The following is a 56,387-nucleotide window of genomic DNA, read 5'->3' on the forward strand; positions in this document are numbered from 1 at the left end:
GACGACGTGCGCGTGCCCGAGGCGTTCCTGCGCCGGATGGTGACGCGCATGTGCATCGATCAGCTGAAGTCCGCGCGGCATCAGCGCGAGACCTATATCGGCCCGTGGCTGCCCGAGCCGATCGTCGACGAAGACGTGCAGGAGGATGTGACGCTGCCGCTGCTGCTCGCGCTCGAACGGCTGTCGCCGCTGGAGCGCGCGGCGTTTCTGTTGCACGACGTGTTCGGTCTCGAGTTCGACGAGATCGCGACGACGATCCAGCGCGAGCCGGCTGCGTGCCGCCAGCTTGCTGCGCGGGCGCGCGCGCACGTGCGCGACGCGCGGCCGCGTTTTCATGTCGAGAAGCAGCGCGGAATCGAGTTGGCGGAGGCGTTCTTCGCGGCGTCGCGCAGCGGCGACATGCGGGCACTCGGCGCGCTGCTCGCCGAGGACGTGAGCCTGCATTCGGACGGCGGCGGCAAGCGCTCGGCCGCGGGCAAGCCGGTGTTCGGGTTCGACCGCGTGATGAAGGTGCACGCGTTTCTCGCGCGGCTGTTCGCGACGCATGCATCGAAGCTCGTGCGGGCCGGGTTCATCAACGGCTTGCCGGGCTTCGTCACGCTGGAGGCCGACGGCGAGTTGCAGACCACGGCGCTCGAGGTCGACGACGGAAAGATCGTCGCGATCTATGTCGTGCGCAATCCGGACAAGCTGAAGCATCTGCATTGAAGGCGCGCGGCGGGCGATTCGTGCGCCCGCTTGGCTGCTTGCAGCGCACGCGTATGCGTGATTTCGACCGCAAAAAGAAAAACGCCACGCGATGTTGCCGCGTGGCGTTCGTATGTTTGGCGAGCCGACTGCCTGTAGGCAATGCGTGCTGCCGGACCCCTTCATTTATTCGTTGGTAGGCTCGATTGGATTCGAACCAACGACCCCCACCATGTCAAGGTGGTGCTCTAACCAACTGAGCTACGAGCCTAAGAAGCCGCGAATTATAGAGAGGGTTTTCAGACAGCACAAGCCCCTTCGTGAAAATTTTTTGAATCGGTGTGCGGGGCGGCTGGCAGTCGGTGTCGGGGCGGCGAAGTCGGGGCGTTGCGCTCGTGTCGTCACGTCACAGCAAAACGTGTCGGTGCGCTGTGACGTTATCCACATCGCCCTCTGGATAACCGGCTCGGAAGCCTCTGGATTCACAGTGGAACGATTGGGGATACGTCGGTGCGGCTGTGAATCGACGAAAAGTTGTTCTGTGCTGCACAGAGATTTGCGTCTGCTTTGCGGCGGGTTATGCGTTGCGGTTCGGGCTTTGGATTCAGGGGGTTAAGGAGGTTATCCACTGTGAGGCCGTGCGCTTGTTAACTATCACTACGTATGTATACGAATCCTGTTAACACCTTTGGATAAGCACAGTCCGGAGACTGTGATTCGGAGTGGATGTGCACTGCGTGCGGTGGAGGGAGAACCCAATTTGGGCGCTGTGAGCGGGGCCAAGGTCTGGATGGGACGCACAGATCAATTGTTTGATAGCGTGGGGCCGGAGCTAGCTTGGCGAGCTCAAGCTGCATTGGGTGATGTGCTGCCTGGTAAAGCCGCGTAGCTCGGAAGCGGCGCGGCAGGCGAAGCGTCCTGGGGAGTGGTCTGCACAGGAAACGCTCGTGCCGGTGATGCGGCTCTCCATCACGTTTGGTTAACCGGAAGCAAACCAGTTCGAAGCGCTGTGCAGCTCGCCGGCCGGCTGTGCAAGCCGCTGCATGGAGGCGTCGTTGGCTCGAGAATGAAGAGACCCATACAAAGATGAGCGACAGCAACGTGAGTCCCACGACGCGAATTGGAAGCGTGGTACGAAGTTCAACGATGACGAAGACGATCAAGCAATACGACATGGCCGACGATGCGACCCGGCGCAGAATTTTCTGGCTGCTTCAACGACTGACCAGCTTCTCGCTCTGGAAGCGCAAGCGCGAAGCCTTTGCGATTTTCGCGAACGAGTACGAGAACGCGGTAAAGACTTGGCCCGAAGACGATCCGGAGCGCGTGCACGCAGATCATTTGCCAACCATCTTCGAAATTCTCGCTTCTTACGATCGAGGCTTGACCGAACTAGCCCGCGGGTATCGATTCGTGTGGCAGTGTGGCGAGCCGCTGGAATACGCGATTGATCGGTATAACTATTTGAATGCATATTTTTTCCCCCACCAGGATTACTGGGAGCGTGGTGCGCAATTCGCCGCTTACCCGCCAAAGATCGATGCGCTGGCCAAACTTCTGCATGCATCGGAATACCAGATGGAGAACGCTCCGTTGGAGCCGTCGAGTTTGAACAACGATCTCGCACAACTGCGCTCGGTCGGACTGCTGCTGTCTCCCGGTGCATACGACAACACCTTCTACACGCTTCCATATCCGGTATTTCCGGCGAACCTGCCGGAGGTTCCGGAACCCGTCGGCCCCGTGATCAAATCCGGGCACAAAGTGCCTTGCGACGGCATCTGGGAGCCCGTTACCGTCAGGCGATCGAAGTTGCTGGGCGTTGTGCCGGTCGGCAATCGCAGCTTGCACAACAACGGCTGCTTCAACTATTTCATTCGCGACATCCGCGCGCCGAACCTCAGGGATGACGAGACGCGAACGCCCGTCAAGACGCACTGGCGGCTGTTGTGGGAAGACAAGCGATACGCGGACGGCATCGTCCCCGACGAATCGGAGTACTTCCTCGATCCGCCTTCAGCGCCGGCGTCGGACCGCGACCCCGTCGCGCAGGTCCGCACCAGCGATATCTGCCCGGTGACCGGCGATTGGCAGACGGACGAATACGGCGGCAAGGTGCTGCGCGTCGAAGCCGGGGCGGCGATGCCCGACATGCTGGTCCGGGACAATCTGGGGGAGCTCAAGGTGCACTGGGTGACGTGGCGTCTGGTGAAACGCGCGTAGTGCGCAGACGGCAAGGGCGCGCAAATGCCGCCCGTGCTGCCGTAGCGCTTGGCTTCTAAGTGTGGACAACCGGCACGTAACACAATCGGAAACGCTGTGCCCGTCGACAAAAAGCACGAGTTCGAAGCACTGACGCGCATGCGAACACCGCGAGCGCAGCCGAACCGAGATCCGCTATGCCGGCTCAGTGAAAGCTGTGTGGATATCGCCGTCCAAAGTCACTCGAAACGCTGTGTAACCCGAAGATGGGCGGTTCGACGAGAGGCTGCATGCAGAGTTGCCGAGACCGATGTTGATATCCCGCGTGCAGAAGACGCCAAACCGCATGACACCGGAGCCGCGCAGGACACGCCGATCTGCGAACGCACTGCGACGAGACGCTCTGTGTGGACAACCGCCACAAAAGCGACTCCCAACGCTGTGGATCTGAACGTCTCACATGAGCGCTTTGAGCGCTGGCCGAGCTCCACCAGCCGGCCCGCCGACATTACCCCCCTCAAATCTGCTGATCCAACGCCCTCGCAACGGCTTGCTCACCGAGATTGCTCGCCGGCCCGACCACCGCATAGTTGAGCCCGTTCACCGACCCATACCGCGCCATCAACGCGCCGTCCACGCGCTGCCCCGCGGGCAGCAGCCGATTTTTCGCTTCCGCCGGCCGCAGATAGAAGCTCAGCGTCCGCCCGGCATCGTCCTCATAGAGCACCATCGCGGCCGCGGCGCCGCTGTCCGTCATGAACAACCGCGCGCCGATCGGCTTGAACCCCGCGGCACTCAAGTCCGGCAGCTTCGCCGATGCGCCGACGCGTTTGGTGAGCCACCCATGCAGATCCTTCGCACTCGTCGGCCGGAAATCCACCTTCGCGACCTGATCGACCACCATCATCCGGTAAGCCTCGACCGCATCGCTCATCGGCGCGACGGGCGGCGGCGCGTTCCACCCGCGCGCCTGCCAGCCGCCGAAGGTGCCGAGCCCGATGCAGAACACGAACGAAGCGGCCATCGCGAACCGCATCCGTGAGCGTTCGGCGCGGCGCGAACGAATCGCGGCCGGATCGAGCTCGGGATTCCCGGTGGGCATCCGCACGCTTTCGAGCGCTGCCCGCAACCGCTGCGCATCCTGCTGCCACTGCTTCACCTGCTCGGCGCTCTCCGGATGCAGCGCGAGATATCGCTCGACCGCGGCGCGCGCATCGTCGTCGAGCTGGCCGTCGACATAGGCCTGGAGATCGTGTTCGTCGGGGCGGAGGTCGTTCATTTCATCAACCGGAGAGAAGGAGCGGGAAGCTCGCCGTCGCTGAGCTGGCGCAGCGCCTGCCGCGCGCGCGACAGGCGCGACATCACGGTGCCGATCGGCACCTCGAGCAGGTCGGCGACTTCCCGATACGTGAAGCCTTCGACCGCGACGAGCAGCAGCAGGCTGCGTTGCTCGTCGGAGAGCCGGCCGAACGCTTCGAGCGTCGCGCGCGCGGCGAATTCGCGTTCGGCGGACGGCCAGTGCGCGTCTTCATCGTCGCGGATGCGGCCGAGCAGCCACGCGTAGCGCTTCGCGCTGCGCTTGCCGTCGAGAAACTGGCGGTAAAGGATCGTGAAGAGCCAGCTGCGCAGCGATGCGTCGTCGCGGCGGCTCGCCCAGCGCGACAACGCGCGCTCGAGCGTCGACTGAACGAGATCGTCGGCTGCGTGGACGTCGCGCGCCAACCACAGCGCGAAGCGTCGCAGCCTGGGGATGAGTTCGCGCAACGCGTCGTCGTCGGGGGCGTTTGAAGGCATGGCCGGGGGCGAGCCGAAAGGCGTGGAGATGCCGGGTAAGACGCCGCCCGGCACCGCTTATTCCATCAGCATACGAAAAATTGTTTCGTGGAATAAAGCGACGCGGGCGGCGTCCTATTCCCGTTCGACAATGATCAGACGATCGGGAGTGCATCCATGAAGCAATCTTCTTCTTCGCCGCCGCGCGAGCCTGGGCGCGGATGGTGGCGCTGGGCCGTGATCGGCGGCGCGGCGGCCGGCGTGGTGGTGGCGTTCGGCTATGTCGGCGGGTGGCTCGCGCCGGCGCGGCTGACGCCGCATCGGCTCGTCGACGCGCTGCAGACGGCCGGCGGCGGCGTCCATCCGGGCTTCCGGCGCAATCACGCGAAGGGCGTGTGCGTGACCGGCTACTTCGAAGGCAGCGGCGCCGCGAGTGCGTATTCGGTGGCGCCGTTCTTCAAGCCCGTGCGCACGCCGGTGGTCGGCCGGTTCGCGCTGCCGGGCGGCAATCCGTATGCGCCGGACAGCAGCGTGCCGATCCGCAGCCTCGCGCTGAAGCTGACCGCGCCGGACGGCGAGCAATGGCGCACCGGGATGAACGCGATGCCGGTGTTCCCGGTCGCGACGCCGAAGGCGTTCTACGAGCAGCTGCTCGCGACCGCGCCCGACCCGGCGACGGGCAAGCCCGATCCGGCGAAGGTGAAGGCGTTCTTCGCCGCGCATCCGGAGACGGCCGCCTTCCGCGCATGGGTGAAGGGTGCGAAGCCGAGCGCGAGCTACGTCACCGAAAGCTATTACGGGCTGAACGCGTTCTACTTCGTCGACGCCGCCGGCCAGCGGCACGCGGTGAGATGGCGCGTCGTGCCCGAGCAGACGGCCGGCGCCGCGGACGTCGCGACGGCGGCCGATCCGAACGTGCTGCAGCAGGACGTCACGCGCCGCATCGCTGGCGGTGCGCAGAAGTGGAAGCTGCTCGTCACCTTGGCCGACCCCGGCGATCCGGTGGACGACGCGACGAAAACCTGGCCCGCGCAGCGAACGACGATCGACGCGGGCACGCTGGTGCTCGATCGCGTCGAGCCGCAGGACAGCGGCCCGTGCCGCGACGTGAACTACGACCCGACGGTGCTGCCGCGCGGGATTCAGGTGTCGGGCGATCCGTTGCTGGCGGCGCGCTCGGCCGCGTATGCGGATTCGTATCTGCGCCGCACGAGTGAAGAGGCCGGCGTGGCCGGGGCCGCGCGATTGACTGCGGAGGGACGATGATGAAGGGAACGACGACGTTTGGCTTGCCGGCAAGGCTGCTGCATTGGGTGATGGCCGCGATGATCGTGACGATGCTGTTCGTCGGTGTGGGGATGGTGGCGTCGATTTCGCGGCGACACGATTTCCTGGTGGCGTTGCACAAGCCGTTGGGGATCGCCGTGCTGGTGCTGGTGTGCGTGCGCATCGCGGTGCGGCTGTCGACGAAAGCGCCGGCGCTGCCGGACGATCTGCCGTGGTGGCAGAAGTTCGCCGCGCACGGGTCGCATCTCGTGCTGTATGCGCTGATGGTCGCGATGCCGCTGATCGGCTGGGCGATGCTGTCGGCGGGCGGATACCCGGTGACCTTGGGCGGCGGGGTGCAATTGCCGGCGCTGGTCTCGGCGGATCCGGCGACCTTCGCATGGCTGCGGGTCGCGCATCGGGTGTTGGCTTACCTGTTCTTCGTCACGTTCGTCGCGCACTTCGCGGCGGCGCTCTATCACGGGCTGATCCGGCGCGACGGGGTGGTGAGGGCGATGGTCGGGCGTTGACTTGCGCGGGGTGCGCGCGATGCGGCGGGGCTGTCGGCGGCGCTCGAGGGCGCCGCCGCTGTCTCGATTTGACGGCTGCGGAAGGCTGCTCAACGGACCCCGCCGCACCGCTTGTCAAAAAATTTTCAAAAAGTGCTTGACGCCGATGCTGGGGAAAACCATAATTCGGCCTCTCTTGATTGAGACGCGAAACAAACGAGACGTTTGAAACGCGACGTTCTTTAAAAATTAACAGCCGATAAGTGTGGGCGCTTGATGGAAGCGAGCTGATCTTCGGGTCAGAAAGCGAAAGTATCAAGAGTCTCACACTAAAGTAAGTCAGGTTTATGAAGAGATTCATATACCTGTCAGCTTTGAGTGAGCGACCGGTTCTTAACGGAACCGAAAACAGTAACAGGTTTAAACTGAAGAGTTTGATCCTGGCTCAGATTGAACGCTGGCGGCATGCCTTACACATGCAAGTCGAACGGCAGCACGGGTGCTTGCACCTGGTGGCGAGTGGCGAACGGGTGAGTAATACATCGGAACATGTCCTGTAGTGGGGGATAGCCCGGCGAAAGCCGGATTAATACCGCATACGATCTATGGATGAAAGCGGGGGACCTTCGGGCCTCGCGCTATAGGGTTGGCCGATGGCTGATTAGCTAGTTGGTGGGGTAAAGGCCTACCAAGGCGACGATCAGTAGCTGGTCTGAGAGGACGACCAGCCACACTGGGACTGAGACACGGCCCAGACTCCTACGGGAGGCAGCAGTGGGGAATTTTGGACAATGGGCGAAAGCCTGATCCAGCAATGCCGCGTGTGTGAAGAAGGCCTTCGGGTTGTAAAGCACTTTTGTCCGGAAAGAAATCCTTGGCTCTAATACAGTCGGGGGATGACGGTACCGGAAGAATAAGCACCGGCTAACTACGTGCCAGCAGCCGCGGTAATACGTAGGGTGCAAGCGTTAATCGGAATTACTGGGCGTAAAGCGTGCGCAGGCGGTTTGCTAAGACCGATGTGAAATCCCCGGGCTCAACCTGGGAACTGCATTGGTGACTGGCAGGCTAGAGTATGGCAGAGGGGGGTAGAATTCCACGTGTAGCAGTGAAATGCGTAGAGATGTGGAGGAATACCGATGGCGAAGGCAGCCCCCTGGGCCAATACTGACGCTCATGCACGAAAGCGTGGGGAGCAAACAGGATTAGATACCCTGGTAGTCCACGCCCTAAACGATGTCAACTAGTTGTTGGGGATTCATTTCCTTAGTAACGTAGCTAACGCGTGAAGTTGACCGCCTGGGGAGTACGGTCGCAAGATTAAAACTCAAAGGAATTGACGGGGACCCGCACAAGCGGTGGATGATGTGGATTAATTCGATGCAACGCGAAAAACCTTACCTACCCTTGACATGGTCGGAATCCTGAAGAGATTCGGGAGTGCTCGAAAGAGAACCGGCGCACAGGTGCTGCATGGCTGTCGTCAGCTCGTGTCGTGAGATGTTGGGTTAAGTCCCGCAACGAGCGCAACCCTTGTCCTTAGTTGCTACGCAAGAGCACTCTAAGGAGACTGCCGGTGACAAACCGGAGGAAGGTGGGGATGACGTCAAGTCCTCATGGCCCTTATGGGTAGGGCTTCACACGTCATACAATGGTCGGAACAGAGGGTTGCCAACCCGCGAGGGGGAGCTAATCCCAGAAAACCGATCGTAGTCCGGATTGCACTCTGCAACTCGAGTGCATGAAGCTGGAATCGCTAGTAATCGCGGATCAGCATGCCGCGGTGAATACGTTCCCGGGTCTTGTACACACCGCCCGTCACACCATGGGAGTGGGTTTTACCAGAAGTGGCTAGTCTAACCGCAAGGAGGACGGTCACCACGGTAGGATTCATGACTGGGGTGAAGTCGTAACAAGGTAGCCGTATCGGAAGGTGCGGCTGGATCACCTCCTTTCCAGAGCTATCTCGCAAAATTGAGCGCCCACGCTTATCGGCTGTTGGTTTAGAAAGAAAGACTGTCTGTTAGCGGTTTTATCGGTTATAATACCGGCCGCTTTCGATAATCTTCAATGAAAAATATTCGAACGGTGTTTCGTTCGAGTCTTTCTCATTGGCGATTGAGCCAGTCAGAGCGGTACGAAAGTATCGGCTGTCGTTCTTTAACAATCTGGAAGAAGTAAGTAATTTGGATAGCGGAAGCGTCTTGAGATGGACGTGAAAGCTATCCGGGTTGTGATTGTATCGATGTATCTCAAGATGATTCGAACTCTATGTTCGACTTAAATTGGAATACGGCACAACGCGAGAACTCAACCTGTAGCGACTGTCGTCCCCTTCGGGGATGGGCCCCTCGTAAGCGCTAAAGCGCTAACGATGGCCGACATGAGACAGACTCGTTATAGGGTCAAGCGAACAAGTGCATGTGGTGGATGCCTTGGCGATCACAGGCGATGAAGGACGCGGTAGCCTGCGAAAAGCTACGGGGAGCTGGCAAACGAGCTTTGATCCGTAGATGTCCGAATGGGGAAACCCGGCCCTTTTGGGTCATCCTGGACTGAATACATAGGTCCAGAGAAGCGAACGCGGTGAACTGAAACATCTAAGTAACCGCAGGAAAAGAAATCAACCGAGATTCCCAAAGTAGTGGCGAGCGAAATGGGATGAGCCTTGCACTCTTTATTTGTATTGTTAGCCGAACGCTCTGGAAAGTGCGGCCATAGCAGGTGATAGCCCTGTAGGCGAAAACAGTATGAAAGAACTAGGTGTGCGACAAGTAGGGCGGGACACGTGAAATCCTGTCTGAAGATGGGGGGACCATCCTCCAAGGCTAAATACTCGTGATCGACCGATAGTGAACCAGTACCGTGAGGGAAAGGCGAAAAGAACCCCGGGAGGGGAGTGAAATAGATCCTGAAACCGCATGCATACAAACAGTCGGAGCCTCGTAAGGGGTGACGGCGTACCTTTTGTATAATGGGTCAGCGACTTACGTTCAGTAGCAAGCTTAACCGTATAGGGCAGGCGTAGCGAAAGCGAGTCCGAATAGGGCGTTCAGTTGCTGGGCGTAGACCCGAAACCAGGTGATCTATCCATGGCCAGGATGAAGGTGCGGTAACACGTACTGGAGGTCCGAACCCACTAACGTTGAAAAGTTAGGGGATGAGCTGTGGATAGGGGTGAAAGGCTAAACAAACCTGGAAATAGCTGGTTCTCTCCGAAAACTATTTAGGTAGTGCCTCGTGTCTCACCTTCGGGGTAGAGCACTGTCATGGTTGGGGGGTCTATTGCAGATTACCCCGCCATAGCAAACTCCGAATACCGAAGAGTGCAATCACGGGAGACAGACATCGGGTGCTAACGTCCGGTGTCAAGAGGGAAACAACCCAGACCGCCAGCTAAGGTCCCCAAATATAGCTAAGTGGGAAACGAAGTGGGAAGGCTAAAACAGTCAGGAGGTTGGCTTAGAAGCAGCCACCCTTTAAAGAAAGCGTAATAGCTCACTGATCGAGTCGTCCTGCGCGGAAGATGTAACGGGGCTAAGCTATATACCGAAGCTGCGGATGCGAGCTTTGCTCGCATGGTAGGAGAGCGTTCCGTAAGCCTGCGAAGGTGCCTTGTAAAGGGTGCTGGAGGTATCGGAAGTGCGAATGCTGACATGAGTAGCGATAAAGGGGGTGAAAGGCCCCCTCGCCGTAAGCCCAAGGTTTCCTACGCAACGTTCATCGGCGTAGGGTGAGTCGGCCCCTAAGGCGAGGCAGAAATGCGTAGCTGATGGGAAGCAGGTCAATATTCCTGCACCATTGTTAGATGCGATGGGGGGACGGATCGCGGAAGGTTGTCCGGGTGTTGGAAGTCCCGGTCGCTGCATTGGAGAAGGCACTTAGGCAAATCCGGGTGCGTAATTCAAGGGTGTGGCGCGAGCTCCTTCGGGAGCGAAGCAATTGGAAGTGGTTCCAAGAAAAGCCTCTAAGCTTCAGTCTAACGATGACCGTACCGCAAACCGACACAGGTGGGCGAGATGAGTATTCTAAGGCGCTTGAGAGAACTCGGGAGAAGGAACTCGGCAAATTGGTACCGTAACTTCGGGATAAGGTACGCCCTTGTAGCTTGACTGGCCTGCGCCAGGAGGGTGAAGGGGTTGCAATAAACTGGTGGCTGCGACTGTTTAATAAAAACACAGCACTCTGCAAACACGAAAGTGGACGTATAGGGTGTGACGCCTGCCCGGTGCCGGAAGATTAAATGATGGGGTGCAAGCTCTTGATTGAAGTCCCGGTAAACGGCGGCCGTAACTATAACGGTCCTAAGGTAGCGAAATTCCTTGTCGGGTAAGTTCCGACCTGCACGAATGGCGTAACGATGGCCACACTGTCTCCTCCCGAGACTCAGCGAAGTTGAAGTGTTTGTGATGATGCAATCTACCCGCGGCTAGACGGAAAGACCCCATGAACCTTTACTGTAGCTTTGCATTGGACTTTGAACCGATCTGTGTAGGATAGGTGGGAGGCTATGAAACCGGAACGCTAGTTTCGGTGGAGCCGTCCTTGAAATACCACCCTGGTTTGTTTGAGGTTCTAACCTTGGCCCGTGATCCGGGTCGGGGACAGTGCATGGTAGGCAGTTTGACTGGGGCGGTCTCCTCCCAAAGCGTAACGGAGGAGTACGAAGGTACGCTAGGTACGGTCGGAAATCGTGCTGATAGTGCAATGGCATAAGCGTGCTTAACTGCGAGACCGACAAGTCGAGCAGGTGCGAAAGCAGGTCATAGTGATCCGGTGGTTCTGTATGGAAGGGCCATCGCTCAACGGATAAAAGGTACTCTGGGGATAACAGGCTGATACCGCCCAAGAGTTCATATCGACGGCGGTGTTTGGCACCTCGATGTCGGCTCATCTCATCCTGGGGCTGTAGCCGGTCCCAAGGGTATGGCTGTTCGCCATTTAAAGAGGTACGTGAGCTGGGTTTAAAACGTCGTGAGACAGTTTGGTCCCTATCTGCCGTGGGCGTTGGATATTTGAAGGGGGCTGCTCCTAGTACGAGAGGACCGGAGTGGACGAACCTCTGGTGTACCGGTTGTCACGCCAGTGGCATCGCCGGGTAGCTATGTTCGGAAGAGATAACCGCTGAAAGCATCTAAGCGGGAAACTCGCCTTAAGATGAGATATCCCTGGGGACTAGATCCCCTTGAAGGGTCGTTCGAGACCAGGACGTTGATAGGTCAGGTGTGTAAGCGCAGTAATGCGTTCAGCTAACTGATACTAATTGCCCGTAAGGCTTGATCCTATAACAAGTCTGCCTTGTAGATCGGCGCCGTGCGAAAGCACTGGCCGCGATCCAGAGCGACATGTTGGATTCTCGTGTGTGATACACACAACCTAAATTACTGCTTCTTCCCAGATTGGTTCTGTTGGCCGCGCCAGCAGAACAACCCTCTTTGCCTGATGACCATAGCGAGTCGGTCCCACCCCTTCCCATCCCGAACAGGACCGTGAAACGACTCTACGCCGATGATAGTGCGGATTCCCGTGTGAAAGTAGGTAATCGTCAGGCTCCCTAAGCCAGAAACCCCCGCCCGAACAGGCGGGGGTTTTTGCATTTGTGGCCTCCGAAAATCCGGCTGCCGAAGATCGTCTGTTGATTTCCACCGAATCTTGACCCACCGTTTTCATCTAAATCTGACCCACCCCGAGACAGCGTAGTACATCTATTCCGGTGTGGATAACTCCTCACTGCCTGCTGCTTTTGCTGCTCTCTTTCTGGTTGCCTTCGCCTTGGCAGAACTGGACTTGAAGCGCCAGGATTCATTGCCCGTTTCGACGATGTGGCAGTGATGGGTGACGCGGTCCAGCAGCGCCGTCGTCATCTTTGCGTCCCCGAACACGGTCGCCCACTCGCCGAAGCTGAGGTTGGTGGTGATCACGACACTCGTGTGTTCATACAGCTTCGAGAGCAAGTGGAACAGCAATGCGCCACCGGTCTGGCTGAACGGCAGGTAGCCCAGTTCGTCGAGGATTACCAGGTCGACGTACATCAGCTTATGGGCGATCTGGCCTTGTTTGCCGATGGACTTCTCCTGCTCCAGTGCGTTGGTCAGCTCGACGGTCGAGAAGTAGCGCACGCGCTTGCCGTGGCGCTGCACGGCCTCAATTCCGATCGCTGAGGCGAGGTGCGTTTTGCCGGTGCCGGGGCCACCGATGAACACGACGTTGTGTGCGCTTGCGAGGAACGACAGGTCACTGAGTTCTCGAACCAGCGCTTCGTCGACGTGCGCCTGCGCGAAGTCGAAGCCCTTCAGGTCGCGGTGAGCCGGGAAGCGAGCGGCGGTCATCTGATAGGCGATCGAGCGCACCTGTCGCTCCGCCGTCTCAGCCATCAGCAGCTGCTTCATGAAGCGCTCCGGGTCGAACTCCGTGTGACGCGACTGCGCCAGCAGCTCTGGCCAGGTGCTCGCCATGCCATGCAGTTTGAGCCCCTTGAGTTGGGCGGCGATGTCGTTAGACATGACGGTCTGTTGGGCGCAAAGTAATAATGAGCCACTTCGCGCGAAGTAAATCTAAGCCACCTTTCAGTACAGTCAGCCTTTTGCGCGCAAAGGCTGGCGATGCTCCAGAAGGAACAGTGGATGCAAATCCATGTGCTCAAAGCCCAAGGCGTATCGGAGCGCGAGATCGCGCGGCGCCTGGGCATTTCTCGCAACACGGTGGCGCGGTACCTGTCGGCTGAGGAAGTGCCGCGCTACAAGCCGCGTGAACCGCGGCCAACCAAGCTCGGAGCGTTCGAGGCGTACATCATCGAGCGCATGAGGGCCGCAGCACCGGAGATCATCGCAGCGCCGGCGCTGCTGCGCGAGTTGCGGGCGCGCGGCTACGAGGGCCAACTGCGAAGCCTGCAGGCTTTCATGAACACGCATAAGCCCATGCCGAAGCCCGATCCAGTCGTAAGGTTCGAGACCGAGCCCGGTCGGCAGATGCAGTGCGATTTCGTTGTCTTCCGACGAGGCACCGACCCGCTTTACGCCTTCACCGCCACGCTCGGCTTCAGTCGTTGGCGCTGGGCACACTTCACCACCGATGAACGCGCCGAGACGCTGGTTGCCTGTCATCATGCGCTGTTCGAAGCCTTGGGTGGCATTCCTCGCGAGATCCTTTACGACAACGCCAAGACCATCGTTGTCGAACGCGATGCTTATGGCGACGGCCAACATCGCTGGCACGCCGGCCTGCTCGATCTGGCCAAGCGGTACGGCTTCCTGCCCAGATTGTGCCAACCGTACCGCGCGCAGACCAAGGGCAAGGTCGAGCGATTCCACCGCTATCTGCGCGGCAATTTCTATGTGCCGCTGGCAAGCCAGCTTAAACAATCCGGCTTGATGCTCGATGCCGCGACTGCGAACGTCGAGGTGAGTAAATGGCTGCGCGACGTGGCCAACCAGCGCGTGCATCCGGTTACCGGGCAGGCACCCGCGATTCTGTTGGAGCAACGAGAACGGGCTTGCTTGCTCGATATGCCTGGCTACACATTGCCCCGATTGCCGGCTCGCGCCGTCGCTCGGCCGCGCGTTGATCCCGCGATGTCGATCCAGCACCCGTTGTCCGTCTACCAGCAATTACTGACCGAGGTGCGCGCATGAACTTGCAGCAGGAACGCATCGACGGGCACTGCCAAAGCCTGAAGCTCGAGGGACTCATGCACCGATACGTCGCTCTGGCCAGCGACGCGGCGGCCAAGCAATGGAGTTTCCTCGACTTCCTCGAGAACGCGCTCGCGCACGAACGAGAGACGAGGCAAGTTCGTTCGCGGCAAACACTGGTGCGCATGGCCGGGTTTCCCGCCATCAAGACACTGGATGACTACGACTACAGCTTCGCCGTCGGGGTCCCGCGCGAGGCAATCGACGAGCTTGCCACGCTACGCTTCATCGAGCGAGGCGAGAACGCCGTGTTGCTTGGTCCGTCGGGCGTGGGCAAGACGCACCTCGCGATCGCCATCGGATATGCAGCGACGCAGGCCGGCATCAAGACGAAGTTCATCACGGCGGCGGATCTGATGTTACAGCTCGAGGCTGCACGCCGACAGGAGCGATACGACGCCGTTCTTCGGCACAACATTCTCGGCCCGAGGCTGCTCATCGTCGATGAGATCGGCTATCTACCGCTCTCGGGCGATCAGGCCAGTCACTTCTTCCAGATCGTCGCCAAGCGCTACGAGCGTGGCTCGATGATCCTGACCAGCAACCTGCCGTTTGCGCAGTGGGACGAAACCTTCGGCGGCAACACCACCCTCACTGCAGCGATGCTCGACCGCATCCTCCACCATGCCCACATCATCCAGATCAAAGGAGACAGCTACAGACTGAAACAGCAACGCAAAGCCGGGCACGTCCCGACATCGAAGAAGTAACGACTGGCTCAGTTTTACTTTGCGCGATCAGGCGCGAAGTGGCTCAGATTTCAAATGCGTTTGACACGGTCCTCCGGTGGGTTGGCGCGCAGGGTTTCGTAGCGGCTCACGTCGGCAGCCGGCTCTTCGGTAAGCTGGAGTTTCGTCGTCGCGAGGTTGGTACTCGTGGTGGGCGCCTTTAACCGGCTCAGCACGTTCAGAACGTGCTCCCCACTGGGGCGTCCCGAGTCCAGCGCTGCCTGCACGGCAAGCAGCACGGCATCGAGTCCGTGTTCGCGCACCGCGGCGAGCACCTGCGTCATGATGCGATCGCCTCCCGGGTGCTTCAGTAGGTGTCGCTGCAACTGCTGCAGCGGCTGTGGCATCGTGACGAACGGAGCGCCGTTGCGCAACGCGCCGGGTTTGCGCTCAACCAGCGTGATGTAATGGCGCCAGTCGTAGAAGGTCATGTGCCGCTCGAAGCTGCGTTCGTGGCGTGCGATCTCCTGGGCGTCGGCGACGACGCTGAGATATGCCGGATAGCAGCGCACGCTCACCAGCTGGTTCGTATACTCGGTGGGCACGCTGTAGCGGTTGCGCTGAAAGTGGATGAGGCTGGTCGACGACACCCGCAGCGTCTGCTCGACATAGCCGTCGAACGGGCGTGGATTGGGCATCAGCCTGGTGCGCTCGTCCTGCAGCACGTCCTCGACCGTCAGCTCGGGCCACTGCGGGTGCCGCATCTGCCAGGCCTGACGACACTGGCCCGCGACCCATTCGTTCAGAAGCTCCAGCGTTTCCCAGCGTCGTAGCGCAGCCTCGTGCCAGATCTGGCGGCGCCGGTCCTGCACGTTCTTCTCAACGATGCCCTTCTCCCAGCCGGCGGCACGGTTGCAGAATTCCGGCTCGAACAGGTAATGGCCGCACATTGCCTCGAAGCGGGCGTTGACCGCGCGCTCCTTGCCGCGGCCGACCTTGTCCACGGCGGTCTTCATGTTGTCGTAGATGCCGCGGCGCGGCACGCCGCCGAACGCGGCGAATGCGCGGGCGTGCGCATCGAACAGCATCTCGTGACTCTGGGTCGGATAGGCGACCAGCCAGAACGCCCGGCTGGCATTGAGCTTGACGTGGGCGACCTCCAGGCGTCGCCGCAACCCGCCGATGAAGGCGTATTCGCAGCTCCAGTCAAACTGGAAGGCTTCGCCGGGTTCGAAGGCCAGCGGTACATAGGCCTTCCTGCGCGGGGCTTCAGCCTGCTCCTCGTGCCAGCGTCTCACGAAGGCGCTGACGCGGCCGTAGCTGCCGGCGTAGCCCTCGCCGCGGATGGCCTCGAACATGAACCGGGCCGTGCGCCGGTCACGCTTCGGGCGATGACTGTCTGCCCGCAGCCAGCCCGTCAGTTGCGCGGCCCACTCGTCGACGACGCTCGGGCTGACGCGCTTCGGGTACTTCGGCTCAACGGCATCCGTCTGCCGAAGCCAGTTGCGCACCGTGTTCCGGGACAGGCCCGTGCGCCTCGCAATCTCGCGCAGCGGGACCTTCTCGCGGAAATACATCCGCCTGATCTTGGCCAATATGCCCACCGTGATCACCTCTGTATCCCCTGCTCAAAGATTGAGCAGGGCATTCAATCACGTGGGTCAAAATTCGATGAAAACTACAGCCTCAGGTGGGTCAGTTCTGCGTGGACATTAACATACGATCTCCTATGGTCGCTCGAAGACAGTCCAGAAGTGCTGAGCGCCCTGCTTCGATGTGCAAAGGAAATCGATGATCCACAGCGCGCCGAACAGACGGTCGTGCGCGTGAAGGCAAGCGCCCCGGCGATATCTGCAGTCGTGCAGCAAACCCGTGCGCGTCTGCTCGGCGACGTCACGAGTCTTGCCGCGACCAAGCCACCGGAAAGCTTGGAAGCGCAGTTGCGCGTCGAAGCCGAGGCTGAGCCAATCGCCGCGGACAACGTAGTCGAGTTCTGGCGCGAACTCGCCAACACGGACGCCCTCACCAAGATCGATGACGCCATGGCGCGACTCCTCGTCCAGGGCATGGAGGATGAAGTGCTCAGCAATTCGGGCACTTTCGACGCGCTACTGCCCATCTGGTTCGGTTGGATCATCGAACGAACGAAGCCGCATGCGCCGTTCATTCCGCTGTATAACAGCCTGCTCGATACGGTATGGGTGCGCGACCGCTACGGCGAGAGTGAGTTGGATCTGATCAAACAGGCCGCGCTGCACGTCGTGATGGCGGGCCCAACGCCCGATCAGTACGTTCAACTCATGGAGCGTCTGCTCAGCATATTCGACGAGGTGCGCTCGCCGCGTTACATGCCTTGGGCGCTGGATCTTGCCGACGCGCTCGTGATCGCGCCCACGCGCGACGAGCAAGCTCGTAACCGGTTGCTCGTCGCAATTCTGAGCGCCGGTTGCGAACACTCTACGCGCCTCGCCGATGCGCAAAAGGCATTGCTGCTTATGCTTGCCAGCGAGGCATCGATTCCGTTCACGCTGCCGACGCAGGAGGTTGCGAAGTTCGACGAGCCGGAAACATCGGCGTCGGAGGCGCGCGTGATGATCTATAGCTTGGACAGCCAAGCGACGCAACGCGCGATGAACATACTGCAGACCTTGAACCCGAAGCTAAAGGTCACGACCAACTGCGACACCGAATGCACGCCTCGCTTGCGCCAGCATGCACGGCACGCCGACTACGTATTCTTTGTGTCGAGTGTGGCAACACATCAGGCGTTCTTTTGCATCAAAGACTCACTCAGGAATCCGGACTCGCTGTGCCAGGTGCAGGGGACCGGCACGACGCGGATCGTGGAAAGCGTGATGCGTCGGGTTCACGGATTAGGGGCGCTCGACGGATAGCATGCGCACACTCAGATTGGCTGCCGCCGAAAATGGGGCGCGACTGCGAGACCACAATACCGGATGAAATCCAACTGCTTCTTGCGTTCGTGGTTGCCGACCGATTCTTGCAATCGCGCTGAAGGCAGTGTCCGACACTTTCCGGTGGACAGTTTGCGGCTCAGCCCTCCTGACGAGGAATTCCGGGTCCCGAAACAACAAAAGCCGACTCGCGGTCGGCTCTTGTTGTTGAAGCATATCTTTACATCCAGTGCAAAATTATCCTTCTTGCCTCACTTTGGTGTTGCTAGGAAATCTGTTGGTGGAGCGGGGGAGGATTGAACTGCCGACCTTTGCTCCGCCACTCCAATGTGATGGCTGTGCTCGCACCTCTAAAAAGCTCGCGTCCAGAAAGAGGTGTGATGCGCGCCAAATAACCTCCGAGAATTTTCACTAAATGCGGCTTCGATTGTCACTATTTGTGGGGCATTTTTCACTAATAGTGACTTTCGACAAATGCAGATTCAAACATCAATATTCCCCGCCCGCAACGCATTCGATTCAATAAACGCCCGACGCGGCTCGACCTCATCCCCCATGAGGGTAGTAAAGATCCCATCCGCCGCGATCGCGTCTTCGATCTGCACGCGCAGCAGACGCCGCACGGTCGGATCCATGGTCGTTTCCCACAGCTGCTCGGGGTTCATCTCCCCGAGTCCCTTATAGCGCTGCTTCGACACATTCCGCTCAGCATCGGCCAGCAGCCACTTCATCGCGCTCTTGAAGTCGGTCACGGCCATGCTGCGCTCACCGCGCTTGATCACCGCACCGGCCTGAATGAGCCCTTCGAACGTCTTGGCAGTAGTCACCAGCTGCTGATAATCCGCCGTATGCTGGAACTCCTCATCGATAACGGAAACGCGCACGTTGCCGTGATGCGCCCGCTCAACGCGCAGCGACCGCAGCTCCCGCACCGGATCATACGAAGGCACCACCCGCACTTCATTCTTCAGCGTCTCGTCATGCAGCGCCGCATGCAGAGCCTTGGCCGAAGCCTCCGTCGATTCCTCGCTGGAAAGATCGATGGAAACCCCGTCCATGATCGCCTCGAGCGCGGCCGGGTCATACAACCGGCTCAACCGCCCGATGACGCTCTGCGACAGCAGATACGACCGCGCCAGCTCCCCGAGCGCATCGCCCGAAATCGCCGCGCCGTTCTCGCTAGGCACCAACTCCGACCCTTGCAGCGCCAACCGCAGCATATGCGCGTTGAGCTCCGCGTCGTCCTTCAGATACCGCTCGTCCTTGCCGGCCTTGATCTTGTAAAGCGGCGGCTGCGCGATATACACGTACCCGCGCTCGACCATCTCCGGCATTTGCCGATAGAAGAACGTGAGCAGCAGCGTCCGGATGTGCGCACCGTCGACGTCCGCGTCGGTCATGATGATGATGCGGTGATAGCGGAGCTTGTCGAGGTTGTAATCGTCCTTGCCGATGCCGCACCCGAGCGCGGTCACGAGCGTGACGATCTGCTCCGACGACAGCAGCTTGTCGTAGCGCGCCTTCTCGACGTTGAGCACCTTGCCGCGCAGCGGCAGAATCGCCTGGAACTTGCGATCGCGGCCTTGCTTGGCCGAGCCGCCTGCCGAGTCACCCTCGACAATGTAGATTTCGCACTTCGCCGGATCCTTCTCCTGGCAGTCCGCGAGCTTGCCCGGCAGGCCGACGCCGTCGAGCACGCCCTTGCGGCGCGTCATCTCGCGCGCCTTCCGGGCAGCATCGCGCGCACGCGCAGCTTCGACGATCTTCCCGCAGATGATCTTCGCGTCGGTCGGCGTTTCGAGCAGGAATTCTTCGAGCGCCTTCGCGACGACTTCCTCGACCGGCGCCCGCACTTCCGACGACACCAGCTTGTCCTTGGTCTGCGAGCTGAACTTCGGCTCCGGCACCTTCACGGACAGCACGCACGACAGCCCTTCGCGCATGTCGTCGCCGGTCGTCTCGACCTTCGCCTTCTTCGCGATTTCGTTGTCGGTGATGTACTTGTTGATGACGCGCGTCATCGCCGCGCGCAGGCCGGTCAAGTGCGTGCCGCCGTCGCGCTGCGGAATGTTGTTCGTGAAGCACAGCACGTTTTCGTTGTAGCTGTCGTTCCACTGCATCGCGACTTCGACGCCCACGCCGTCCTTCTCGCCGTTGGCGAAGAACACGGTCGGGTGCAGGTTGGTCTTCGTCTTGTTGATGTACTCGACGAAGCCCTTCACACCGCCGGCGAACGCGAAATCGTCTTCCTTGCCCGAACGCAGGTCGGTAAGACGAATCCGCACGCCGTTGTTCAGGAACGAGAGCTCGCGCATCCGCTTCGCGAGGATGTCGTAGTGATACTCGACGGTCCCGAAGATCGTCGGATCGGCCATGAAATGCACTTCGGTGCCGCGGTTCTCGGTGTCGCCGGTGACGAGCATCGGCGACACTTCGACGCCATCGACCTGCTCGAGCACACGATCCTGTGCGATGCCGCGATGGAACTCCATGAAGTGCTTCTTGCCGTTGCGGCGCACGGTGAGCCGCAACCAGCTCGACAGGGCGTTCACGCACGACACGCCCACGCCGTGCAGCCCGCCCGACACCTTGTAGCTGTTCTGGTCGAACTTGCCGCCCGCATGCAGCTCGGTCATCACGATCTCGGCGGCGCTGCGCTTCGGCTCGTGCTTGTCGTTCATCTTCACGTCGGTCGGAATCCCGCGGCCGTTGTCGGTCACGGAGATCGAGTTGTCGGCGTGAATCGTCACGTGGATGTCGTTGCAGTACCCGGCCAGCGCTTCGTCGATCGAGTTGTCGAGCACCTCGAACACGAGGTGGTGCAGACCGGTGCCGTCCGACGTGTCGCCGATGTACATCCCGGGGCGCTTGCGCACCGCTTCCAGACCTTCGAGGATCTGGATCGACGAGGCGCCGTAGCTGCTGTTATCGGGTTGCGTATTGTGCTGTTCACTCATGGATATCTTCCGGTTCTGCGAGGCCACTCTCGTGGCGGCGCGGTGCGTTTCAGCGAGGAGAAATCGCCGGCCGCTCCAGTTTCCTGGCTCGCCCCCGGCGCCCAAAAGACGCCAAAGGGACGGGTTGTCGGTTCGCCATAAAAACGCCAAAGGGGCTTGCCGCCCCCTGGTGTGTATCGCGATGTCGAGCGCGTCAGATGCGCATCGGCATCACGACATACTTGAATTCGTCGTTCTCGGGCACGGTGATCAGCGCGCTCGAGCTGGCGTCGCCGAGGCTCACCTGCACGGTGTCGACCTTCAGGTTCGCGAGCACGTCGAGCAGATACGTGACGTTGAAGCCGATGTCGACGGTGTCGCCCTGGTACGCGATTTCGAGTTCTTCCTGCGCCTCTTCCTGATCGGCGTTGGTCGACATGATCTTCAACTGGCCCGGCGCGATGATGCAGCGCACGCCCTTGAACTTGTCCGAGGTCAGGATCGCCGCGCGTTGCAGCGAACGCTGCAGCTCTTCACGGCCGATCTCGAACGTGTTCTTGTGCGCCTTCGGGATCACGCGCTGGAAGTCGGGGAACTTGCCCTCGACCAGCTTCGACACGAGCTCGACGCCGCCGAAGGTGAACTTCGCCTGCGTCTGCGCGATGTCGATGGTGACGGTGTCGTCGATGTCCTCGAGCAGGCGCTGCAGCTCGAGAATCGTCTTGCGCGGCACGATCACTTCCTGGCGGCCGAACGTGCCGCCTTCGATCTTCATCGACGAGAACGCGAGGCGGTGGCCGTCGGTGGCCACGGCCATCAGCTGGTCGCCGTCGACGACGAGCAGCATGCCGTTCAGGTAGTAGCGGATGTCCTGCTGCGCCATCGCGAAGTGCACCATGCCGAGCAGCTGGCGGAACGACTTCTGCGGGACGCTCAGGCTCGCGGCGAAATCCTTGGCCTGCGCAACGGTCGGGAACTCGTCTGCGGCGAGCGTCTGCAGCGCGAAGCGGCTCTTGCCGGACTGGACGGTCAGCCGCTTGTCGGCGAGCGACAGCGTGACCTGGCCGTCAGGCATCGCGCGCAGGATGTCCAGCAGCTTGCGGGCCGCGACCGTGGTCGCCACCTGGTCGCCGCCGACGCCGAAATCGGCGCGCGTGGTGATCTGCAGCTCCAGGTCGGTCGACAGGAAAGAAACGTCCGGGCCGTTCTTGGTGATCAGCAGGTTGGCGAGGATCGGCAACGTATGGCGGCGTTCGACGATGCCGCTGACCGTTTGCAGCGGCCTGAGGAGGGTGTCTCGTTCGGTCTTGACCAGTTGCATAGAGTTCCTTCGTTGAGTAACGGCCTGCAGCGCAGCAGCCTCGCAGCGCCCCGCCAGCCGGGCTCTTGGCCCGCCGCCGCCGGGGCGGTCAAACCTGTATTGTGCCTCAAAACCGAACCGCCCCAATTAAATTGGGGCGGAGGCCGAATTATCAAGTGCGCGCGGCGCTCAGCCCTTCAGCGTCTGCTCCAGCACGTGCAGCTCGTGGTTCAGCTGCGCGTCCTTGCCGCGCTCGTCGGCGATCTTGCGCACCGCGTGCAGCACGGTGGTGTGATCGCGCCCGCCGAACAGCTCGCCGATCTCGGGCAGGCTCTTCTGCGTCAGCTCCTTCGCCAGGTACATCGCGATCTGCCGCGGCCGTGCGATGTTCGCGGGACGCTTCTTCGAATACATGTCGGCGACCTTGATGTTGTAGAAGTCGGCGACGGTCTTCTGGATGTTCTCGACCGAAATCTGCCGGTTCTGCACGGTCAGCAGGTCCTTCAGCGCTTCCTTGGTCAACTCGATCGAGATCTCGCGGCCGTGGAACTTCGAATACGCGAGGATCTTGCGCAGCGCGCCTTCGAGCTCGCGCACGTTCGAGCGCAGATGCTTCGCCACGAAGAACGCGACGTCTTCCGACAGGTTCACGCCCTCGGACTGCGCCTTGCGCATCAGGATCGCGACGCGCATTTCCAGCTCGGGCGGCTCGATCGCAACGGTGAGGCCCGAGTCGAAGCGCGAGATCAGGCGATCGTCGATGCCCGAGATCTCCTTCGGATACGTGTCGCTGGTGATGATCACCTGCGCCTTGTTCGCGACCAGCGCCTCGAACGCGTAGAAGAATTCCTCCTGCGTGCGCGACTTGCCGGAGAAGAACTGGATATCGTCGATCAGCAGCAGGTCGAGCGAGTGGTAGTAGCGCTTGAAGTCGTCGAACGCCTTGCGCTGATACGCCTTCACCACGTCGGACACGTATTGCTCGGCGTGGATGTAGCGGATCCGCGCGCCGGCCTTGTCGAGCAGCAGCTGGTTGCCGATCGCATGGATCAGATGGGTCTTGCCGAGGCCGACGCCGCCGTACAGGAACAGCGGGTTGTACGAGATTCCCGGGTTGTGCGCGACCTGGATCGCGGCGGCGCGCGCGAGCTGGTTCGCCTTACCGGTCACGAAGTTGTCGAACGTGAGCACCGGGTTCAGCTTCGAGCGCTCGTACATCGAATCGGCTTCGGCGCCGTTTGCCGGCGCGGCGCCGGGGCCCGGGCGCCACGTGCGGCGGCCGGCCGCCGCTTCGTGCGCGGGCAGGCTCGGCAGGTCGATGTCGGCGTCGTCGCCGTGCAGGTGGTGTGCGGCGGCCGCCGACGGCGTCAGCGGCACGTCGGCCGGCGCGCTCGGCGCGGCCGATGCATGTGCGGTCAGGTTTGCGGCAATCGCGGCGACCGCCGCGGCGGGGCCGTTCGGCGTGAGCGGCATGCGCGGCGCGGCCGGAGCGACGCCCGCGGGCGCGCCGCGCATGCCGGCCTTCGGATCGAGGACGAACTGGACTTCGATCGGCGTATTCCAGAATTCACGGGCCAGATCGGCGATGCGGCCCGAAAACTGGCTCTTGACCCAGTCCAGCTTGAAGCGGTTCGGCGCGGCGATGGACAGCGTGTTCGCCGACGCATCGAAGGCCACCGGGGCCAAGGGTTTGATCCACGTCACGTACTGCTGGGGCGTCAGCTCGCGCTCCAGCAGTGCGGAACAGTGTTGCCAGAAATCGTTCATCAAGTAGCTGTCGTTTTTTGCGTGCACAGGGCAGCTCGCCGGCGCCCTTGTCGCGGTCGCGTGACAAGGCCCGAAGCGGTCGTGCGAGCGTGCGTCGGGCGCCTGCGTCACAGTGGCGGACGGGCAGGCGAACACCGAAGCGGCGTGCGGGATTCTTGGAGATAAGGCGAGATTCTAACGCCAAACGCAGCCACAGCGGGACTTATCCACAGGCTGCGGCTGTGGGGTGCGGGGCCGGATCGGAACGGGCCGGCACAGGCGGACGACTCGTAAAGTATTGACCGTCAAGAGAAAAACGGTTTAAATAGCGGGTTCCGCGAAAACCAATCCTGTATTCCCGGCGATTGCGTTCGCCCGAATGCCTACGGTTAAGGGCACGCGGTCCCCTGAATTTCGACATTCTCGAACAAGTGAGAACATCATGAAACGTACTTACCAACCGTCCGTGACGCGCCGCAAGCGCACCCATGGCTTCCGTGTCCGCATGAAGACTGCAGGCGGCCGCAAGGTCATCAACGCTCGCCGCGCGAAGGGCCGCAAGCGCCTCGCCATCTAAGGCAGGTTGCGCGCTGTGTCCGCCGTCCGCAGTGCCGCGGAAGGTGCCGTCGAGCCGGGTGCGAATCCGTCGCAGACGAAAGCCGCCTTCCCGAAAGCTGCGCGACTTCTGAAAACGGATGAATTTTCATCCGTTTTTCGTTTGCGCCCCTGGCGGCGCTCCGCGCACTTCGTGATCTACGGCAAGCCGACCGGCCAGCCCGCCCGTCTGGGGCTCGTCATCGGCAAGAAGTATGCGCCGCGTGCAGTGACCCGCAACCTCGTGAAGCGGCTGGCGCGCGACGCGTTTCGCCTGCGCCGGGCCGAATTCGCCGGCTACGACCTGCTGCTGCGGCAGCACACGCGCTTCGACAAGAAAGCGCTGCCGAGCGCGGCGTCCGCCCCGCTCGCGGCGATGTGCGCGGCCGAAATCCGCGAGCTGCTCGACAGGGCGGCCCGGGAGATCGCGCGCCGGGCGTCGAAGCCCGCGTCCGAGTGACGCATCCGTCCGTGGTGCGGCGTGCGCGCCCGCCCGGCCGGTTTTGACGCGGCGTCTCACGGCGCCGCCCAAGGTATGAAAACGGTATTGATCGCGTTGCTGCGCTTCTACAAGGTTGCCGTGAGCCCGATGCTCGGCGACCGCTGCCGTTTTTATCCTTCCTGTTCGGATTACGCGCGCGAGGCAATCCAGTATCATGGCGCCGCGCGCGGCACGTATCTCGCCGTCAGGCGCGTGTGCCGATGCCATCCGTTTTCCGCGGGCGGCATCGACCTCGTCCCGCCGCCCAACTCCGACATTCGCGCTCGCGGCGAAGCCGACGCGCGGTCCCATCGACTCTGAGACAACGCATGGATATCAAACGCACCGTCCTATGGGTGATCTTCTTCATGTCAGCTGTCATGCTGTACGACAACTGGCAGCGCGACCATGGACGCCCGTCGATGTTCTTCCCGAGCGCCACGCAGACGGCCCCCGCGGCCGCGAGCGGCGCATCGGGCACGGGCGCGACGACGACCGCAGGTGAAGCGCCCGCCGCCGCAGCCGGCGCCGCGCCGGCGACGACGGCACCGGCCGCGCAGGCGCAGCTCGTGAAGTTCTCGACCGACGTGTACGACGGCGAAATCGACACGCGCGGCGGCACGCTCGCGAAGCTCACGCTGAAGAAGCAGGGCGACGGCAAGCAGCCGGACCTGTACATCACGCTGTTCGATCACACGGCCGGCCACACGTATCTGGCGCGCACGGGCCTGCTCGGCGGCGACTTCCCGAACCACAACGACGTCTACACGCAGCTGAATCCGGGCGCGACGTCGCTGACGGGCGACCAGAACACGCTGAAGCTGTCGTTCGAGTCGCCGGTGAAGGGCGGCGTGAAGGTCGTGAAGACCTACACGTTCACGCGCGGCAGCTACGTGATCGGCGTCGACACCAAGATCGACAACGTCGGCACCGCGCCGGTCACGCCGACGGTCTACATGGAACTGGTGCGCGACAACACGGCCGTCGAAACGCCGATGTTCTCGCATACGTTCCTCGGGCCGGCGGTCTACACGAACGCGAAGCACTTCCAGAAGATCAACTTCAGCGACCTCGACAAGAACAAGGCCGACTACGTGAACTCTGCCGACAACGGCTGGGTCGCGATGGTGCAGCACTACTTCGCGTCGGCGTGGATTCCGCAGCAGGGCGTGAAGCGCGACATCTACGCTGAAAAGATCGATCCGTCGCTGTATCGCGTCGGCGTGAAGCAGCCGGTCGCCGCGATCGCGCCGGGCCAGTCGGCCGACGTGCAGGCGCGCCTGTTCGCCGGTCCGGAAGAAGAGCGCATGCTCGAAGGCATCGCGCCGGGCCTGGAGCTGGTGAAGGACTACGGCTGGGTGACGATCATCGCGAAGCCGCTGTTCTGGCTGCTCGAGAAGATCCACGGCGTGGTCGGCAACTGGGGCTGGGCGATCGTGCTGCTGACGATCCTGATCAAGGCCGTGTTCTTCCCGCTGTCGGCCGCGAGCTACAAGTCGATGGCGCGCATGAAGGAAATCACGCCGCGCATGCAGGCGCTGCGCGAACGCTTCAAGAGCGATCCGCAGAAGATGAACGCCGCGCTGATGGAGCTGTACAAGACCGAGAAGGTGAATCCGTTCGGCGGCTGCCTGCCGGTCGTGATCCAGATCCCGGTGTTCATCTCGCTGTACTGGGTGCTGCTCGCGTCGGTCGAAATGCGCGGCGCGCCGTGGATTCTGTGGATTCACGACCTGTCGCAGCGCGATCCGTTCTTCATCCTGCCGGTGCTGATGGCCGTGTCGATGTACGTGCAGACGAGCCTGAACCCGACGCCGCCGGACCCGGTCCAGGCGAAGATGATGAAGTTCATGCCGATCGCGTTCTCGGTGATGTTCTTCTTCTTCCCGGCCGGCCTGGTGCTGTACTACGTCGTGAACAACGTGCTGTCGATCGCGCAGCAGTACTACATCACGCGCAAGCTCGGCGGCGTGAAGAAGAAGCCGGCCTGACGCCCGTCGCACGCGCGGGCGGCTCGGCCGCTCGCGATGCACGTAAAAAAACCGCATGGAGCGATCCATGCGGTTTTTTGTTTTGGGCGCGGCCGGTGCCGGTTCGGCTGCTGCCGTTCAGGTCTTTTTCGCGTCGGCTTTCGCGTCGCCGCCGTAGAACTGCTCGATCAGTTCCTGAACGAGGTAGCGCTGATGCGGCGCCAGCGCCTCGATCTTCGACGCGAGTTCGATCGTCTCTGCAGTCGGCGGATAGCGCTCGTCGCGCGGTAGCGGTTGTGGCGTCGCGTGCTCGTTCAGGCTCGGCGACGGGCCGTAGTGCAGCCAATGCAGTTCGACGCGCAACCAATTGGCCAGCGTTTCGAGTTTGTCCGGCGTGGGAATCGTGCGGCCCGTCAGCCACTTGTGCGCGGTTTGCGGCGAAACCGGCTGCTCGCCGCGGTGGCGCAGATTGAAGCGGTTCGCGAGTTCCGTCGCGCCAGTGACCTTCTCCGGGCTGCGCCGCAGGGCGAATTTCAGGCGTTCCGAGAACGCAGCTTTTTCTTCGGGTGTCGGCATGGGGTGATTGTGCAATTCCCCTGTTGCTTATCAGACAACCGAACGGGCTAAACATAGCCTGTTCAGACGAATCCCATCCTGCCGACGTATGCGCAATGGAATTGGGGACCCGAGCGTTCGCCCGTTCTGGTGGGCAGACGTGTCCGAAACAAGCGGGCTAGGTCAGGCTGCGTTGGTACTCGACTTATCCCTGGCGGGATAAATTCGGCCGAGTTCGAGGCCCACGCAACGGGCGGTGGCATGAGGGCCGGCACGCTACAATGCCGGCGTCCTGCTGCCCAAAGTGTTGTACGGGCGCAGCATTCACCGTCCGCTCACCAGATTCATCCGACTCCCATGCTCGCTACCGATTCCGATCCGATCGTCGCCATTGCCACTGCCGCCGGCCGGGGCGGCATCGGCGTCGTCCGCGTGTCGTTCGGGCGCGGCGGCGAGGCGGCCGCGCAGGCGTTGAGCGACGCGTTGTGCGGGCAGCGGCTCGCGCCGCGCCACGCGAGCTACGTGCCGTTCGTCGACGCGCATGGCGCGCCGCTCGACCGCGGGATCGCGCTGTACTTTCCCGCGCCGCATTCGTACACCGGCGAGCATGTGCTCGAGCTGCAAGGTCATGGCGGGCCGATCGTGATGCAGCTGCTGCTGCAGCGCTGCCTCGATGCCGGCCGCGGCTTCGGGCTGCGGCTCGCGGAGCCGGGCGAATTCACGCGGCGCGCGTTTCTGAACGACAAGCTCGACCTCGCGCAGGCCGAGGCCGTCGCCGATCTGATCGAGGCGAGTACCGAGGCGGCGGCGCGCTCGGCGGGCCGCTCGCTCGACGGCGCGTTCTCGCGGCAGATCCATGCGCTGGTCGAAGACGTGATCACGCTGCGGATGCTCGTCGAGGCGACGCTCGATTTCCCGGAAGAGGAAATCGACTTCCTCGAGGCGGCCGATGCGCGCGGCAAGCTCGCGAAGATCCGCGAGCAGCTCGCGCACGTGCTCGGCGACGCGCGGCAGGGCGCGCTGCTGCGCGAGGGCCTGTCGGTGGTGCTCGCGGGGCAGCCGAACGTCGGCAAGTCGTCGCTGCTGAACGCGCTCGCCGGCGCGGAGCTGGCGATCGTCACGCCGATCGCGGGCACGACGCGCGACAAGGTCGCGCAGACGATTCAGGTCGAGGGGATTCCGCTGCACATCATCGATACGGCCGGCTTGCGCGAGACCGAAGACGAAGTCGAGCGGATCGGCATCGCGCGCACGTGGAGCGAGATCGAGCGCGCCGACGTCGTGCTGCATCTGCTCGATTCGCGTACGGGGATGACGCCGGAGGACGAGACGATCGCCGCGCGCTTTCCGGACGGCGTGCCGGTCGTGCGCGTGTTGAACAAGACCGACCTGACCGGCGTGCCCGCGTGCGTCGAGCATCCGGCGGCGGCAGGCGATCTGACGGAAGTGCATCTGTCGGCGAAGCGCGGCGACGGCATCGACATGCTGCGCGCGGAGCTGCTGCGGATCGCCGGATGGCAGGCGGGCGCCGAAGGCGTCTATCTGGCGCGCGAGCGGCATCTGATCGCGCTGCGCGCGGCGCAGGAACATCTGGCGCAGGCGGCCGATCACGCGGAGCAGCGCGCGCAGTCGCTGGATTTGTTCGCGGAGGAGTTGCGGCTCGCGCAGGAGCAGCTCAATGCGATTACGGGGGAATTTACGTCGGACGATCTGCTGGGGGTGATTTTCAGCAGGTTTTGTATCGGCAAGTGACCGGTTCCGAGGCCGGCTGCTGCGAGCCAATCGCCGGCCTCGGCCCGCCGCGCCGCTCAGGTCCGCCGCGAAGCGGCCGGACCTTCACGCAATCAATCCCAATGACGATGGTGATGGTAATACCCGTCACCGTAATACCCGCCACCATCAGGCACCACGATGCAGCCGCTCAACAGCACGGCTACACCGGCAATCAGCAAAAGGGTTTTCTTCATCGTGCTCACCTGCGCGGATTCGAGATGAATCGAGCATAGCGAGCGCGGTCGGCACCGGCTGTAAGCGATCGTTTCGCCGAACCGCAATCGGTAACGGCGGATTATTCCGGTCACATTGACCGTAACAACTGCGATTCCTCCGACGTTTTCACGCCATCACCACGCAGTTGCGCCCCGCATCCTTCGCGCGGTACAGCGCGCCGTCGGCGGCTTCGATCAACGCATCGGGCGTCGACAGTTCATCGGCCGACACGGTCGCGCAGCCGATGCTGACGCTCACGCGGCCCGTCGGCGACGAGGGCATCGGCAAGTCGAGCCGCAGCACGGCTTCGCGTGCTTCGTCGGCCACGATGCGCGCCCCGCGCGCGCCGGTGTTCGGCAGCACGATCGCGAACTCTTCGCCGCCGTAACGCGCGACGATGTCGGCCGGCCGCCGCACCGCGCCGACAAGCGCCTGCGCGACCGCGATCAGGCACGCATCGCCCTTCACGTGACCGAACGCGTCGTTGTATGCCTTGAAGTGATCGACGTCGACCATCAGCAGCGACAACGGTTCGCTCTGCCGCCGCGCCTGCAGAAACAGCGTATGAAAGTGATCGTTGAAGTGACTGCGGTTGAACGCGCCCGTCAGCCCATCGCGCGCCGATGAGCGCACGAGCGTCGTGTGGGCCTCGAACAGCTGCTGATACAGCTTCGTCACTTCCCAGGCGAGCACGCAGACCAGCACGCCGGGCGTGAACATGCTGAACACGCGCGCGAGATACCAGCCGACCGTGAAGCGATGTGTCGTCAGCAGATTCAGCGTCGTGTCGGTGACGCAGGCGAGCATGGCGATCGCGAGCCACAGGTCGAGCGTGGTGCGCAACCGGCCGGCCGCCAGCACCGTCACCAGCGCGAGCGCATTGGCGATCCACACCGCGAGCCCGATGCCGTTCACGGGCAGCAAGGCGGCGGCGTCCGGCGGTTGCAGCGCGGGCGGCAACGCCACGTTCAGCGCGAGCACACCGAGCAGCGCCGCCGCGACGGCCGGCCCGCCGACGAGGACGAGCGTCCACAGGCGCGTCTGCGCCGCGCCGACGGGCACGCGCGTGAACCGCTCGCGCGCGACCAGCGCGGCCATCACGAAGCACGGGAAGCCGGTGTGCCAGAAGACCCACATCCACGCAGCGCTTTGCGGGCGCGCGCCGAGCAGGCCATGCGGCGCGAACACGCCGGGGAAGGTGAGCAGCTGCAGCGCGACGGCCAACGCGGTGAACGCGTAAGCGCCGCCGAGCGCACCGAGCACGGGTTGGCGCGTGACGGTGAATTGGGCGCCGAGGAAGAACGCGGCGATGCTCGCGGTGGTGAACACGGTGAGCGCGCACATCGGCATGAACGGCTCGACGGCCGGCAGCGCGACGTTCGCCTGCGGCACGGCGATCGCGAGCGCGAGCACGATGACGAGCGCCGTCAGTGCGCCGAACCACAGCTGACGGCCCGTCGTATGCTGGATCAGGATGCCTTCCATCGCGCCCCCTGCGCTCTCGTGCCGGAACGCCCGGCTCGATGCCGGGCGCGGCATGCATCCGGCCGCGGTGCGACGGGTGCGGCCCCGATCCTATCGCGTTATTGGTGCGCGCTCAAACGCCCAGGCCTGGCCCGTAGTTGCCGGCGACCAGGCGGGTGACTTCGTCGACGCTCGCGTAGTCCTGTTCCGGGAGGCCATCCAGCATCGACAGCACTTCGTTGCTCGCGCCGGCGTCGCGCGCGGCGTCGACGAGCGCATCCTTGTTCGCCGGGTAGCGAACGGTCGCGAGCACGTCGGCGATCTGCAGGTCGATCGCTTCGGCGGGGATATCGTGGGAAGGCAGAACAGGTTTGTCGTTCACAGCGGAGTCTCGTGGGTTGAGCGGCAATGGGTGGTCATGAGGGCACGGCAACGGCGCCCGCATCGCTGCGGCCGACCGGCAGCCGGACGCAAACCGCACGGCGAGCGATTCAATGGCCGCGCCGTACGCGACGCCACGGATGTTTCCAGTCGATGTGCGGCGCGTTCTCGTCGCGCGGATGCTGGCGCCGGTGTTCCTGCCACAGTTCATCGGAGAACAGCGCGGCCACGATCACGAGTGGCAGTACGAGGAAGATGCCGAGTATGACTTGCTCGATCACGATAGCCTCCGTGCGGTGGCAGGAACCGTCCTTTCCATTCTAGGCTCTGAGCTTCACCCGCGGTCAACTTCTTACAGTGCGGAACGCGGCGTTAGAACGTCGCGTCTCAGCGGCGTTTCGCGCGTACGCGGGCATCGAAAAGGAAACCAACATGCAACTCCAGAACGACAAGCACACGCTCGCGCTACGGCCGCTCGAGCGCCAGGATCTGCGCTTCGTACACGAATTGAACAACGACGCGAAGATCATGCGCTACTGGTTCGAGGAACCGTACGAAACCTTCTCCGAACTGTCGCAGCTGTACGATCGCCACGTGCACGATCAGCGCGAACGGCGTTTCGTCGCGGTCGATGCGCGGGACGACCTGGTCGGCCTCGTCGAGCTGATCGAGCTCGACTACATCCACCGCCGCGGCGAATTCCAGATCATCATCGCACCGCAATGCCAGGGCCGCGGGTACGCGGGGCAGGCCACGCGGCTTGCGATCGAATATGCATTCAAGGTGCTGAACCTGCGCAAGCTGTACCTGATCGTCGATACGTCGAATGCGGCGGCGATTCACGTGTACGAGAAATGCGGATTCCAGCACGAAGCGGAATTGAGGGAAGAATTTTTCGGAAACGGGTCTTATCACAACGCGTTTCGGATGTGCATCTTCCAGCGGGACTATTTCGAACGGCAGCCGGCCGACTGAATAACCGTCGGTAAAAGCGGAAAATGCGCGGTGGCGGATGGACCGCCTGGGCATGCGGGAAAATACGGATAAATACGCGCGCGCTTATAGCTGGCATTTTTCTTGTTAGCGGATTTTGTGCTGCGGCAATGCGATAAATTCATATCGTTGTCCGCGACTTTATGTGCGTTGCACCAATCAGGTCGCGCGACTGAAATGAATTATCCAAACCGTTCATGCGGCACGGCGTAATTCAGCTGAAAGGGTTGCTGGATAACGCTGCAGGCGGGGCGCCGCGGCGTCGCGTGCCGTACCGGATAATCCGGCACCCGGCCGCGGACCGCCAAAAATCAGGTGTGCGCCGGGTGCGACAATCCGCCGCTATTGCGATCGCACAACAAATGTGCTTGCTATCGCTTGCCGGTCTTCTAAAGTGAAAAACGCGGGTGCGCGATCACCTTTAAACACATAGCTAAACCAGGCTGGCGCCCGCAAGCATGGAGACAGAACATGATGAAGCGAACCGGTATTCTTTTTGCGGTCGTCGGCGCATTTTGCGCGGTGTCGGTGGCTCAGGCCGGCGGCGATTCGGCCGTCAAGCCGACGCAGGAAATCCAGCTGACGAAGAATGCATGGGGTTGCCTGTCGAAGGACAATCTGGACTCCGTACTGAGCCACGAGCGTGACGGCCAGTCGCAGGCGAAGCAGCAGTACTTCGACGACTACCGTTGCCTGTCGGTACCCGAAGGCCAGCGTTTCCGCGTGGTGTCGGTCGACCAGGGCGACGTGCAGTTCGTCAGCGCCGAGAACAGCGATCAGCAAGGCCTCTGGACCGACTCGCGCTTCGTCAAGCAGTAACCGCACGCGTTCCTCTCGCACCCGCACGCCGGCGCCGCAGCGTCGGCGGCGCGGCTCGACCACGGCCCGGTTCCCGCCGGGCCGTCGTGCTGTGACGCTGCCGCCCGGCGACGCACGCCGCGCATTCGGTATCATCACGACCCGACCGAACCGAATGCCCGCCCGGGCCGCATCCGCATGGCGCTGAAATCCACGATCTACAAAGCCGAACTGCAAATCGCCGACATGGATCGGCATTACTACGCCGATCACGCGTTGACGGTGGCCCGTCACCCGTCGGAAACCGACGAGCGGATGATGGTGCGCATCGTCGCGTTCGCGCTGTTCGCGCACGAGCGCCTCGAATTCTGCAAGGGGCTGTCGGACGTCGACGAACCGGACCTGTGGCAGAAGGATCTCACGGGCGCGATCGACGTATGGATCGAGGCCGGCCAGCCGGACGAGCGGCGCATCGCGAAGGCGGCGGGCCGCGCCGGCCAGGTCACGGTGATCGCGTACGGCGGCAAGACCTCGGACATCTGGTGGCAAGGCGTGCGCAGCAAGGTCGAACGGCTGCGCAACGTGCAGGTGCTGTCGCTCGACGACGGTGTCGCGGCAGCGCTCGGGCGCCTCGCGGAGCGCACGATGCGCCTGCAGTGCACGGTGCAGGACGGCGCCGCCTGGATCTCGAGCGCCGACCACGATCCCATCGCCGTCGAATGGACGGTGCTGAAGGCGCGCGGCGACGCGTGACGGCCGACGCCTAGCCGTGGGCGGGAGGCGGCCCCTTGAACTCGAGCATGTTGCCTTCGGGATCGAACAGATAGATCGACGGCCCGTAGCCGCCGGCGCCGTAGCGTTCGGCCGGCGTGCCGGGGCGCGCGCCATGCGCGGCGAAATGCTCGATCAGCGCGTCGGGGTCGAACGGCTCGACGCGCAGGCACAGATGGTCGAGATTGCGGCCGGTGCCGGGCGGGCCGCTGTCGGGCCGGTCGATCGGGCCGCCGACCGACAGCAGGTCGATCAAGGCATCGCCGGCGCGTAGCTGCACGAGGCCGAGATCGGGTTGTTCCTTCTCCACGTGGCAGCCGAGGGCGTCGCAGTAAAAGCGCGTCATGGCGGCCATGTCGGCCACGCGCAGCACGACGTGATCGATCGCGCGGATGGTCGGTTTCATGAGCGGGCACTCCTTCGCGAATGGCGTGCACCGAGTGTAGACCGCGCCCACGACGGCTGCCGGCGCGCGGCCCGATCGCCGGACGAAAAAAAGCCCGCTCACGCAATGCGGAGCGGGCTTAATCCATATCAGGAGGAGACATGGAGGAGACAGTTCCAACTATACACACGGTCATGGTGCGTTGCAATATTCCGAGTGCAAAAAACCGTCAGGACGGCGATTTGTCGCAGCCGCATTGCAACAAAACGGTGACGCGGTGATGACTAAAGTGCTGCCATAGAAGCGCCTGCCCGATTTTTTCGTCGCACTGATCGTCGGCGATGCGCCCCGATTTTCGGCGCGAATCACAGAGCAAGATCCGGGGCGCGACGGCCGGCGCCGATGTCTAGAGTAGGCACCGTCTACACTGGAAGGTGCGAGGTTCAGATGAATACCCCCTATTCGACCGACGATTCCCGCTGGGCCGCCGTCACCACGCGCGACGCGCATGCGGACGGCACGTTCTTCTATGCAGTGCGCACGACCGGCGTGTTCTGCCGCCCGAGCTGTGCGTCGCGGCTGCCGCGGCGCGAGCACGTTTCCTTTTTCGCCGATCCGGCCGCCGCGCGCGCGGCGGGCTTCCGCCCGTGCAAGCGCTGCCGGCCGGAGGGCTTGCCGCGCGAGCTCGAAATCGTCGACCGCGCGTGCGCGGTGCTCGACGCGCATCCGGAGCAGCTCACGCTGCAGCAGTTGAGCGACGCCGTCCACCTGAGTCCGTTTCATCTGCAGCGGCTGTTCAAGCGGGTGGTCGGCGTGTCGCCGCGGCAGTACCAGGCCGCGCAGCGCGGCGCGGCGTTGCGCGACGCGCTGCAAAGCGGGCAGCCGGTCACGCAGGCGGCCGTCGACGCGGGCTTCAATTCGCCGTCGCGGCTCTATGCGTCGGTGCCGCGCGAGCTGGGGATGGCGCCGTCCGCGTTTCGTCGCCAGGGCGCCGGCCTGCGCATCGACTATGCGAGCGCGGCCACGCCGCTCGGCATGGTGCTCGTCGCCGCAACCGCACAGGGCATTTGCCGCATCGCGTTCGGCGACGAGGCGGCGCCGCTCGTCGCCGAGCTGAAGCTCGCGTTCGCGCGCGCCGAGCTCGTCGAAGCACCGTCGCGCGTCGCACCGTTCGTTGCGCAGATCCGCGCGTACCTCGACGGCACGCGCCACACGTTCGACCTGCCGCTCGACATCGCGCCGACCGCGTTCCAGCAGCGCGTGTGGGAGGCGCTCACGCATATCCCGTACGGCGAAACGCGCAGCTATTCGGACATCGCCGAAGCGCTCGGCGCGCCGCGCGCGGTACGCGCCGTGGCGGCGGCGTGCGCGTCGAACCCGGTCGCGCTCGCGATTCCATGTCATCGTGTCGTGCAGAAGGGCGGCGCGCTCGCCGGATATCGGTGGGGCGTGCGTCGCAAGGCGACGCTGCTGGCGGCCGAGGCGCGCCATGCGGGTGCCGATGAAACCGAGGTCATCGAGGAGGGCAACGCAGTTTGAGCATCGAACAGACCACGCTCGCGGCGAGCGAGTGCGATAGCGGTGATAGCGGCGACCGCGGCGGCGCGGTGCCGTCGCCCGCGCGGCTGGAGCTGCGCTTCAACGCGCCGTACGACTGGGCGCGCGTGCTGCGGTTCTTCAGCGGCCGCGCGATTCCGGGCGTCGAGCAGGTCGCCGACGGCGTGTATCGCCGCGTCGTCGAGCTGAACGGCGACGCGGGCCGGCTCACCGTGTCTAAGCATCCGCGCCGGCATTGTCTGATTGCGACGGTCGACGGCGCGGCAGCGCACCATGTCGATGGCACGTTCGCGCGCCGTGTCGCATCGATGTTCGATCTCGCTGCCGATCCGGCCGCGATCGGCAGCGGGCTCGCGCGCGATCCGTGGTTCGCGCCGCTCGTCGACGCCGCGCCGGGGCTGCGCGTGCCGGGCGCATGGTCGGGATTCGAGCTGGCGGTGCGTGCGATCGTCGGTCAGCAGGTGAGCGTGAAGGCCGCGACGACGATCGTCGGGCGGCTCGTCCAGCGCGCCGGCGAGCGTGTCGCGCCGTGGGACGACGGGATGCCCGCCGACGACGGCGCGCCGGCATGGCGTTTTCCGACGCCCGACGCGCTCGCCGCGTGCGATATCGAGAAGATCGGGATGCCCGGCAAACGAGCGGCCGCGCTGACCGGCATGGCGCGCGCAGTGGCGGACGGACACGTGCCGCTCGACCCGGCGCACGCGGACCTCGCGACGTTGCGGCGCGCATGGCTCGAGCTGCCCGGCATCGGGCCGTGGACCGTCGAGTACATCGCGATGCGCGCGTGGCGCGACCCCGATGCATGGCCGGCGTCCGATCTCGTGCTGATGCAGTCGATCGCCGCCCGCGATCCGTCGCTCGACCGGCTCGCGAGCCAGAAACGCCGAACCGAAGCGTGGCGGCCGTGGCGCGCGTATGCGGCGCTTCATCTGTGGAACGACGTGGCTGACCGGGCGGGTGGTGCGCGCGGCGGCTGACGGGCGGATGCGACCGGCGAGCGACGTCGCGCAGTCGGTATCGGCGCGGTGTGATTCGCTTCCCGGGTGCGCGTGGGGGCGGCGTGCCGAGGCTCTAACGACGTGGGTAGGATGCGGGCGGCGAGTAGGTGCCGTGCGGTGGCATCTGCACCAACACATAGCAGCCCCAGCCCACCGCAGTAACCGTCTGCATCGCGGGCGTGGTCATGGTCGAGGTGCGCCAGCAGCGAGGTGGGCGGGGCAGCGCCAGCAGCGACGGCACCAAGGCACCGGTTCCACCTCTTCGCGCCGCATCCTGCACCGCGCAATCCTCCCGACGAAAGCCGCGCGAGGGCCGCGCCCGGCGTTATAGCGGATGCTCGTCCGCGCCAGCGGCAATCGCCGCGATCGCCCGCGCGGCGGCCCGCTGCGGGCGGCCGGGCCGGCCGTGAGCCACCTCAAGCGCGTGTGTCGGCGAGATGTTAAAGTGCCCGCTACCAATGAAGCGACCCATAATCCAGCCGGCCCGCGCGGCACTCTGCGCGCGGCCGTCACGCACTTGCGTCTCCATGCCGAACACCATGACTCACCGCCAGTCCGAACTGCTGCTGAATCGTCTCGACGCGCTGAGCTCGGGCCCGACGCGGCAGCATCTGCCCGACGGCCTGCGCGGCATCGAAAAGGAAAGCCTGCGCGTGACGCGCGACGGGATGATCGCGTTCACGCCGCATCCGCGCGCGCTCGGTTCGGCACTCACGCACCCGTCGTTGACCACCGATTACTCGGAAGCGCTGATCGAGCTGATCACGCCGGCCGAAAGCGACGCGTCGCTGACGCTCGCGCGCCTCGACGATCTGCATCGCTACGTGTATGCGTCGCTCGACGACGAGATGCTGTGGAACGAGTCGATGCCGGGGCTGCTGCCGGCCGACGACGAAATCCCGATCGCCGACTACGGCACGTCCAACATCGGCCGCCTGAAGACGGTGTACCGCCGCGGCCTCGCCTATCGCTACGGCCGCACGATGCAGTGCATCGCCGGCATTCACTACAACTACTCGCTGCACGAGGAAGTGTGGCGGCGCCTGCATGCCGAAGAAGGCTCGACGGCCACGCTGGTCGACTATCAGTCCGAGCGCTATCTCGCGCTGATCCGCAATTTCCGCCGCCGCAGCTGGCTGCTGATGTACCTGTTCGGCGCGTCGCCGGTGCTCGACACGCGCTTCCTGCGCGGCAAACCGCACCGGCTCGACACGTTCGACGCCGACACGCTGTACCGGCCGTATGCGACCAGCCTGCGGATGAGCGATCTCGGCTACTCGAACACGACCGCGCAGGCCGCGCTGCACGTCGACTACAACACGCTGCCCGGCTATCTCGACGCGCTGTCGAAGGCGGTCAGCGAGCCTTATGCGGCGTACGAGGCGATCGGCACGCATCGCGACGGCGAGTGGATTCAGATCAACACGAACGTGCTGCAGATCGAGAACGAGTTCTACTCGACGATCCGGCCGAAGCGCATCACCTATTCGGGCGAGCGTCCGCTGCATGCGCTCGCGTCGCGCGGCGTGCAGTACATCGAAGTGCGGTGCCTCGACATCGACCCGTTCGAGCCGACCGGCATCGCGCTCGACACCGCGCGCTTCATCGACGCATTCCTGCTGGCGTGCGCGCTCGACGACAGCCCCGCGCTCGACTGCGATGCGTACAAGGAAGCGAACGAGAACTTCGGCAGCGTGACGATGGACGGACGCAAGCCCGGCCTCACGCTGACGCGCGACGGCCAGCCGGTCACGCTGCAGGCATGGGCCGACGACCTGATGGCCGATATCGAAACCGTCGGGCGCCGTCTCGACGAGATCCGCGGCGGCGATGAGCATGCGCGCGCGATCGCCGCGCAGCGCGAGAAGCTGGCCGATCCGGAACGCACGCCGTCGGCGCGTGTGCTGCGCACGATGCGCGAGAACGGCCAATCGTTCCTCGCGTTCGCGCTCGCGCAAAGCGAAGCGCATGCGGCCCATTTCCGGGCGAACCCGCCTTCGGCGGAGGCGATGCGCGCGGAGCAGGCGCTCGCGGCGAAGTCGCTGGCCGAACAGGCCGAACTCGAAGCGAAGGAGGCCGGGTCGTTCGATGCGTTCGTCGCCGCCTATCGCGCTTATACGCTGAACCGCTTCAGCGTTTGATGGCCGCAGCCGAAGCTGCCGTCCGTCGCGGTTCACGCGCCGGCGGCACCTGCTTCAGTGATGCGCGTACGTGCTGCGATCGACCACGGCCGGCGTAGCCGGCTTGCCCGCTTCGACGCTCGCATGACCGTCGTTGCCGTGGCCGGCGGCGTCGGCGCGGGCCTGGGCGGCGCGCTGCATGACGGCCTGCATGTTCTCCGGAAAGTCAGGGCTGCTGACGAGGCTCGGCCGGTAGCCGGCCGCCTGTAGCTCGGCGAGTTCCTGGCGTACCTGGGCGCGCGTCAGCGTCGACTCGGCGTGGGCAGCGAGCGCCGGGCCGATCAGCAGCAACGCGCAGGCCGCAAGTTTCAGGTTTTTCATCGTGTCTGCTCCGTGAAGTTTCCGGAGCCGCGTCGTCGCCGGCGCGGGCGGAATCGATGCAGCGAGTCTAGGCTTCGGAGCCCAAACGAAACATCCCGCTCGCCGTCACGCACCTTTTCCCGCTGTGCAACATTGCTCGGACCCTTCGCCGACGCCCGCGCAACGATTCGGACGCGCATCGGGCTTGCCCTCCTTGTACAAGCGCGACCGGCCTCCTAACCTCATTTGAGCGACCGGTCGGTCGGCCTTGCCGCATGGTTGCATGCGCAAGCGTCGGCCGGGCGTAGCGGCCGCCGAATGTACGTCTGGTACTGGATCGGAGACACGACACACGATGAATCCCACCGCAGCCCTGCCGCCCGGCATCCTGTTCGTCCAGCCGTTGACGCCCGTCGCCGACTCGCTGCTCCTGTCGTTCGTCGTCGCGGTGATCCCGATCGCCGTCGCGCTGATCGCGCTCGGCGTGCTGCGCCGGCCCGCGTGGCAGGCGTCGCTGGCCGGCCTCGTCGCCGGCCTCGCCGTCGCGATCGGCGCGTGGGGCATGCCGGCCGGCCTTGCGTTCAACGCGGTGGGCGCAGGCATGGCGCTCGCGGTCGTGCCGGTGATGTGGATCGTGTTCAATGCCTTGCTGCTGTACAACATCGCGGTGAAGTCGGGCCGTTTCGACCAGTTTCGGCAGTGGATGCTCGACAACCTGCCCGACGATCGTCGCCTCGTGCTGCTCGTCGTCGCGTTCTCGTTCGGCTGTCTGCTCGAAGGGATTTCCGGGTTCGGCACGCCGGTCGCGATCACCAGCGCGCTGCTGATCGCGCTCGGCTTCCCCGCGCTCGAAGCGCTGACCTACACGCTGGTGTTCAACACGGCGCCGGTCGCGTTCGGCGCGCTCGGCGTGCCGATCACCGTGCTCGGCGCGGTCACGTCGCTGCCGCCCGCGACGCTCGGCGCGATGGTCGGCCGGCAACTGCCGTTCTTCGCGCTGCTGCTGCCGTTCTACGTGGTCGGCGCATACGGTGGGCTGCGCTCGATCGCGAAGCTGTGGCCGGCGCTGCTCGTGTCGGGCGGCAGCTTCGCGATCGCGCAGTTCGTCACGTCGAATTTCCTCGGCTACCAGCTCACCGACGTGCTGTCGTCGCTCACGTCGCTGATCGTCACGATCGGCTTCCTGCAGCTGTGGAAGCCGCAGCCCGATCCGCAATACGCGCTCGCGCGCAGCGTGCCGGCCACGGCCGGCGCCGCGCGCGCGGGCTTCGGCGGCTGGCTGCCGTGGCTCGTCGTGTCGGTGGTCGTGATCTTCTGGGTGCACGCGAACATCGCGGCGATCGGCGACGTCAAGATCAAGTGGCCGGGGTTGCACAACGCCGTGTTCGTATCGCTGTACCACAAGCCGTATGCGGCGATCTGGGACTTCCAGCCGCTCGGTACGGGCACCGCGATCCTGGTGTCGGCGATCATCACGGCACTGCTCACGCGCACGGGCATCGGCGCGTTCTTCGAATGCGTGGTCAAGACCTGGCGACAGACATGGATCGCGATCGTCACCGTGATGATGATCGTCGGGCTCGCGTACCTGCTGAACTACTCGGGCATCAGCTACACGCTCGGTACCGGCGTCGCGTCGACCGGCGCGCTGTTTCCGCTCGTGTCGGCGTCGCTCGGCTGGATCGCGGTGTTCCTGTCGGGCAGCGACACGTCCGGCAACGCGCTGTTCGGCAATCTGCAGGTCGTTGCGGCCCGGCAACTCGGCCTCGATCCGGTGCTGATGGCCGCGACCAACTCGTCGGGCGGCGTGATGGGGAAGATGATCTCGCCGCAGAACATCGCGACGGGCGTGTCGACGACCGACCTGAAAGGGCAGGAGGGCGTAGTGTTTGCGCGCACCTTCTGGCACAGCGTGATCCTCACGCTGCTGCTCGGCGTGCTCGTGTTCCTGCAGCAGCACGTGCTGACGTGGATGATTCCGGCGTTGCCGAAGTAGGGAGGCTGGCGACGTTGGCGTGAGCAGACGTTTGGAAGGCGCAGGCGAGTGCGAGGATGGCGGCGGGCGTTTGCTGTCGCAATATCGATGAACGCGATCGGGATTTCGAACAGTAGCGACTATGCGTTGCCGTCGTCGGTCTGCACGAATCATTTCCATCACATCGCGGGCTTCATCACGGAGCTGGAGGCCGGCAGCGTGAACGTGCGCGAAGTGCCGGGCTACCGGCTCGAATTGACGCACTTCGGCGACGACGAGGGTTCGGGCCGCTCGGCTACAAGGAGGGCGCGTAGGAGGCGACGAAGAGCTTCACGAAGCCGAGGATTTATTCGTTGCCGCTGTAGGCGGGAGCCGGTGATGTGGTCAGGCGCGTGCGCCAATGCGCCCGCTGCGAGTGGTTCTTCATCGATCGCGGCCGCGGCGCCGGCCGCCGCTGATGCGACATGCGCACATGCGGCAACCGCGCAAAGGTGGAGGCATTCAGGCTGCGGTGAAGCGTGCGGCGCGCCCCATCCGTCATTCGACGATTTCGTGCAGTCGCGGTTCGGGCCACAGCGCGCTGGCCGCGACCAGCCCGGCGACGAACAACGGTGCGCCGATCGCGAACAGAATTGCGGTCACGCTCCACCGGTCCCAGAACTGGTCGATGATCGCGCGTTCGGGCGCGACGGGGTCGTACAGCACGTTGACGCGTTCGCCTTCGTACAGCCGCGGATGCGGGGAGGCCGAGCTTTGCTCGAAGGTCACCGCGCGGCCGCTGTCGGTCGTGAACGCGACGCTGACGGAATCGAGCGACGCGCGGTTGCGGGACGCGCCCGCGGGTTCGGCGATCTCGACGACGTGGCCGGTCGAATGCGCGTAATGGCGGGCGGCCTGCCACTGGCGCAAGCCGGCAGCGCCGGCGCCGGCCATGAACGCGGTGCCGAGCGCGAGCGGAATCAGCACGATCGCGATGTTCCATCGCCGCCGCGCGGCGTCCCGGGCCGATGCGGCGAACGGGGCGCCGGGGCGGCGATTGCGGCGCTCGTCCACGTACAGCACGCAGCCGATCGCGAGCGACACGACCGCGAGCAGCGCCGGCACCGCGACCGGCGACCAGCGTTGCGCAAAATCGTCGATCAGCGCGGGGCGGTTCGGATGGGCGGGATCGACCAGCACGTCGACGTTCTCGCCGATGTCGTAGGCCGGGACGGCCGACGCGGTGTCGCCGGCGACTTCGCGTCGGCGGCCGTCGCTCGCGAGATACGCGACGATCGGGCGATAAGCGCGCATCGCGTCGCTGTCCTGCACGATGCGCACGATGGTGCCCGATGCGCGGAGCAGCCCGCCGGTCGCGCGGCTCGCGGTAACGGCGAGCGCCGCTGCGATCACGAGCAGCGCGATTCCGAGCGCGAATGCAACGAGCGCGTCCTTACGCAGCATGACCGGATCCGCGACGTGCGTCATGTAACGGGGGCGGATGCGATCGGGTGGATAGCGCGCTTCGACCCGCGCGCCGATTTGTGCGTGACCATGCCCTCTCAATGGTCGCGTCTGGTTCACATGCTTCCATGTCTGACGTCCCATGCTCTCTCAGTGCCGGCCGCGATGCGGCGATCGTCGTGCCGGTTATGTGATTTTTGTCGGACGATTCTAACGGAAAGGTACTGCGGCGGGGCGCGCGGAGAGGCCGATGGGCGCCGGAATGGAAAAAGGCCGGTCAGCTTGCGCTGACCGGCCTTTTGAATTCCTGGTGGGGCGTGAGTGACTCGAACACTCGACCTACGGATTAAGAGTCCGCTGCTCTACCAACTGAGCTAACGCCCCCAACAGAAGAAAGATTATGCACGGGTATTTCACCCTTGGCAAGTCCTTTCTGCAAATTTCCCCAAAATATTTCGTCACCGTGCGTGCGGCTGCCGGCGCGCTGCCAAGTGATCGCAGTTGGCCCGCTCCCGGTATGATGACGTCCACCTGTTGCGCGGCGGTCGCGCAACATTCTCTGGACATTCGAAGATGGACGAAAACGCAGTCCGCGAATTGCTGGACCGCCTGCTGGCCCCGTGGGTCCGCTCGCTCGGCCTGGTTCCCGTGTCGATCGGCGACGACAGCGTCACGATGCGCCTGCCGTTTTCCGGCGAATTCCGCCATTCCGGCGGCATCATCTGCGGCCAGGTCTTCACCGCCGCCGCCGACACCGCGATGGTGGTCGCGATCTCGGCCGCGCTCGGCGAGTTCCGGCCGATGACCACCGTCTCGCTGAACACGAACTTCATGCGTCCGGTGCGCAAGGGCGACGTGCTGGTCACCGCGCGCGTGCTGCGAATGGGCCGCAACCTCGTGTTCGGCGAAGTCGAGCTGTTCGACGAGGACGGCAAGATGGCCGTGCACGCAACGTCGACCTACGCGCTGGTCAGCTGAGCGGCGCGATGTTCGACCAGATCGTGTTCGCGGGCGGCGGCAACCGCTGTTGGTGGCAAGCCGGCTTCTGGGACGTCGTGCAGCCGGCGCTGGCGCTGCGCCCGCGCGTGATCGCCGGCATCTCGGCCGGCGCGGCCACGGCCTGCATGCTGTATACACGCGACGCCGCGTGGGTGATGCGCTATTACGAGCAAGCGCTGCGCCACAACCGCAAGAACGCGTACTGGGGCAACCTGTTCCGCCGCGAGCCGGTGTTTCCGCACTATCGGATCTATCGGCAGGCGCTGCTCGACATCTACGGCGAGCCGTTCGCGCGGCTCGCGGACGCCCCGGAGATCCGCGTCGGCGTGTCGCACGTGCCGCGCTGGCTCGGCGCGCGCAGCGCGGTGGCCGCGGGCCTCGTCGCGTACAACATCGAGAAATACGTGCGCAAGACGCTGCACCCGACGCTCGGGCGCGCGCTCGGCTTTCGCCCCGAATTCGTGCGCGCCCAGGCGTGCGCGACGGTCGACGATCTCGCGGACCTGATCCTGCAGTCGTCCTGCACGCCGCCGTTCACGCCCGTGCTGCGCCGCGACGGCCGGCCGGTGCTCGACGGCGGAATGGTCGACAACGTGCCGGTGGGCGCGCTCGACACGTCGCCGGGCGACGTGCTGGTGCTCGTCACGAGGCTGTATCCGCGGCCGCAGATGTTCACGGTCGCGCACGGCGACCAGCGGCGGCTTTATATACAACCGTCGAGCAAGGTGCCGATTTCGAGCTGGGATTACACGAGCCCGTCGCAGATGCGGCACGCGTACGACCTCGGGCGCCGCGACGGCGAGCACTTCCTCACGCGCGTCAGCGCGATGACCGGCGGCCGCGTGGCCGCCTGAAGCCAGGACGGACAGAGAAGCCGCGCCGCGGGCGCGGCGGCGCGGGTCAGCGCGCGCGGCGCGGCGTCAGCGCTTCCGGATTGACGACGCTCGACAGGTCGCCCTGGTCGAACGCGAGAATGTTCCTGAACGCCGCGCTGAAATACAGCTCGTAGCTCTCGCGCTCGACGTAGCCGATGTGCGGCGTGCAGATCACGTTCTCCATCCGCAGCAGGCTGTAGCCCTGCAGGATCGGCTCGCTCTCGAACACGTCGATCGCGACCATCCCCGGCCGGTTGTGCGACAGCGCGTTGACGAGCGCATTTTCCTCGAGCAGCTCGGCGCGGCTCGTGTTGACGAGCAGCGACGTCGGCTTCATCCGCAACAGGTCTTCCTGCTTGACGATCCCGCGCGTGTCGTCGTGCAGCCGCAGGTGCAGCGACAGCACGTCGCTCTGCTCGAACAGCGCCTCGCGACTGTCGGCGGCCGTGTAGCCGTCGGCGCGCGCGGCCTCGAGCGAGTGCTCGCGGCCCCAGATCAGCACGTTCATCCCGAACGCCTTGCCGTAGCCGGCGACCAGCCGGCCGATCTTTCCGTAGCCCCAGATGCCGAGCGTCTGGCCGCGCAGCACCTGGCCGAGCCCGAAGTTCGGCGGCAGCGCCGACGTCTTCAGGCCCGACTGCTGCCACGCACCTTGCTTCAGGTTGGCGACGTATTGCGGAATGCGGCGCTGGGCGGCCATCACGAGCGCCCACGTCAGTTCGGCCGGCGCCACCGGCGAGCCCGTGCCTTCGAGCACTGCGATGCCGCGATCGGTACACGCTTCGAGGTCGATGTGGCTGGAGATGCGGCCGGTCTGGCTGATCATCCGCAGATTCGGCAGTTTTGCGAGCAGTTGCGACGAAATCGGCGTGCGTTCGCGAATCAGCACGAGCGCCTCGACTTCCGCCAGCCGGCTCGCGAGTTGCCCCAGGCCGCGCACCGTATTGTTGAAGACCTTCACGTCGTGCTCGGCGAGCATCTCGAAGCAGTTCAGCTTGCGGACGGCGTCCTGGTAGTCGTCGAGGATGGCAATTTTCATGTTCAGCAGGGAAGTCGCGCGTTGAAAGCAGCGGCCGCGGCGCGCGAGGCGCGCCCGTGCCGCCCAGCCGGGGCCGACATGATGCTACGCCGGCACACGGCATGGGGTCTTTTTAACAGGTTGTTACGCTCCGCCGCAATCGGCGTCGGTCGCAGCAGGGTGCGCTGCTGTGTCGCATCAGACATGTCCTTTCTGATTCGGCCCGTTTCGCGGACGACGTTCACCTAATTGTTGTCGAGATCAGAATAATTGGATCATCCATTCGCAATCGGTGAGGATTTTTGCCCATTTTTATCGTCAACGCGGCAGTTGTTGAGCAACTCTGCATCATTTCCGCTGTCGTAGGAGAATTACGCATTTGCTTCAACTTTTTGAAGTTGTAACAGCGGCAGGAGTCGTTATGGATCATTTGCAGTCGATGCGCGTGTTCGTCAAGGTTGCGGATCTCGGCAGTTTCGCCCGGGCGGCGAGCGCAATGGACATCTCCAATGCGGTCGCGACGCGTCATGTCGCCGATCTGGAAGGCCGGCTCGGCACGCGCCTGCTGAACCGTACGACACGCAGCCTTTCGCTGACGGAGTCGGGGCAGGTCTATCTCGAGCGCGCGCGACAGATTCTCGACGAGCTCGAAGATGTCGAGCAGATGGTGGTCGCGCGCAATCACGAGCCGGTCGGCACGTTGCGGATCGTCGCGCCCGTCGTGTTCGGGCTGCACAACCTCGCGCCCGTGCTGCAGTCGTACACCGAGAATTTTCCGAAAGTCGTGCCGGACCTTACGCTGGTGGACCGCCAGGTCGATCTCGTCGAGGAGGGGTTCGACGTCGGCATCGTCGTCACGCGGCAGATGCGCAGCGCGAGCATCGTTACGCGCCGGCTGACCACCGGCTGCATGACCGTCTGCGCGACGCCGAGCTACCTCGAGAAGCACGGCGTGCCGACCCACCCGGAACAGCTCGCCGAGCACCCGGCGCTGAGCCTGCCGACCGAATACTGGGGCGACGAGCGCGTATTCACCGGCCCGGACGGCGAAGTGCGCGTGCGCCCGACCAACGTGATCGTCGCGAACAACACCGCGATGCTGCGCCAGTTCGCGCTGCTCGGGATGGGTGTTGCGATCCTGCCGAGCTACCTGATCGGCAGCGACATCGCGCGCGGCGCGCTGGTGCGGCTGCTGCCGGATTTCCGGCTGCCGCAGGTCGAGATCAACATCGCGTACCCGAGCCGGCGCCATCTGCCGGCAAAGGTGCGCACGTTCATCGACCATCTCGTCGAATATTTCAGCCGCGCCACCGATGCGGTGATCGGCGAGCAGTGGGCGGCCCAAGGTACGTCGTCCGCGCCGATCGGCGTCGAGATGCGCGCCGACCCGGCCGAGTCGACCGACCCGAACCTGCAGCCGCGGCTTGCGCGCGCGCCGCGCGGGCGAGCCGCGGTGCCGTCGCCGCTGTAACGGCGGCGCGGCCGGCAGCCCACAGCGCCGACGCAAATAAAAAACGCGGATCGAGCAATCGATCCGCGTTTTTTTGTCGATGCGTGCCGCAGCGGGCGGCTGCGGCGGTCGCGCCGTTACGAGCCCGTCTTGCGCGCCGTCGTCTTGCGGGCGGCGGTCTTGCGAGCCGGTGCCGGTTTCTCGTCGGCGCCTTCGGTGACGGTTTCTGCATCCTTCGTCGCCGATTTTGCCGTCTTCTTCGCCGCGGCGGCCTTCGGCTCCTTCTTCTCGAACTCGAAGCCGATCTTGCCGTCCGGCTGTTTCACGAGGAATGCCTTGAAATTGCGGCCCGTGCGCGACGACTTGAAGTTCGGCAGCAGATCGGTGCGGCCGTCGGCCAGCAGCTTCGCCATCTGCTCGCGCGTGATTTCCTGCTGGAGGATCACCTTGCCCGAGCGGAAGTCGCAGGTCTTCGGGTTCGCGACCGAGTGCTCGCACACATAGCTCATCCCGTGCTCGAACACGCGGCCGTTGCACTTCGGGCACGCGCCGACCGGCTCCTGCGCGGAGAAGTCGGGCGCTTCGCCCTCGTCGCCGCCCTGGTCCTGGCCGAAATCGAACTCGAGCTTGTAGTTCTTCGTTTCATCGTCGAACGACAGCTTGAGGATCGCCGAGAACGGCCGCCCCATCTTGCTGCGGAAACCGGACAGCGGCCCGATGGTCTTCTCGCGCAGCAGCTCCTCGACTTCCGCGATCTCGAACTGCCGGCTGCCCGGAATCTTCGAGATCGAGAACTCGCACTTCGTGCAGGCGAAGCGGCGGTAGTTCTCCTTCACCTGACCGCCGCAGTTCGGGCACGGCGTCTCGAGCGTCGCGTAGTCGCCCGGGATCGTGTCGGAGTCGTATTCCTTCGCGCGCTTGACGATCTGTTGCGTCATGCGGGCGATTTCCTGCATGAACGCGTCGCGCCCGAGGTTGCCGCGCTCCATCTGCGACAGCTTGTATTCCCATTCGCCGGTGAGTTCGGGCGCGGTCAGCTCTTTCACGCCGAGCCCGCGCAGCAGCGTCATCAGCTGGAATGCCTTCGCGGTCGGGATCAGCTCGCGGCCTTCGCGCACCAGGTATTTCTCGCCGAGCAGGCCTTCGATGATCGCCGCGCGCGTGGCCGGCGTGCCGAGGCCCTTAGCGGCCATCGCCTCGCGCAGCTCGTCGTCCTCGACGAGCTTGCCCGCGCCTTCCATCGCGGACAGCAGCGTCGCTTCCGAGTAGCGTGCGGGCGGCTTCGTGACGAGCGCGACCGCCGCGATCTCGTCGGTCTTCACCTTCTCGTCCTTCTGCACCTGCACGAGGTTCGCGTCCGCGCCTTCGGCGTCGCGACCGTACACCTGCAGCCAGCCCGGCTCGACCAGCACCTTGCCTTCGGTCTTGAAGTGATGGCCGGCAACTTCGGTGATCCGCGTCGTGACGCGGAACTCGGCCGCGGGGAAGAACACCGCGAGGAAGCGCTTCACGACGAGGTCGTACAGCTTCTGTTCCGGCTCGGACAGCGACTTCGGCGCCTGCAGCGTCGGGATGATTGCGAAGTGATCGCTGATCTTCGAGTTGTCGAAGATCCGCTTGTTCGGCTTCACCCAGCCCTTGTCGAGCACCTGCTTCGCGTGCGGCAGGTAGTTGTGGCTCTCCTTGAGCATCTCGAGCGTGGACTGCACCGTCGCCAGATAGTCTTCCGGCAGCGCGCGCGCGTCGGTACGCGGGTAGGTCAGCACCTTGTGCTTTTCATACAGCGCCTGCGCGAGGCCCAGCGTGTTCTTCGCGGAAAAGCCGAAACGGCCGTTCGCCTCGCGCTGCAGGCTGGTCAGGTCGAACAGCAGCGGCGACAGTTGCGTCGACGGCTTCGATTCCTCGCTGACCGTGCCGATCTGGTCGCGACACGCGGCGACGATCGTTTCGGCGGCCGGCAGGCTCCAGAGGCGCGAGTCGCGCTTTTCCGGATCGAACTCGTCGCGCTTGAACTTCGGATCGAACCACTTGCCTTCGTAGAAACCGGCCGCGCACGCGAATTCGGCGCGCACTTCCCAATAATCGCGCGGGACGAATCGGCGGATTTTCTCTTCACGTTCGACGACGATCGACAGCGTTGGCGTCTGAACGCGACCGACGGTCGTCAGGAAGAAGCCGCCGCCCTTGCTGTTGAACGCGGTCATCGCGCGCGTGCCGTTGATGCCCACGAGCCAGTCGGCTTCCGAGCGGCAACGTGCGGCATCGGCGAGCGGCTGCATGTCGTTGTCGCTGCGCAGGTGCGCGAAACCGTCGCGGATCGCCTGCGGCGTCATCGATTGGAGCCACAGGCGCTGGACCGGCTGCTTCGCCTTCGCGTGCTGCACGATCAGGCGGAAAATCAGCTCGCCCTCGCGCCCCGCGTCGCATGCGTTGATCAGGCGATCGACGTCCTTGCGCTTCATCAGCTTGGTCAGGACTTTCAGTCGCGATTCGCTTTTTGCGATCGGGTTCAGGTCGAAATGCGGGGGGATGACGGGGAGATGGGCGAAACTCCATTTCCCGCGCTTGACCTCGTACTCTTCCGGGGCGGCGATTTCCAGCAGATGGCCGACTGCGGACGAGAGCACGAATTCGTCGCTCTCGTAGTATTCGTCATGCTTGGTAAAGCCGCCCAAAGCGCGCGCGATGTCGTTCGCGACAGAAGGCTTTTCCGCAATGATCAGTGCTTTGGACATGACAGGTGTGTGTTGGTAGACCGGGTTCGCCGGTGTGGGGACCCTTTTACGACGGCTTTATAGCACACGCCGCAGCGACGGCGGGTTGGCGTGTAAAAAAGCGGCCCATCATAGAGGGGGGCTGCAGCGGCGGCAAGCGCCTGGCCCGGCAGCACGCGTCGCGGCGTGCCGCGGGGCCGGGCGGACGCCCGCTCAGGCCTCGACGTTCAGGATATTGCGCAATTTCGGTGCGTGCGGCGCGCCGGGCACCGCGCTCAGGTCGGACAGCATCCGCTCGACGATCGCCGCGTGCGGCAGCACCGTGCCGAAGAAGCGTGCGGTGTGCGCATCCTCGATCAGGATCGTCGGGAAGTTTTCGACGTCGAGGTCGTCGAGCTGGTCGGCATGGGTTTCGATGTCGATCCACGCGAAGCAGGCGTCCGGATGAGCGTCGGCGAGCTGGTCGAAGGCCGTGCGGTAGTCGCGGCAGGTGCCGCACCACTCGGCGCACAGGCAGGCGACCAGCAGCGTGTCGGGATCGGCGAGGCGCTCGGCGATCCGATCTGCATCGGTGTCGAGATTCAGCGCGGGCATGGAATTCCTTCGATATCGTCGGCGGCGCGGCCGCCCCTATGCCGGGGACTGTAGCACGCCGGACGGCGGCGGGGTGGGCGCCAAATCAAGCCGCGCGAAGCGTCCGCCGGCCACGCTGGCGACGCGGCCGGCCAGCTCCAGCGCGAGCAGCGCGCGGTGCAGCACGTCGTCCGGCAGGTCGCTGTGCTCGGCGAGCCATTCGTACGTGACGGGGCCGTATCCCAATGCGGCGAGCACGGCTCGTTCGGCTGGATCGTTCGCGGGCGCGCATGCGGTTCGTGGGGGCGTGGAGCGGGCATCGGCTGCGGTGTCGGTACCGGGAGATGCCGCTGCTCCAGTGCGGCGCTCGCCCGCGCGAGGCGCGGCGGCGGCAGATGCATCGTGGCGGTTGGAGCAGCAACCCGCATCGGCCGCCGCGCCGCCGGCCTGGGCCGCAGGTTCCCCGAGCCCGTACTCCTCGAGCACGTCGAGCGGTGTGGCGGTGAGCTTTGCGCCATCGCGGATCAGCGCGTGGCAACCCTGGGCGAGCGGTGCGTGAATCGAGCCGGGCATCGCGAACACGTCGCGGCCGAGTTCGTTCGCGAGCCTTGCGGTGATCAGCGAGCCCGAGCGCGGGGCGGCTTCGACCACCAGCGTGCCGACCGCGAGCGCGGCGATCAGCCGGTTGCGCTGCGGGAAATGCGACGCGCGCGCGGGCGTGCCGAGCGGCCATTCCGAGACGATCACGCCGTGCGCGGCGATCTCATGCGCGAGCATGCGGTGACGCGCCGGATAGACGAGATCGGCGCCGGTCGCGATGACCGCGATCGTGCCCGAGCGGCCGTCGAGGCCGCCGCGATGCGCGGCGCCGTCGATGCCGAGCGCGAGGCCCGACGCGATCGCCAGGCCGGCGTCGGACAGCACCTGCGCGAAACGCGTCGCATCGGCGAGGCCCTGCGGCGTCGCGTGGCGGCTGCCCACCACGGCGATGCTGCGCGCGTGCAGCAGGTCGACCCGGCCCTTTACATATAGCAGCGATGGCGAATCGTGCAGGTCGCGCAGCCGCGGCGGGTAGGCCGGATCGGTGAGCGTGACGATCGCGTTGCCCGGCGCGTCGAGCCACGCGAGCGCGGCGTCGGTGCGCGCGTCGAGGTCGTCCCGGTCGCTCGCGCGCACGGCCCGCGCGGCGGCCGGGCTCGTGTGCTCGGCAATGGCCGCGTCCGACGCGTGCAGCAGCGCCGCGGGCGTGCCGAATGCGTCGAGCAACACGCGCAGCACCGCCGGCGCGATGCCGGGCGCATGCGCGAGTTGCAGCCATGCGCGCAGCATGGTCGCGGTCAGCGCTTGCGGCGACATGAGATTGCGCCCGAATGCGACGGCCAGCGCGGCGCGTGGCGCCATGATAAAATTTTCATCATCCGAAATACTCGACGGGGCCGCGCGCACGGGCGTCCGGCCAGTTGCAGGAGGCATGACGCGCGGCATTGATATGCCGTACGTTCGCCTCATCTTCATTGCATCCCGGCAATGGCGCCACTCGGCCGGATGGCCGATACGGCACGCCGCCCACCCGAATACCGAACACCATGGCTTTGCTGAACATTCTTCATTACCCCGACAAGCGACTGCACAAGGTCGCCAAGCCCGTCGACAAGGTCGACGACCGCATCCGCAAGCTCGTCGCCGACATGGCAGAAACCATGTATGCGGCGCCCGGCATTGGCCTCGCGGCGACGCAGGTCGACGTGCACGAGCGCGTGATCGTGATCGACGTCTCCGAAGAAAAGAACGAGCTGCGCGCGTTCATCAATCCGGAGATCGTCTGGTCGAGCGACGCGAAGCAGGTGTACGAGGAAGGCTGCCTGTCGGTGCCCGGCATCTACGACGAAGTCGAGCGCCCGGACCATGTGCGCGTGCGCGCGCTCAACGAGCGCGGCGAGCCGTTCGAGCTCGACTGCGAAGGCCTGCTGGCGGTGTGCGTGCAGCACGAGATGGACCATCTGATGGGTCGCGTGTTCGTCGAATACCTGTCGCCGCTGAAGCAGACCCGTATCAAGACGAAGATGAAGAAACTCGAACGCGCGATGTAACGCGTGCGCGCCAAGCCCTCTCGAACGCTGTCATGACCCATACGTTGCGCGTGATTTTTGCCGGCACGCCGGAATTCGCCGCGGCCGCACTCGCCGCGATCCACGAGGCCGGTTTTCCGGTGCCGCTCGTGCTCACCCAGCCCGATCGTCCTGCCGGGCGCGGAATGAAACTGCAGGCGAGCGCGGTGAAGCGCTACGCCGTCGAGCACGGCATGCCCGTCGCGCAGCCGCCGTCGCTGCGCCGCGCCGGCAAGTTCCCCGCCGAGGCCGCCGAGGCGATCGAGCTGCTGCGCGCGACGCCGCACGACGTGATGGTGGTGGCCGCATACGGCCTGCTGCTGCCGCAGGAGGTGCTCGACATTCCGCGCGCCGGCTGCATCAACATTCACGCGTCGCTGCTGCCGCGCTGGCGCGGCGCGGCGCCGATTCATCGCGCGATCGAAGCCGGGGACGCCGAAACGGGCGTCACGCTGATGCAGATGGACGTCGGCCTCGATACCGGTGCGATGATCGACGAGGCGCGCATCGCGATCGCGCCCGACGACACGACCGCGACGCTGCACGACCGGCTCGCCGCCGACGGCGCACGGCTGATCGTCGCCGCACTCGAGCGGCTCGAGCGCGACGGCGCGCTGCCCGCGACGCCGCAGCCGGCCGACGGCGTGACGTACGCGGAAAAGATCGGCAAGCACGAAGCGGCGCTCGACTGGCGCAAGGCGGCCGACGTGCTCGCGCGCCAGGTGCGTGCGTTCGACCCGTTCCCGGGCGGCGTCGCGACGCTCGACGGCGCCGCGATCAAGCTGTGGGCCGCCGAGCCCGTGGCCGCGCGTGGCGATGCGGCGCCCGGCACGATCGTCGAAGCCGCCCCGGAAGGGGTGATCGTCGCCTGCGGCGCGGGCGCGCTGCGCGTGACGCAACTGCAGAAGCCGGGCGGCAAGCGCTTGCCGGCGCGCGAATTCCTGGCCGGCTCGCCGCTCGCCGCGGGCCAGCGTTTCGCATTGCCCGACGCCGCCTGAGCATCATTCGACCCGGGATGCCGGCCGGGCGCAATCGGCCGGATGGCCGAGTCGCGCCGCGCGGCGGGCGCGCGTAGAATTCCCGTGCGTTTCCCGGTTACGAGGCTCCCATGTTCGGCATCACCCACTTCGGCTTTTTCGTACTCGCGGTTTTCCTGCTCAACATCACGCCTGGCCCCGACACCGCGTACATCGTCGGCCGCAGCATCGCGCAGGGCCGCGACGCGGGGCTGATGTCGGCGCTCGGCATCTCGGCCGGCGCCTGTGTGCACACGCTCGCATGCGCATTCGGGCTGACCGCGCTGCTCGCCGCGTCGGCCGCCGCGTTCACGGCGATCAAGCTCGTCGGCGCCGCGTACCTGATCTACCTCGGCGTGCGCATGATCGTCGCGAAGCAGGGCGGTGCGCCGGCTCCTGCCGCCGCCGCGCAGCCCATCGCCGCGAAGCCGCTGCGTCAGCTGTTCATGCAGGGTTTCTGGACCAACGTGCTGAACCCGAAGGTCGTGCTGTTCTTCGTGTCGTTCTTCCCGCAGTTCGTGTCGGCGGGCAGCCCGCACAAGGCGCTCGCGTTCCTCGCGCTGGGCTCGGTGTTCGTCGTGATGAGCACCGTCTGGTCGTGCATCGTCGTGTGGATCGCCGGCGGTGTCACGCAACGCTTTTCCGGCAAGCCGGGCGTCAAGAAGTGGCTCGACCGCACGGTCGGCAGCGCGTTCGTCGGCCTCGGGCTGCGGCTCGCGGCCGCGCAACGCTGAGATTGAATTTTTCCGGCGCGACCTTATCTAACAAATCGCTTACAATTTTCCGCCGCCCGTGACGGTGCGGCGGGTCCCCTGACGGATAAGGAGTGGGTATGTTCAATTGGGTCAAAACGGCGATGCTGATGGCCGCGATCACGGCCCTGTTCATCGTGATCGGCGGGATGATCGGCGGCTCGCGTGGCATGACGATCGCGCTGCTGTTCGCGCTCGGCATGAATTTCTTCTCGTACTGGTTCTCCGACAAGATGGTGCTGCGCATGTACAACGCGCAGGAAGTCGACGAGGCCACGGCGCCGCAGTTCTACCGGATGGTCCGCGAGCTCGCCACGCGCGCCAACCTGCCGATGCCGCGCGTCTACCTGATCAACGAGGATGCGCCGAACGCGTTCGCCACGGGCCGCAACCCCGAGCACGCGGCGGTCGCCGCGACGACGGGCATCCTGCGCGTGCTGTCCGAGCGCGAAATGCGCGGCGTGATGGCGCACGAGCTCGCGCACGTGAAGCACCGCGACATCCTGATCTCGACGATCACCGCGACGATGGCCGGCGCGATCTCGGCGCTGGCCAACTTCGCGATGTTCTTCGGCGGCCGCGACGAAAACGGCCGGCCGGCCAATCCGATCGCGGGGATTGCGGTTGCGCTGCTCGCGCCGATCGCCGGTGCGCTGATCCAGATGGCGATCTCGCGGGCGCGCGAGTTCGAGGCCGATCGCGGCGGCGCGCAGATTTCCGGCGATCCGCAGGCGCTCGCCACCGCGCTCGACAAGATTCATCGCTATGCGGCGGGCATTCCGTTCCAGGCGGCCGAAGCGCATCCGGCCACCGCGCAGATGATGATCATGAATCCGCTGCACGGCGGCGGCCTGCAGAACCTGTTTTCCACGCACCCGGCGACCGAGGAGCGCATCGCGCGCTTGATGGAGATGGCGCGTACCGGCCGCTTCGATTAGGGCCAGCGCAAGCCCGTTATCAGCGTGAACAGGCTCTAAGCCGCCCCTCATTCATCGCCCACACCCCGCATGCCTCGCGCTGCGGGGTGTTTCATTTGCCGCGCCCGCAAAGGGGCCGCATGGCCTCACGCTACAATGCGCGGTTTGGAATCGCGATGCCCACGCGGCGGCCCGGTTCCCGCCGCTCGCGGCGCCCGTTTGCCGATTTCGCTCCGATGACACGAACCCGTTCCTCCGCCCCGTCTTCCTCCGGCCGCGCTGCGCGCCCGTCCGCGCTGCGCCTCGCGCCCGATTCGCTGGGCTTTGCGCTCGACGCGGCCGCGCAGGCCGTCGATGCCGTGCGGCGCGGCACCGCGTTGCCGGCGGCGCTCGCCACGGTGTTCGCGCAGATGCCGGCCGATGTCCGCGCGTTCGCACGCGGCGCGACGCAGGACGTGGCCTATCGAACGATGCGCCGCCTCGGCAGCGCCGACTGGCTGATCGGCCGGCTCGTCAGCAAGGCGCCGCCCGCGCACGTGCACGCGGTGCTGGCCGGCGCGCTCGCGCTGCTGCTCGATCCCGCCGATGCGGCGGCGTATCCGGCCTTCACGGTCGTCGATCAGGCCGTGACGGTGATCGGCGCACGGCGCGAATACGCGTTCGCGAAAGGGCTGGTCAACGCGGTGCTGCGGCGCTTCGAGCGCGAGCGCGATACGCTCGTCGCGGCGCTGCAGGACGATCCGGTCGCACGCTGGAATTACCGCCCGTGGTGGATCGACGCGGTGAAGCGCGCGTGGCCGGATGCATGGCAGGCCGTGCTCGCCGCCGGCGATCGGCAGGGGCCGCTCACGCTGCGCGTGAATGCGCGGCGCGCGAGCGTCGACGCGTATCTCGACACGCTGCGCGCGAACGGAATCGACGCGACTGCGATCGGCCGTCATGCGGTGCGGCTCGCGTCCGCGCTGCCGGTCGATCGCATTCCGGGCTTTGGCGACGGCGTCGTGTCGGTGCAGGATGCCGGCGCGCAGCTCGCGGCCGAATGGCTCGGCGCGCGCGACGGCATGCGCGTGCTCGACGCCTGCGCGGCGCCGGGCGGCAAGACCGGGCACATCCTCGAGCTGGCCGATGTCGACGTCGTCGCGCTCGAAAGCGATGCGGCCCGCGCCGAGCGCATCGGCGAGAATCTCGCGCGCCTGTCGCTGTCCGCGGACGTGCGCGTCGGCGATGCGGGCGCGCCGCAAGCGTGGTACGACGGCCGCCCGTTCGATCGCATTCTGGCCGACGTGCCGTGCTCGGCGTCGGGCATCGTGCGCCGTCATCCCGATATCCGCTGGTTGCGCCGCGAAGCCGACATCGCCGCGCTCGTCGCGGAGCAGCGCCGCATCCTGAGCGCGTTGTGGCCGCTCGTGAAGCCGGGCGGCGAACTGCTCTACGT

Annotated in this window: 47 protein-coding genes, 2 tRNA genes, 3 rRNA genes and 2 pseudogenes (2 of these 54 running past the window's edge); 32 read left to right on the plus strand and 22 right to left on the minus strand. The window is 64.6% G+C overall.

Annotated features, from left to right (window positions below; genetic code table 11):
* A protein-coding gene (locus tag MBR110_RS02130) for a sigma-70 family RNA polymerase sigma factor (protein WP_181709150.1) crosses the window boundary here: on the plus strand, positions 1–708 show its 3' portion. 162 nt of this gene lie to the left of the window's left edge; 708 of the gene's 870 nt are visible here — the last part of the coding sequence; the start codon falls outside the window, past its left edge; its stop codon occupies positions 706–708.
* A gap of 173 nt (positions 709–881) precedes the next feature.
* Here MBR110_RS02130 and MBR110_RS02135 read toward each other — a convergent pair.
* Positions 882–958: transfer RNA gene (locus MBR110_RS02135), tRNA-Val, on the minus strand.
* 875 nt (positions 959–1,833) lie between these two features.
* On the opposite strand from MBR110_RS02135, the gene MBR110_RS02140 reads away from it, so the two are divergent.
* Positions 1,834–2,910, plus strand: a complete 1,077-nt coding sequence (locus MBR110_RS02140) for an Imm72 family immunity protein (RefSeq protein WP_043290588.1) — start codon at positions 1,834–1,836, stop codon at positions 2,908–2,910.
* A gap of 496 nt (positions 2,911–3,406) precedes the next feature.
* Here MBR110_RS02140 and MBR110_RS02145 read toward each other — a convergent pair whose 3' ends face one another.
* Positions 3,407–4,168 (minus strand): anti-sigma factor family protein, encoded by a 762-nt coding sequence (locus MBR110_RS02145; protein ID WP_011882732.1) that lies wholly within the window; start codon positions 4,166–4,168, stop codon positions 3,407–3,409.
* A complete protein-coding gene (locus tag MBR110_RS02150) occupies positions 4,165–4,683 on the minus strand; it encodes a sigma-70 family RNA polymerase sigma factor (protein WP_011882731.1) in 519 nt (172 codons plus the stop codon). Before MBR110_RS02150 ends, MBR110_RS02145 begins: the two co-directional genes overlap by 4 nt.
* 156 nt (positions 4,684–4,839) lie before the next feature.
* Here MBR110_RS02150 and MBR110_RS02155 point away from each other — a divergent pair, with 156 nt between their 5' ends.
* From MBR110_RS02155 to rrf, 5 genes are all read left to right on the plus strand, one after another.
* Complete coding sequence (locus MBR110_RS02155; RefSeq protein WP_059560725.1) at positions 4,840–5,928, plus strand: catalase family peroxidase; 1,089 nt, start codon at positions 4,840–4,842, stop codon at positions 5,926–5,928.
* Entirely contained in the window at positions 5,925–6,458 is a 534-nt protein-coding gene (locus MBR110_RS02160) for a cytochrome b (RefSeq protein WP_045578666.1), read from the plus strand. Before MBR110_RS02155 ends, MBR110_RS02160 begins: the two co-directional genes overlap by 4 nt.
* Positions 6,459–6,859: 401 nt before the next feature.
* Positions 6,860–8,392 (plus strand): 16S ribosomal RNA (locus MBR110_RS02165).
* 448 nt (positions 8,393–8,840) lie between these two features.
* A 23S ribosomal RNA gene (locus tag MBR110_RS02170) occupies positions 8,841–11,721 on the plus strand.
* 154 nt (positions 11,722–11,875) lie between these two features.
* Positions 11,876–11,988: ribosomal RNA gene (rrf, locus tag MBR110_RS02175) — 5S ribosomal RNA — on the plus strand.
* The 16S, 23S and 5S rRNA genes sit together here, the layout of an rRNA operon.
* A 154-nt stretch (positions 11,989–12,142) precedes the next feature.
* On the opposite strand, the gene istB (MBR110_RS02180) is transcribed toward rrf, so the two are convergent.
* Positions 12,143–12,940 (minus strand): IS21-like element helper ATPase IstB, encoded by a 798-nt coding sequence (istB, locus tag MBR110_RS02180; protein ID WP_011875575.1) that lies wholly within the window; start codon positions 12,938–12,940, stop codon positions 12,143–12,145.
* Between the two features lie 99 nt (positions 12,941–13,039).
* Here istB (MBR110_RS02180) and istA (MBR110_RS02185) point away from each other — a divergent pair, with 99 nt between their 5' ends.
* Positions 13,040–14,068, plus strand: coding sequence for an IS21 family transposase (gene istA, locus MBR110_RS02185; RefSeq protein ID WP_041494180.1), 1,029 nt, complete (start codon positions 13,040–13,042; stop codon positions 14,066–14,068).
* A complete protein-coding gene (istB, locus tag MBR110_RS02190; RefSeq protein WP_011881749.1) occupies positions 14,065–14,838 on the plus strand; it encodes an IS21-like element ISBcen13 family helper ATPase IstB in 774 nt (257 codons plus the stop codon). The genes istA (MBR110_RS02185) and istB (MBR110_RS02190) overlap by 4 nt, the downstream gene beginning before the upstream one ends.
* A 50-nt stretch (positions 14,839–14,888) precedes the next feature.
* On the opposite strand, the gene istA (MBR110_RS02195) is transcribed toward istB (MBR110_RS02190), so the two are convergent.
* Entirely contained in the window at positions 14,889–16,373 is a 1,485-nt protein-coding gene (gene istA / locus MBR110_RS02195) for an IS21 family transposase (protein ID WP_408913023.1), read from the minus strand.
* 177 nt (positions 16,374–16,550) lie between these two features.
* Between istA (MBR110_RS02195) and MBR110_RS02200 the strand changes: the two genes are divergently transcribed.
* On the plus strand, positions 16,551–17,690 hold the full coding sequence (locus MBR110_RS02200) for a hypothetical protein (RefSeq protein ID WP_155624999.1): 1,140 nt from the start codon (positions 16,551–16,553) through the stop codon (positions 17,688–17,690).
* 503 nt (positions 17,691–18,193) lie between these two features.
* On the opposite strand, the gene gyrB is transcribed toward MBR110_RS02200, so the two are convergent.
* The 3 genes from gyrB to dnaA form a co-directional block, all read right to left on the minus strand.
* Complete coding sequence (gyrB, locus tag MBR110_RS02205; RefSeq protein WP_011882717.1) at positions 18,194–20,668, minus strand: DNA topoisomerase (ATP-hydrolyzing) subunit B; 2,475 nt, start codon at positions 20,666–20,668, stop codon at positions 18,194–18,196.
* Positions 20,669–20,861: 193 nt separating this feature from the next.
* Complete coding sequence (dnaN, locus tag MBR110_RS02210; protein ID WP_011882716.1) at positions 20,862–21,968, minus strand: DNA polymerase III subunit beta; 1,107 nt, start codon at positions 21,966–21,968, stop codon at positions 20,862–20,864.
* Between the two features lie 168 nt (positions 21,969–22,136).
* Positions 22,137–23,714, minus strand: coding sequence for a chromosomal replication initiator protein DnaA (dnaA, locus tag MBR110_RS02215; RefSeq protein WP_011882715.1), 1,578 nt, complete (start codon positions 23,712–23,714; stop codon positions 22,137–22,139).
* Between the two features lie 421 nt (positions 23,715–24,135).
* Here dnaA and rpmH point away from each other — a divergent pair, with 421 nt between their 5' ends.
* From rpmH to yidC, 4 genes are all read left to right on the plus strand, one after another.
* Complete coding sequence (gene rpmH, locus MBR110_RS02220) at positions 24,136–24,270, plus strand: 50S ribosomal protein L34 (protein ID WP_004198824.1); 135 nt, start codon at positions 24,136–24,138, stop codon at positions 24,268–24,270.
* Between the two features lie 15 nt (positions 24,271–24,285).
* Complete coding sequence (gene rnpA / locus MBR110_RS02225; RefSeq protein WP_011886458.1) at positions 24,286–24,747, plus strand: ribonuclease P protein component; 462 nt, start codon at positions 24,286–24,288, stop codon at positions 24,745–24,747.
* A 75-nt stretch (positions 24,748–24,822) separates the two neighbouring features.
* Positions 24,823–25,089, plus strand: coding sequence for a membrane protein insertion efficiency factor YidD (gene yidD, locus MBR110_RS02230; protein WP_011886457.1), 267 nt, complete (start codon positions 24,823–24,825; stop codon positions 25,087–25,089).
* A gap of 8 nt (positions 25,090–25,097) precedes the next feature.
* The gene (yidC, locus tag MBR110_RS02235) at positions 25,098–26,759 is read left to right on the plus strand and encodes a membrane protein insertase YidC (RefSeq protein ID WP_059462171.1); all 1,662 of its coding nucleotides are present in this window, start codon (positions 25,098–25,100) and stop codon (positions 26,757–26,759) included.
* A gap of 117 nt (positions 26,760–26,876) precedes the next feature.
* Here the strand turns inward: yidC and MBR110_RS02240 are convergent, their stop codons facing one another.
* Entirely contained in the window at positions 26,877–27,314 is a 438-nt protein-coding gene (locus MBR110_RS02240; RefSeq protein ID WP_059463424.1) for a helix-turn-helix domain-containing protein, read from the minus strand.
* Between the two features lie 336 nt (positions 27,315–27,650).
* Between MBR110_RS02240 and mnmE the strand changes: the two genes are divergently transcribed.
* Positions 27,651–29,045, plus strand: a complete 1,395-nt coding sequence (gene mnmE, locus MBR110_RS02245) for a tRNA uridine-5-carboxymethylaminomethyl(34) synthesis GTPase MnmE (protein WP_014723892.1) — start codon at positions 27,651–27,653, stop codon at positions 29,043–29,045.
* 92 nt (positions 29,046–29,137) lie between these two features.
* On the opposite strand, the gene MBR110_RS32015 is transcribed toward mnmE, so the two are convergent.
* The 4 genes from MBR110_RS32015 to MBR110_RS02260 form a co-directional block, all read right to left on the minus strand.
* Complete coding sequence (locus MBR110_RS32015) at positions 29,138–29,260, minus strand: hypothetical protein (RefSeq protein WP_256976788.1); 123 nt, start codon at positions 29,258–29,260, stop codon at positions 29,138–29,140.
* A gap of 148 nt (positions 29,261–29,408) precedes the next feature.
* Positions 29,409–30,767 carry a sensor domain-containing diguanylate cyclase gene (locus MBR110_RS02250; protein ID WP_181709151.1) on the minus strand — a complete coding sequence of 453 codons (1,359 nt, stop codon included), beginning with the start codon at positions 30,765–30,767 and terminating at the stop codon, positions 29,409–29,411.
* A gap of 112 nt (positions 30,768–30,879) precedes the next feature.
* Positions 30,880–31,128, minus strand: coding sequence for a DUF2795 domain-containing protein (locus tag MBR110_RS02255; protein WP_034192447.1), 249 nt, complete (start codon positions 31,126–31,128; stop codon positions 30,880–30,882).
* Between the two features lie 109 nt (positions 31,129–31,237).
* Positions 31,238–31,408 (minus strand): hypothetical protein, encoded by a 171-nt coding sequence (locus MBR110_RS02260; protein ID WP_006489933.1) that lies wholly within the window; start codon positions 31,406–31,408, stop codon positions 31,238–31,240.
* A 151-nt stretch (positions 31,409–31,559) separates the two neighbouring features.
* Here MBR110_RS02260 and speG point away from each other — a divergent pair, with 151 nt between their 5' ends.
* The 3 genes from speG to MBR110_RS02275 all read left to right on the plus strand — a co-directional run bounded on the left by speG (position 31,560) and on the right by MBR110_RS02275 (position 33,671).
* A complete protein-coding gene (gene speG / locus MBR110_RS02265; protein ID WP_011886450.1) occupies positions 31,560–32,102 on the plus strand; it encodes a spermidine N1-acetyltransferase in 543 nt (180 codons plus the stop codon).
* Positions 32,103–32,591: 489 nt separating this feature from the next.
* Complete coding sequence (gene sap1 / locus MBR110_RS02270; RefSeq protein WP_011886449.1) at positions 32,592–32,939, plus strand: surface attachment protein Sap1; 348 nt, start codon at positions 32,592–32,594, stop codon at positions 32,937–32,939.
* 177 nt (positions 32,940–33,116) lie between these two features.
* The gene (locus tag MBR110_RS02275; protein ID WP_014723888.1) at positions 33,117–33,671 is read left to right on the plus strand and encodes a YaeQ family protein; all 555 of its coding nucleotides are present in this window, start codon (positions 33,117–33,119) and stop codon (positions 33,669–33,671) included.
* A 10-nt stretch (positions 33,672–33,681) separates the two neighbouring features.
* Here the strand turns inward: MBR110_RS02275 and MBR110_RS02280 are convergent, their stop codons facing one another.
* A complete protein-coding gene (locus MBR110_RS02280) occupies positions 33,682–34,095 on the minus strand; it encodes a VOC family protein (protein WP_011886447.1) in 414 nt (137 codons plus the stop codon).
* A 426-nt stretch (positions 34,096–34,521) separates the two neighbouring features.
* Here MBR110_RS02280 and ada point away from each other — a divergent pair, with 426 nt between their 5' ends.
* Entirely contained in the window at positions 34,522–35,613 is a 1,092-nt protein-coding gene (ada, locus tag MBR110_RS02285; RefSeq protein ID WP_059739046.1) for a bifunctional DNA-binding transcriptional regulator/O6-methylguanine-DNA methyltransferase Ada, read from the plus strand.
* Positions 35,610–36,611: a DNA-3-methyladenine glycosylase family protein gene (locus MBR110_RS02290; RefSeq protein WP_408913006.1), complete on the plus strand. Its 1,002-nt coding sequence runs from the start codon at positions 35,610–35,612 to the stop codon at positions 36,609–36,611. The genes ada and MBR110_RS02290 overlap by 4 nt, the downstream gene beginning before the upstream one ends.
* 346 nt (positions 36,612–36,957) lie before the next feature.
* Here the strand turns inward: MBR110_RS02290 and MBR110_RS02295 are convergent, their stop codons facing one another.
* A complete protein-coding gene (locus tag MBR110_RS02295) occupies positions 36,958–37,173 on the minus strand; it encodes a hypothetical protein (protein ID WP_155624998.1) in 216 nt (71 codons plus the stop codon).
* On the opposite strand from MBR110_RS02295, the gene gshA reads away from it, so the two are divergent.
* The gene (gene gshA / locus MBR110_RS02300; RefSeq protein ID WP_059605694.1) at positions 37,160–38,773 is read left to right on the plus strand and encodes a glutamate--cysteine ligase; all 1,614 of its coding nucleotides are present in this window, start codon (positions 37,160–37,162) and stop codon (positions 38,771–38,773) included. The genes MBR110_RS02295 and gshA overlap by 14 nt on opposite strands.
* A 54-nt stretch (positions 38,774–38,827) precedes the next feature.
* Here gshA and MBR110_RS02305 read toward each other — a convergent pair whose 3' ends face one another.
* Entirely contained in the window at positions 38,828–39,133 is a 306-nt protein-coding gene (locus tag MBR110_RS02305; RefSeq protein WP_011886443.1) for a DUF4148 domain-containing protein, read from the minus strand.
* Between the two features lie 334 nt (positions 39,134–39,467).
* On the opposite strand from MBR110_RS02305, the gene MBR110_RS02310 reads away from it, so the two are divergent.
* The 3 genes and pseudogenes from MBR110_RS02310 to MBR110_RS32570 form a co-directional block, all read left to right on the plus strand.
* Entirely contained in the window at positions 39,468–41,108 is a 1,641-nt protein-coding gene (locus tag MBR110_RS02310) for an L-lactate permease (protein WP_011886442.1), read from the plus strand.
* A 93-nt stretch (positions 41,109–41,201) separates the two neighbouring features.
* Positions 41,202–41,401 (plus strand): annotated as a pseudogene (locus tag MBR110_RS02315) (aldehyde dehydrogenase family protein); the annotation flags it as partial.
* A gap of 144 nt (positions 41,402–41,545) precedes the next feature.
* Positions 41,546–41,602 (plus strand): annotated as a pseudogene (locus MBR110_RS32570) (CGNR zinc finger domain-containing protein); the annotation flags it as partial.
* A 22-nt stretch (positions 41,603–41,624) separates the two neighbouring features.
* Here MBR110_RS32570 and MBR110_RS02325 read toward each other — a convergent pair.
* On the minus strand, positions 41,625–42,674 hold the full coding sequence (locus tag MBR110_RS02325) for a DUF3592 domain-containing protein (protein WP_059558760.1): 1,050 nt from the start codon (positions 42,672–42,674) through the stop codon (positions 41,625–41,627).
* A 164-nt stretch (positions 42,675–42,838) separates the two neighbouring features.
* Positions 42,839–42,914: transfer RNA gene (locus tag MBR110_RS02330), tRNA-Lys, on the minus strand.
* 189 nt (positions 42,915–43,103) lie between these two features.
* On the opposite strand from MBR110_RS02330, the gene MBR110_RS02335 reads away from it, so the two are divergent.
* Both MBR110_RS02335 and MBR110_RS02340 read left to right on the plus strand, forming a co-directional pair.
* Entirely contained in the window at positions 43,104–43,508 is a 405-nt protein-coding gene (locus tag MBR110_RS02335; RefSeq protein ID WP_011886440.1) for a PaaI family thioesterase, read from the plus strand.
* 8 nt (positions 43,509–43,516) lie between these two features.
* On the plus strand, positions 43,517–44,383 hold the full coding sequence (locus MBR110_RS02340) for a patatin-like phospholipase family protein (protein WP_181709152.1): 867 nt from the start codon (positions 43,517–43,519) through the stop codon (positions 44,381–44,383).
* A gap of 46 nt (positions 44,384–44,429) precedes the next feature.
* Here MBR110_RS02340 and MBR110_RS02345 read toward each other — a convergent pair whose 3' ends face one another.
* Positions 44,430–45,443, minus strand: a complete 1,014-nt coding sequence (locus MBR110_RS02345; protein ID WP_034192453.1) for a D-2-hydroxyacid dehydrogenase family protein — start codon at positions 45,441–45,443, stop codon at positions 44,430–44,432.
* A 400-nt stretch (positions 45,444–45,843) separates the two neighbouring features.
* Here MBR110_RS02345 and MBR110_RS02350 point away from each other — a divergent pair, with 400 nt between their 5' ends.
* The gene (locus tag MBR110_RS02350) at positions 45,844–46,893 is read left to right on the plus strand and encodes a LysR family transcriptional regulator (RefSeq protein WP_011886437.1); all 1,050 of its coding nucleotides are present in this window, start codon (positions 45,844–45,846) and stop codon (positions 46,891–46,893) included.
* A gap of 116 nt (positions 46,894–47,009) precedes the next feature.
* On the opposite strand, the gene MBR110_RS02355 is transcribed toward MBR110_RS02350, so the two are convergent.
* From MBR110_RS02355 to dprA, 3 genes are all read right to left on the minus strand, one after another.
* Positions 47,010–49,607, minus strand: coding sequence for a DNA topoisomerase III (locus MBR110_RS02355; RefSeq protein ID WP_011886436.1), 2,598 nt, complete (start codon positions 49,605–49,607; stop codon positions 47,010–47,012).
* A 192-nt stretch (positions 49,608–49,799) separates the two neighbouring features.
* A complete protein-coding gene (locus MBR110_RS02360; protein WP_011886435.1) occupies positions 49,800–50,180 on the minus strand; it encodes a thioredoxin family protein in 381 nt (126 codons plus the stop codon).
* A 36-nt stretch (positions 50,181–50,216) separates the two neighbouring features.
* The gene (gene dprA, locus MBR110_RS02365) at positions 50,217–51,560 is read right to left on the minus strand and encodes a DNA-processing protein DprA (protein ID WP_059739036.1); all 1,344 of its coding nucleotides are present in this window, start codon (positions 51,558–51,560) and stop codon (positions 50,217–50,219) included.
* Between the two features lie 185 nt (positions 51,561–51,745).
* Between dprA and def the strand changes: the two genes are divergently transcribed.
* The 5 genes from def to rsmB all read left to right on the plus strand — a co-directional run.
* On the plus strand, positions 51,746–52,249 hold the full coding sequence (gene def, locus MBR110_RS02370) for a peptide deformylase (protein ID WP_011886433.1): 504 nt from the start codon (positions 51,746–51,748) through the stop codon (positions 52,247–52,249).
* Between the two features lie 32 nt (positions 52,250–52,281).
* Positions 52,282–53,265 carry a methionyl-tRNA formyltransferase gene (fmt, locus tag MBR110_RS02375; protein WP_011886432.1) on the plus strand — a complete coding sequence of 328 codons (984 nt, stop codon included), beginning with the start codon at positions 52,282–52,284 and terminating at the stop codon, positions 53,263–53,265.
* Positions 53,266–53,375: 110 nt separating this feature from the next.
* Positions 53,376–54,017, plus strand: a complete 642-nt coding sequence (locus MBR110_RS02380) for a LysE family translocator (RefSeq protein WP_011886431.1) — start codon at positions 53,376–53,378, stop codon at positions 54,015–54,017.
* Between the two features lie 98 nt (positions 54,018–54,115).
* Positions 54,116–54,973, plus strand: coding sequence for a zinc metalloprotease HtpX (gene htpX / locus MBR110_RS02385; RefSeq protein ID WP_011886430.1), 858 nt, complete (start codon positions 54,116–54,118; stop codon positions 54,971–54,973).
* Between the two features lie 215 nt (positions 54,974–55,188).
* A protein-coding gene (gene rsmB, locus MBR110_RS02390) for a 16S rRNA (cytosine(967)-C(5))-methyltransferase RsmB (protein ID WP_034192454.1) crosses the window boundary here: on the plus strand, positions 55,189–56,387 show its 5' portion. 190 nt of this gene lie beyond the right edge of the window; only the first 1,199 of its 1,389 coding nucleotides appear in the window; the start codon lies at positions 55,189–55,191; its stop codon lies off the right edge, out of view.

The organism is Burkholderia sp. MBR-1 (assembly GCF_013822785.1).
GTDB lineage: Bacteria > Pseudomonadota > Gammaproteobacteria > Burkholderiales > Burkholderiaceae > Burkholderia > Burkholderia vietnamiensis.

Excerpts from the sequence above, each read along its gene's own strand:
- MBR110_RS02355 (WP_011886436.1), bottom strand. The coding sequence starts at position 49,607 with ATGTCCAAAGCACTGATCATTGCGGAAAAGCCTTCTGTCGCGAACGAC.
- MBR110_RS02340 (WP_181709152.1), top strand. The coding sequence starts at position 43,517 with ATGTTCGACCAGATCGTGTTCGCGGGCGGCGGCAACCGCTGTTGGTGG.
- istB (WP_011875575.1), bottom strand. The coding sequence starts at position 12,940 with ATGTCTAACGACATCGCCGCCCAACTCAAGGGGCTCAAACTGCATGGC.
- yidD (WP_011886457.1), top strand. The coding sequence starts at position 24,823 with ATGAAAACGGTATTGATCGCGTTGCTGCGCTTCTACAAGGTTGCCGTG.
- yidC (WP_059462171.1), top strand. The coding sequence starts at position 25,098 with ATGGATATCAAACGCACCGTCCTATGGGTGATCTTCTTCATGTCAGCT.
- MBR110_RS02350 (WP_011886437.1), top strand. The coding sequence starts at position 45,844 with ATGGATCATTTGCAGTCGATGCGCGTGTTCGTCAAGGTTGCGGATCTC.
- istA (WP_041494180.1), top strand. The coding sequence starts at position 13,040 with ATGCTCCAGAAGGAACAGTGGATGCAAATCCATGTGCTCAAAGCCCAA.
- MBR110_RS02275 (WP_014723888.1), top strand. The coding sequence starts at position 33,117 with ATGGCGCTGAAATCCACGATCTACAAAGCCGAACTGCAAATCGCCGAC.
- MBR110_RS02310 (WP_011886442.1), top strand. The coding sequence starts at position 39,468 with ATGAATCCCACCGCAGCCCTGCCGCCCGGCATCCTGTTCGTCCAGCCG.
- MBR110_RS02155 (WP_059560725.1), top strand. The coding sequence starts at position 4,840 with ATGAAGCAATCTTCTTCTTCGCCGCCGCGCGAGCCTGGGCGCGGATGG.
- MBR110_RS02160 (WP_045578666.1), top strand. The coding sequence starts at position 5,925 with ATGATGAAGGGAACGACGACGTTTGGCTTGCCGGCAAGGCTGCTGCAT.
- MBR110_RS02305 (WP_011886443.1), bottom strand. The coding sequence starts at position 39,133 with ATGAAAAACCTGAAACTTGCGGCCTGCGCGTTGCTGCTGATCGGCCCG.
- gshA (WP_059605694.1), top strand. The coding sequence starts at position 37,160 with ATGCCGAACACCATGACTCACCGCCAGTCCGAACTGCTGCTGAATCGT.
- MBR110_RS02280 (WP_011886447.1), bottom strand. The coding sequence starts at position 34,095 with ATGAAACCGACCATCCGCGCGATCGATCACGTCGTGCTGCGCGTGGCC.
- htpX (WP_011886430.1), top strand. The coding sequence starts at position 54,116 with ATGTTCAATTGGGTCAAAACGGCGATGCTGATGGCCGCGATCACGGCC.
- MBR110_RS02240 (WP_059463424.1), bottom strand. The coding sequence starts at position 27,314 with ATGCCGACACCCGAAGAAAAAGCTGCGTTCTCGGAACGCCTGAAATTC.
- MBR110_RS02360 (WP_011886435.1), bottom strand. The coding sequence starts at position 50,180 with ATGCCCGCGCTGAATCTCGACACCGATGCAGATCGGATCGCCGAGCGC.
- fmt (WP_011886432.1), top strand. The coding sequence starts at position 52,282 with ATGACCCATACGTTGCGCGTGATTTTTGCCGGCACGCCGGAATTCGCC.
- rpmH (WP_004198824.1), top strand. The coding sequence starts at position 24,136 with ATGAAACGTACTTACCAACCGTCCGTGACGCGCCGCAAGCGCACCCAT.
- speG (WP_011886450.1), top strand. The coding sequence starts at position 31,560 with ATGCAACTCCAGAACGACAAGCACACGCTCGCGCTACGGCCGCTCGAG.
- dprA (WP_059739036.1), bottom strand. The coding sequence starts at position 51,560 with ATGGCGCCACGCGCCGCGCTGGCCGTCGCATTCGGGCGCAATCTCATG.
- MBR110_RS02140 (WP_043290588.1), top strand. The coding sequence starts at position 1,834 with ATGACGAAGACGATCAAGCAATACGACATGGCCGACGATGCGACCCGG.
- MBR110_RS02335 (WP_011886440.1), top strand. The coding sequence starts at position 43,104 with ATGGACGAAAACGCAGTCCGCGAATTGCTGGACCGCCTGCTGGCCCCG.
- MBR110_RS02295 (WP_155624998.1), bottom strand. The coding sequence starts at position 37,173 with ATGGTGTTCGGCATGGAGACGCAAGTGCGTGACGGCCGCGCGCAGAGT.
- MBR110_RS02325 (WP_059558760.1), bottom strand. The coding sequence starts at position 42,674 with ATGGGACGTCAGACATGGAAGCATGTGAACCAGACGCGACCATTGAGA.
- dnaN (WP_011882716.1), bottom strand. The coding sequence starts at position 21,968 with ATGCAACTGGTCAAGACCGAACGAGACACCCTCCTCAGGCCGCTGCAA.
- MBR110_RS02145 (WP_011882732.1), bottom strand. The coding sequence starts at position 4,168 with ATGAACGACCTCCGCCCCGACGAACACGATCTCCAGGCCTATGTCGAC.
- def (WP_011886433.1), top strand. The coding sequence starts at position 51,746 with ATGGCTTTGCTGAACATTCTTCATTACCCCGACAAGCGACTGCACAAG.
- ada (WP_059739046.1), top strand. The coding sequence starts at position 34,522 with ATGAATACCCCCTATTCGACCGACGATTCCCGCTGGGCCGCCGTCACC.
- istA (WP_408913023.1), bottom strand. The coding sequence starts at position 16,373 with ATGTATTTCCGCGAGAAGGTCCCGCTGCGCGAGATTGCGAGGCGCACG.
- MBR110_RS02250 (WP_181709151.1), bottom strand. The coding sequence starts at position 30,767 with ATGGAAGGCATCCTGATCCAGCATACGACGGGCCGTCAGCTGTGGTTC.
- mnmE (WP_014723892.1), top strand. The coding sequence starts at position 27,651 with ATGCTCGCTACCGATTCCGATCCGATCGTCGCCATTGCCACTGCCGCC.
- istB (WP_011881749.1), top strand. The coding sequence starts at position 14,065 with ATGAACTTGCAGCAGGAACGCATCGACGGGCACTGCCAAAGCCTGAAG.
- MBR110_RS02150 (WP_011882731.1), bottom strand. The coding sequence starts at position 4,683 with ATGCCTTCAAACGCCCCCGACGACGACGCGTTGCGCGAACTCATCCCC.
- MBR110_RS02345 (WP_034192453.1), bottom strand. The coding sequence starts at position 45,443 with ATGAAAATTGCCATCCTCGACGACTACCAGGACGCCGTCCGCAAGCTG.
- dnaA (WP_011882715.1), bottom strand. The coding sequence starts at position 23,714 with ATGAACGATTTCTGGCAACACTGTTCCGCACTGCTGGAGCGCGAGCTG.
- MBR110_RS02380 (WP_011886431.1), top strand. The coding sequence starts at position 53,376 with ATGTTCGGCATCACCCACTTCGGCTTTTTCGTACTCGCGGTTTTCCTG.
- MBR110_RS32015 (WP_256976788.1), bottom strand. The coding sequence starts at position 29,260 with ATGAAGAAAACCCTTTTGCTGATTGCCGGTGTAGCCGTGCTGTTGAGC.
- sap1 (WP_011886449.1), top strand. The coding sequence starts at position 32,592 with ATGATGAAGCGAACCGGTATTCTTTTTGCGGTCGTCGGCGCATTTTGC.
- gyrB (WP_011882717.1), bottom strand. The coding sequence starts at position 20,668 with ATGAGTGAACAGCACAATACGCAACCCGATAACAGCAGCTACGGCGCC.